The following is a 57,671-nucleotide window of genomic DNA, read 5'->3' on the forward strand; positions in this document are numbered from 1 at the left end:
AGAACTATCAATAGAACATCCCGAAACATTCGTGTAACTTTCATCTACTGCAAGTACCAAAAAATGATTGTATTTAATGGTAAATGACCCTTTTATATCATCTCCATGTCGAGTCCAAGTGTTTATAAAATCTATTGCTTTTTCAGAAATTATAGCTATTTCTTGTTGGCTGAATTCTCTATTAGATTGATAAATCCAAATTCGAGCACTGTCTGGTAAATTAGTGTATTCGGTATACATAATTATCTTAAATTAAATTTCTGCTGGAGTGCGGCTAATTTTTCTTGATCGGTTAACGTTTCTTTAGGTGCTGTCATCCTTTCTTTAACTTCTTTTAAAACTTTTTTTGTGTACAAGGGAAAATCGGCATTCTGAATCCAATTATAATATCCCGGATTTTCTTTAAAAACATCTTCTACAGTTCTACCTTTATATTTTCCAAAAGAAAAAATTTCTTCCTTTTTATCATTCATCAAAATAAAACCAGCAAAATCTGCCCTCAAACCATGTGTAGAATATGCACTTAAAGCTTCGACAGTGTTTTCTATATCTTTGTATTTTTCTACTTGTGCTAATAAAATTTCGTAGGTTGCATTGGTATCTGCTTCTGCCCCATGCGCTCCTTCTAATTCTTTACCACAATAAAATTGGTAACCTGCGCTTAGGGTTCTCTGCTCTTTTTTGTGATAGATAACTTGCACGTCTATAGCTTTTCTATTTTTCATATCAAAATCTATGCCTGCTCGCATAAGTTCTTCTGCCAACAATGGTATATCGAATCTATTAGAATTAAAACCTGCCAAATCGCATCCTTCAATCATAGCACTAACCGTAATTGCTAACTCTTTAAAAGTTGGCTCCTTTGCAACTTTTTCATTTGTAATTCCGTGAACAGCTGTAGACTCTGCAGGAATTGTAACTCCTGGGTTTACCAACCATGTTTTGCTTTCTTTGTTTCCATTCGGAAAAACTTTTAGAATAGAAATTTCTACGATTCTATCTGTTGCAATATTAACTCCTGTAGTTTCTAGGTCGAAAAATACAATTGGCTTTTCTAATTTTAAATTCAAAATTTATCTTTTTTAATGAAACTAATTTATATGTATTTAAATAAAGTTTCTAATTTATTCGTTATTTAATTGCTCTTTAAAACTACTAATATTATTGGCTATTTTTAAAGGTAACTTGGGCGCTTTAAAATTCTGCTTTTCTAGAGTTTCTAATAATATTTCTGCTAAAATTAATCGTGCAGTAGGTTTATCATCTGCAGGAACTACATACCACGGAGTATTTTCTTTTGAAGTTTTGTTCAATAAATCTTCATAACAAAACATATATTTATCCCACAATTTTCTCTCTTTTAAATCTCCTTCAGAAAATTTCCAGTTTTTTTCTGGTTTATTCAATCTTCTAATCAATCTGCTTTTTTGTTCTTCTTTTGATAGGTTTAAAAAAAACTTTAAAACAATAGTTCCGTTGGTTGCAATATGATTTTCAAACTGATTTATTCGCTCCATTCTATCAGTAAAAAAATCATCATTTACATCGTTTACACTTTTTATAGTTGGTATATTTTCTGCTAAAATATACGATGGATGAACTCTGGTAACCAAAACATTCTCGTAGTGTGTTCTGTTAAAAACTCCAATAATTCCTTTGGGAGGAAGTGCTACGTAATGGCGCCATAAAAAATCGTGCTTTCGTTCTAAATCTGTGGGAACTTTAAAACTATGCACCACTACACCACTTGCATTTATATCTTTAAAAACTTCTCTAATTAAACTATCTTTTCCAGCGGTATCCATGCCTTGTAAACAAATTAACACTCCGTTTTTACCTTCTGCATACATGGCATTTTGAACATCGCTTAATTTTTTACGGATTTTCTTAAGCTTTTTAGCTGCCTTTTTTACAACTTCTTTGGTGTTTAATTCTGCTAACTTTACGGGAGAAGATACTTTGTAATTATTAGTGTTCATGGGATATATATGAGTGCATAAAGATAGAAAAATTATAATTTTTAAAACAGTTTAATATTGTTAAATAAATAATTTGTATTCTTTTCTTTTATTCTAATAAAAATAAAAAGCAAGAAAACAAAAAAGCAGTCTAATATTTATAAAAAACCTGAATAGAGAACTATTCAGGTAGTGTAAATTACTTGGCTTTTTTTATTTATTCAGTGGCCTTTTTAAAATTAATTAATAGTTGCTGCACCTTAGTATTATCATATACTGATGGAAAAATTTCTTTCAAAATAAAATGGTATTCATAATCTATTTGCATGCCTTTAATTAAAACATCCAATGCTTTTTTTTCTGCTCCTTCTATAAAATACAATCCAGATAATCTATAAGCTATTTCTGCTAGGTTATGATATTTTTCATTGGCTAATAAAACATATTTGAGAGCTTCTTTATAAGATCCTAAAAAAGACAATACGTCAGACAATCCTATGTAAATTTCTAGAGATTGATCTTCTAATTTTAAACAATTTCTAAAACCAGAAAGTGCTTCTTCGTAAAAATTAAGTTGTAAATTTATTTGCGCATATCTTCTCCAATAAAGTGCGTTATCTTCATCTATTTTTAAAGCTTTTGCTAAATAATAAGCCGCTTTTTGATAGTTTTTATCAGTGTAATATAAATTGGTTAATAAAAACCAACATTTATCTAATAACGGATCTTCGTGTACTGCTTTTTTGTAGTATGCAGCAGCAGCGTCTAACCTATCTAATTTTTCATAACACTCTCCAATACGCGTGTATACAAATGCGGTAGGATCATCTAACTCTATAGTAATTAAGTAATTATCTACAGCGTCTTGGTAATTTCCTAAAGCCTCTAAAGTTTTTGCTTTTTCTAAATAACCACCTATAAAAGATTCATCTATAAGCACAGCATAATCAAAAGCTCTTAAAGCATCTTTGTAGTTTTCTTTAATAAAAAACTGTCTACCTAACTGGTGCCATGCCACTTCGCAATAAGGCTTTTTGTCTACATAATTGGTAAGATATTCAATTGCTTCATCATGTAACTCTTCCATATCAAAACAATATACAATATTGTAAAGTGCGGCATAATCTTCATCATCTTCTGAAACACACTTCATAAAGTTTTCACGTGCTTCTGTAAAATTATCTAAGTACAAATGCTCCATCCCCAAAAGCGACCAAACATCTACTTTGTCTTCTGTTAATTGAAGGGCTTTTTCTAAATACTCTAGCGCTTCTTTGTGTTTACCTTTTTTAGATGAAATAGCAGCTTTTTGAATATAAACCTCTTCATTGTTTGGCTCTAACAATGCTATTCTTTTTAATAGCTTACTTGCTTTTTCTATATCGTTGTCAATTACATAAATTTCTACCATTAACAACTTTAAATCGGTTGACTCTGGGTGCTGCTCTAAGCCTAATTTTACAGCTTTTTTTGCGAGAGAAATTTTACCAACATCTAAATAATGAATAATAATCTCCTCAAATTCAACCAAGTCGAAAAAGTAGACACTATTGGTTTTTAACATTGACTCAAACTTTAATAAAGACATATTTTAAGTGCTAAATAAACACTTTAAAGGTACTATTTGTGAGTTTTATCTTTTAAAATATTAGGTTTTCTTTTCAACAATTTAATTAACATCAACAATTTGTATTTAAAGGCATAAAATTTTGTGCATACATTTATTTACAGTAATTTTGATTTTCAATAACTATCAACTTTAATTGATGGCATTCTAATGAGCAAAAAAACTTTATTAAACTCAAAAGATATTGAAATTATTCTGCACCGATTAGCTTGCCAGCTAATTGAAAATCATAATGATTTTTCAGACACTGTTTTAATAGGTTTACAACCTAGAGGAACTTTTTTAGCTAATAGACTAGCCAAATTATTAACAACATCATACGGAATTAAAAACCTTCAACTTGGGCTTTTAGATATCACTTTTTATAGAGACGATTTTAGAAGAAAAGACACACCACTTGCCGCAGAAACTACTCAAATGAATTTCCTTATAGAAAATAAAAAAGTAGTGATTATTGATGATGTACTCTTTTCTGGAAGAAGTATTAGGGCTGCATTAACAGCAATACAGTCTTACGGAAGACCCGAAAATATAGAATTATTAGTGTTAATAGACAGACGTTTTAGTAGACATTTACCAATACAACCAAATTATAGAGGAAGACAAGTAGACGCTATAAATGAAGAAAAAGTATTGGTTACATGGAATGAAACCCATAAAAAAGATGCTGTTTACATAGAATCATTATAATATGTCAGAATTAAGTGTAGAACATTTATTAGGAATAAAATATTTAAAACCTAATGATATTGATGTTATTTTTAAAACGGCAGATCATTTTAAAGAGGTTATAAATAGACCCATAAAAAAAGTGCCTTCTCTAAGAGATATTACGATTGCCAATTTATTTTTCGAAAATAGTACTCGTACAAAATTAAGTTTTGAGCTTGCCGAGAAAAGACTTTCTGCAGATGTAATAAATTTTTCTGCAGCACAATCATCAGTAAAAAAAGGAGAAACCCTTATAGATACTGTAAACAATATTTTAGCTATGAAAGTAGATATTGTTGTAATGAGGCACAGTAATGTAGGAGCTGGCGTATTTTTATCGAAACATGTAAATGCTAAAATTATAAATGCCGGTGATGGCACTCATGAACATCCTACGCAAGCATTGTTAGACTCCTATTCTATTCGTGAAAAACTTGGAAGTGTTAAAGGGAAAAAAATTGTAATAATTGGAGATATTCTTCACTCTAGAGTAGCTTTGTCAAATATTTTTGCGCTTCAACTACAAGGAGCAGAAGTAAAAGTGTGTGGCCCAACAACATTAATTCCTAAACACATTTCTAGCCTAGGAGTAACGGTAGAAACGAACTTAAAAAAAGCCCTAGAATGGTGTGATGTGGCCAATGTACTTCGTGTTCAGAATGAAAGAATGGATGTAAAATACTTTCCTTCTACCAGAGAGTACACACAGCTTTTTGGTATTAATAAAGAAATTTTAGATAACCTGGGTAAAAAAATTGTTATTATGCATCCTGGTCCTATAAACAGAGGTGTTGAAATAACAAGCGAAGTGGCAGACTCTCATGATTCTATAATACTAAATCAAGTAGAAAACGGTGTAGCTGTTAGAATGGCCGTAATTTACCTTTTAGCACAGCAAATAAAAAGATAAAATGCAAATTCAAAAAAAAGATACACATATTCTAGTCATCGCAAATGAAAACTCATTTGTAGATTTTAAATCTAATTTTGATGCAAAATTTAAAGAATTTAAAGAATCAAATCTTATTGTTCAATTTTCAGAGCATATTAACATAAAAACAAAAGATTTTTTGGTATTTTTGGAAATAGCAAAAAAACATACTTTAACAAAACTATCATTTGTCGTTGTATGTAAAACAGCTAATGTAGATGAGTTACCAGAAGAACTAAATGTGGTTCCCACACTACAAGAGGCTGAAGATATTTTAGAAATGGAAGCCATAGAAAGAGAATTGGGCTTTTAAAGAAATACTTTATATGATAAAAAAAATACTTTTTATTTTTACTTTTAGCATATCTTCGATTGTTTTTTCACAAGAAAAAAAAATAGAAAGTCTTTCTGCTGCTCCTAATCCGTTTACAAATTTTACAAATATTACATTTGAAGCATCAGAAAAAACAGATGTATATTTTACGGTAAAAAATGTGCTTGGCAAAACTGTTTTTAAGAAAACAATTAAAACTGTAGTAGGTAAAAATACACTCCCTTTTTACAAAAATGATTTATCTACAGGAATGTATATTTACAGCATTAGAAATCAAAAAAAAATTACCTCTAAACGTTTTGTTATTAAATGATACAGCTAACCATTTTAGGCTGTCATTCTGCTACACCGCGTGTAAATGCTTTTCCAACTTCTCAATATTTAGAAATAAACAACAAGCATGTTTTAATTGACTGTGGTGAGGGCACACAGCGTCAAATGAGAAAATACAAAGTTGGTTTTTCTAAAATTGATACTATATTTATTTCCCATCTTCATGGTGATCATTTTTACGGTTTAGTTGGTTTACTCTCTACTTACGGAATGCTAAACAGAGAGAAAGATATGCATATTTTTGGCCCAAAAGGTATTAAAAATGCTACGCTACAAATGCTAAAAATATCGGAATCTCATGCAAAGTTTAAAATAATTTTTCATGAACTATCCTCACAGGAAAGTGAACTTATTTACGAGGACGAAAAAATTACCGTACACACAATTCCACTATCACATAGAGTATATACAAACGGCTATTTATTTACAGAAAAAAAGAAACCAAGAAAGTTAAATATGCTTAATATTTCTGGTTATCCAGAAATAAGTAAAGCCGATTATCTAAACATAAAAGCAGGAAAAGATATTATATTAAATTCTGGTGAAATTATAAAAAATAACACATTAAGCTTAGATCCACCAAAACCATTAAGCTATGCTTTTTGTAGTGATACTTCTTACAAACCAGACATAGTTCCTATACTTAAAGAGGTAGACCTACTTTACCATGAAGCTACTTTTTTATCTGACAAACAAGATTTAGCAAAAAAAACAAAACATTCTACAGCGTTAGAAGCTGCCAAAATTGCAAACGATGCCAATGTAAAAAAGTTGATTTTAGGTCATTATTCTGGAAGATACAAAGATATAGGTCTTTTTAAACAAGAAGCAGAAAGCGTATTTAAAAATGTGCATTTAGCAACAACTGGCAAAGTGTTTGACGTAAATTAATACTGTTTTGTTGCTAATAAAACTAAAGTACACGCTACTTCTACTTTTATATTTTTGGCCTCTAAAAGCTTGTAAAACTCCTCGTTTTCTGTACCAGGATTAAAAATAACTCTCTCAGGTTGCAAGCTTATTATATAATTATAAAATTCATCTTGCCTATTGGCACTCAAATATAAAGTTACCGTATGAATATTTTTAAAATCTAATTTTTCGGTATCGATGTTTACACCAGCAACGACTCCCGATCTTAAGCCTACTGCAACAACTTCGATATTATTTTCAACTAATTTTACAATAGCTTTATTAGAATAACGCTCTTCTTTTAATGAAGCTCCTATAACCAATGTTTTTTTTGACATCTTTTTAACTCAATTTTATTTTAATAATACGAAACTAATTTATTCTTTATTTGCTACTTCAAAAGAAGCTTTTAATGCAATACCAATGTTGGCAATACCGCAACCAAGAATACCTAAAAAGTTAATGTAAGAGCTTGAAAAAACAATAAACTTTACAAAAATATTTAGCACAAAAATAAATAGAATGATGTTGGATAGTAAAAGAAGGAATTTATACTTTTTTTTCATTTGGTAGTTTATGCATGCAACTTACAAAAAAAGAAAATTATCCTCTTCTTCGACCTCTACTATTTCTCATATCTAACATTTTTTCTCTTACTGTTTTAGTATAATTTACCTTAGTTATTTCTGTCCCTTTATTTGGTGCTTCAATTTCTAATATTTCTTTTTTATTAATTACAATTTCAGTGCACAAAAGTGTTGTATTGTTTGCGCTAACTTCTAAAATTAAACCCGGTAAACCCCAATATTCTGCAGGGCCTTGTGCAACCGGAATTTGTGGTGTATACCAGGCTTCTACAACTGTTAAATTTTGCTGCTGTTCACCATTTTCTTTGCTATTAGTTCTTAAATCTGCCCAAGAAAAATCATACCAAGTTAGCTCGTTATCTGGTACAAAAGCTTTGGCTTTGTAACATGTGTAATTACCTATTTTTTTTGATTCACTTCCCATTACCCAGTCTATCTTATACAAAGAGTCTTTTACCAGAAAACGCTTCCCATAAAACTCTTGACTTTGAACAAGCTGTTCTTTTTGGATATTTTTATATTGATCACCTCTAGAAAAATATCCACCCCAAGAATCTGTTGCTCCTGAAATTGCATCAATCTTTTCTTCCTCTAAAAATAATGCTTCTTGAGTATTAAAAGATAGCACATAGGTTTTTTCTAATCTATTTTTTAAGCGTTCTGCAACTTGCTTTTTTCTGGCTTCAGAAAAATTTGCACCCCAATTACCAAGATCCATTTTAGTTTTAGAAATATAAGTTGCTTTACCACTAAAATTCTGAGAAGTTATAGTAAACGACGTCAATAAAAGTAGTAGAGAGAAAGATATTTTCGTTAAGTTAGATTTCATTATTGACAGATTTAAGTTATTTTATGTTTAACAAACATATAAAATTAATAAACAAAAAATCTACTTAAATAAATAATTAACAATACTTTAGTGAAAACACTTCTTTTAATAAAATAACCTATAAGTAAATGAAAGTTACCTTTTAAAAAACAGAAATAGTTACCATCTAATTATTACAGATCCCCACGTAAAACCACTTCCGAATGCCGCTAGAACAACCAAATCGTTATCTTTAATTTTCCCTAGTTCCCAAGCTTCTGTTAGTGCAATAATTACAGATGCTGCTGTGGTATTTCCATATTTATGTATATTATTATGAACTTTATCATCAGATAACTGAAACTTTTTTTGAATAAATTGCGCTATTCTTAAATTTGCTTGATGAGGAATTAACATATCAATCGCTTCTTTTTTTAAGTTATTTGCTTGTAATCCTTCTATTATAGCCTCAGAAAAACGTCCGACCGCATGTTTAAAAACAAACTGACCGTTCATGTAAGGATAATAGGAAACATCATCTGGATTATTTGCCGCAATTATTTCTGGCACCCATCGCTTTGTAGAAGGCCCTTCTAGAGCCAATTCTTTTGCATGTTTTCCTTCTGAATGTAAATGAGAAGACAAAATTCCTTTTCCAGCAGCCTTCTCCTCGTCTGAACAACGAGACAATACTGCCGCTCCAGCTCCGTCGCCAAAAATAACAGATACATTTCTTCCTCTTGTAGATTTCTCTAAACCACCAGAATGATTTTCTGAACCGATAACAAGAATATTTTTATACATACCAGTTTTAATAAATTGATCTGCCACAGACATTGCATAAATAAATCCAGAACACTGGTTTCTAACATCTAACGCTCCAATGGTTGGCATTTCTAAAATATCTTGCACTTGTACTCCTCCTCCAGGAAAATACATATCTGGACTTAAGGTTGCAAAGACAATAAAGTCGATATCATCTTTTGAAATTCCTGCTCTATCAATTGCAATTCTTGCTGCTTTTGCTCCCATTACTGCAGTTGTATCTTCTGTACTGGTATCAATCCATCGTCTTTCTTTAATACCTGTTCGCTCCTGAATCCATTCGTCTGAGGTATCCATAAACTCTTTTAAATCGTTGTTAGTTACAACATTTTCAGGTACATAGTATCCTAAACCAATTATTTTTGAATTATACATAGTATTGAGTGCTTTTTTTTATTTTATCTATAAATTAGATCTATCAAACATACTAATTTATTTATATCTTTACAATTAGACAAGAATTTTATCATCATAAATCAATCGAAATGAACAGAAAAAATTTTCTTACCTTATCTACAAAAGCAGCTTTATTTTTAGGGCTAACCTCTACTATTTCATGTAAAGATGAAACCTTAGAAAAAACAGAAACACTTTTAAATAAAAAGGCTAAAGGAACCGCTTTTGGCCTAAAAGCTCCAAAAATTGATACTGTTAGAGTAGGTATTATTGGCGCTGGAAATAGAGGGCAAACTTTACTACAAATGTTTGATTGGCTACTAAAAAATAATAAAGCTAAAATTGTTGCCATATCAGATTTAAAAAAAGAGAAAACTTCAATTTTAAATGACCATTTAAAAAATAAACATAATACTACTGCAGTTGCATACTATGGTGAACCAAATGCGTGGAAAAAAATGGTTGATAGAGATGATATAGACCTTGTAATAATTGCCACCCCTTGGGAATTACACACTCCTATGGCGCTATACGGTATGGAAAAAGGCAAACATGTTGCCACAGAAGTACCTATCGGAACCACTTTAAAAGATTGCTGGAAACTAATTGAAACTGCCGAAAGAACTCAAAAACATTGCATGATGATGGAAAATTGTTGTTTCAATAACGAAGAACTTTGGGTTTTAAATATGGTTAATAATGGTGTTTTTGGCGACTTAACTCACGCGGAAGGTGCATACATTCACGATTTAAGAAAACATCTTTTAGATGAAACATATTACGAAAATCAATGGAGAATAAAACATCACCTAAAAAAAGATGGCAACTTTTATACCACTCATGGTTTAGGCCCAATTAGCCAATATATGGATATTGGTAGAGGTGATACTTACGACCATTTAGTTTCTATGAGTTCTAGAGAAAAAAGTTTAAGCGATGCCGCTAAAAAAGCAGGAATTAACAAATTTAGTGAAGTAAAATGTGGCGATATAAACACCACCATGATAAAAACAAAACTCGGTAAAACCATTATGTTGCAATTTGATGTGCATACAGGCAGACCTTATGACAGACTAAATACACTTGTTGGCACCAAAGCTGTTCATGAAGGTTACCCTTCTAAGCTATATATTAATGAAGAAGAACTTGCTTGGTGGGGCCATAAATGGTTAGATACTGAGAGTTATAATGCGTATAGAGAAAAATACAATCATCCGTTATGGAGCAAACTTAAAACCCAAATAGATGATAATTCTGTAGGACATGGAGGCATGGATTTTGTAATGATTTACAGATTAATAAAATGTTTAAATGAAGGATTACCGCTAGATATTAACGTGTATGATAGTGTTCTTTGGAGTTCTATTACACCACTCTCTGAACTTTCGGTGGCCCAAAATAGTAGCTCAGTAAAAATACCAGATTTTACTGGCGGAACTTGGAAAAACTACCATAAAACAGAAATGCTTAGAAATATTTAATAACAATGACTCTCGTAATATTAGCAGCAGGTTTAGGTAGCAGATACGGTGGATTAAAGCAACTAGATGCTATTTCTGAAAATAATGAGACTATTATAGATTTCGCTATCTTCGATGCAATACAAGTAGGTTTTGAAAAAGTAGTATTCGTTATTCAGAAAGAATTTAGCCAACAAATTAAAGAAATTTACATTCCGAGACTACAAAATAAAATTGCCGTTTCTTTTGTATGTCAAGAAACAAATAACATACCTAAAAAATTTTTACCAATTAAAAGAACAAAACCTTGGGGAACTGCACATGCACTTTTAACAGCTAAAAAAGAAGTTGATAATAATTTTTGTGTTATAAATGCTGATGATTTTTATGGAAAGGAAGCTTTTAAAAAAATGTATTCCTTTTTAAAAAATCAACCTGTAAACTCTTATAAATTTTCTATGATTGGCTATCTTGTAAAAAACACTTTATCTGATAATGGAAGTGTATCTAGAGGAGAATGCATTGTAAATAATAAAAAAGAATTGGTGCAAATACATGAAAGAAAAGCAATTGTTAAAACACAAAGAGAAATAGTTTATAATGAAAATAATAAGGAAATTCCTTTAAACAAAAACACCATTGTTTCTATGAATTTTTGGGGGTTTACACCTAAAATATTTTCGGAAATTGAACATCAGTTTTATACTTTTTTAGAAAAAAACAGCAATAATAATGAAGCAGAATTTTACCTTCCCTCAGTTGTTAACAATCTACTTGAATCTAAAAAAGCTACGGTAAATGTAATAAAAACTACTGCTATTTGGATGGGAGTAACCTATAAAAATGACAAAGAAAAAGTAGTACTCGGTATCAAAAAAATGAAAGAAGAAGGGAATTATCCTCAGAAATTATGGAGCTAAAAGATACACTAGAAAACATATTTTCGAATTTTAAAACTTCAAATAAATTTTTAGACTATTCAATATTTAATAGCGGCCATATAAATGACACTTACCTAATTGTTACAGACAAGAAACCTTATTATGTTTTACAAAAAATAAACGGAACTGTTTTTAAGGATGCTAAAAATGTTATTTTAAACAAAGTAAAAGTTTGCAATTTTCTTTTAAATCAAAAAAAGGTAAAAACGTTAGAATTTGTCTATACAAAAAACAACAATCCTTATTTTATTGATGAAGATTATATGTTTTGGAACTTATGCCTTTACATAGAAAATACAAAAACCTTCTTAACAATAAAACATAAAAAATTAGCTTTTGAAGCCGGCAAAATTACAGGTAAATTTTTACATAATACAGCAAATTTTAATGATACATTAGTAACAACTTTACCTAATTTTCATCGAATGGATTATCGTTTAAAAGAATACGAAATTGCTGTTCGTAATGCATCTAATACTAGGTTAAAATATGCAAAAAAATGGATGCTTTTTATAAATAATCATCAACATGAAATGCAAGTTTTAGACAAGGCACTACTAAACAAAGAAATTCCTATTAGGGTAACCCACAACGATACTAAAATTTCGAATATTTTATTTACCAAAAACGAGAAAGCTCTTTGCTTAATTGATTTAGATACAGTAATGAAAGGAATAATCCATTACGATTACGGCGATGCTTTAAGAACAATTTGTGCCACCGCAACAGAAGATGAAAAAGAACTAAGCAAAGTTTCTTTTGATATGGAGAATTTTAAAAATTATACATCTGGATTTTTAAGTAGTTTAAAAAATGCTATTTCAAAAAAAGAAATAGCATTACTTCCTGCCAGCATCAAAACCATGACCTTTATAATTGGACTCCGCTTTCTTACAGACTATCTTAATAATGATATGTATTTTAAAACAACTTACAGAAATCATAATTTAGATAGAGCAATTAATCAGTTTACAATGGTTACGAAAATTATCGAAAATATGCCAAAAATTGAAGCATATATCAATAATTTTAAATCATCATAAGTAAAAAATTAAACAAGCTTAACTGAATCTTACACTATATGTCATCTTGTCATAATTTTGGGTTTGGTATTTTTTTTGACATAACCCAAACCATAAACAACTATTTTTTGCTGTATTGTATTTATACAGTAAGCTAAATAAAAATAATCTAAAAAACATACTTTAAATTATGGCAAAAGGAAACATTAATGTATCGGTAGAAAATATTTTTCCGCTTATTAAGAAGTTCTTATACTCAGATCACGAAATCTTTTTACGTGAATTAATTTCTAACGGAACAGATGCTACTTCTAAATTAAAACACCTAATTTCTATTGGTGAGGCTAAAACAGAACTTGGAGATGCTAAAATTGAGGTAAGCATAAACAAAGATGCTAAAACAATTACTATTAAAGACCAAGGAATTGGAATGACCGCAGATGAGGTTGAAAAATACATTAACCAAATTGCATTTTCGGGTGCTGAAGAGTTTTTAGATAAATATAAAGACAATGAAGCAGGAATAATTGGACACTTCGGTCTTGGTTTTTACTCTGCTTTTATGGTAGCCCATAAGGTAGAAATTATTACCAAATCTTTTAAAGATGAGCCTGCTGCTCATTGGACTTGTGATGGTTCTCCAGAATACACTTTGGTGGCTCATGATAAATCTGACAGAGGAACAGAAATAATTTTACACATAGCCGAAGACTCTTTAGACTTTTTAGAAGAAAGTAAAATTGAAGGTTTGTTAAACAAGTACAATCGTTTTAATCAAGTGCCAATTAAATTCGGTACGAAACAAATAAACGATCCTAACTTTACCCCAAAAACTACTAAAGATAAAGATGGTAAAGAAACCACAGAACCTCATAAACAAATTACAGTTGATAAAATAATTAACAACACATCGCCAGCATGGACGAAAGCTCCCGCAGATTTAAACGATGAGGATTATGAAAATTTCTACAGAGAATTGTATCCTATGCAATTCGAAGAATCTTTATTTCATATACACTTAAATGTAGATTATCCTTTTAACTTAACTGGAATTTTATTTTTCCCTAAGCTAAGTCCGTCTATGGATATGCAAAAGGATAAAATTCAGTTGTACCAAAATCAAGTTTTTGTTACCGACAATGTAGAAGGAATTGTACCCGACTTTTTACAAATGTTAAAAGGTGTTATCGACTCTCCAGACATTCCACTGAACGTTTCTCGTTCTTATTTACAAGCAGATGGCGCTGTAAAGAAAATTTCTGGTTACATCACTAAAAAAGTCGCAGACAAATTAACTTCTTTGTTTAAAAAAGATAGAGCAGACTTTGAGAAAAAATGGAATGACATAAAAGTAATTATCGAATACGGTATGTTGTCGGAAGACAAGTTTTTTGACAAAGCAAAGAAATTTGCATTGTATCCAACTGTAGCAGATACCTTTTTAACTTTTGATGAGTTATTAGAAAAAACAAAAGATACTCAAACCGATAAAGACGGTAATCATGTAATTTTATATGCAGCCAATAAAGATGCTCAACATAGCTACATACAAGAAGCAACAGCTAAAGGCTATGAAGTATTAATTTTAGACTCTCCAATAGTATCGCATTTAATGCAAAAGCTAGAAGGTGGAGATGCAAAGGTTAAATTTACTAGAGTAGATGCAGACCATGTTGATAATTTAATAAAGAAAGAAGAAAATGTAATTTCTAAATTATCTGACGAAGAAAAAGAAAAGCTAAAGCCTATAATAGAAAATGCTGTAAACTCTAAATCGTACACTGTACAATTAGAAGCTATGGATTCTGCTTCTTCTCCATTTATTATTACAGTACCAGAATTTATGCGTAGAATGAAAGAAATGCAAGCTTCTGGAGGTGGCGGAATGATGGGAATGGGTAATTTCCCAGACATGTACAACTTAGTTGTAAACACCAACAGTGCCTTAGTTTCTGAGATTTTAGCTGCAGATGAAGAAAAGCAAAAAGGTTTGATTTCTCAAGCTTTTGATTTGGCAAAATTATCTCAAAATCTATTACATGGTGAAGAGCTAACAAATTTTATAAAACGTTCTTACGAGCTAATAAAGTAATTTTAAAGGCTTAAAAAAAGTAGAATTAAAATAGAATTATTACCAAGCCTCTTTGTTTAAACAAAGAGGTTTTTTTGGTTTATTAATTACAATCAAATAGTATTAATTAGCACAACAATATTTACTTTTGTACTACTATAATATATTTAATAGACGTAACGATGCATACAATTGTTAAAGCAACCATTAAAGATGTAAAAGCACTGGCAGAAGTTGGTAAGAAAGCGTTTTTTGTTCCCCATCAAAAAGCTATACCCAAAAAAATAATGGAAGCTTATCTTGCAAATAGTTTTAATGAAAACACTTTAATCGAAGAAATTTCAAATAAAAACTATCAATACAACCTTCTTTTTAAAGACAACGTACTAGCTGGTTTTTCTAAAATAATTACCAATTGTTCAAACAGTAATATTACAGAAACCGCAGTTACAAAAATGGAACGTCTTTATCTATTAGAGGACTTTTACGGAACAGGATTAGGTAAAGAATTGTTTTTACACAATTTACAACTTATTAAAGAGCAACAACAAAAGGGAATTTGGTTGTACGTGTGGATAAAAAATTACAGAGCTATCGATTTTTACAAAAAAGCAGGATTTAAAAAAATTGCTGATTTCGATTTTCCAATTTCAGATACAGAAACAAGGCCGAATGATGTTTTCTACCTAGAACTTTAAAAATTATCTAAAATCTATTGTAAAAAACACCAGTCTCAGTCAAAGTAAATTACTTTTTGAGCTTTCAAACAAAACGTTAGTAGCTCCTCATTTTTGTGTTACAAAAGCTAAAAAATGAATAAAAGTTTTATCGATAGTTCTAGTTCAGCTAGTAAATAGCTTATGCTATTGTCCGAAAAAAACATTTTTTTTCGAAAGATTTAGAAATAAGTATTTCTAGATCTTGTAACCCAGAAAGTAGCTGTTGCTAAAGAGCTAATCTTCGGGTGTTATATTTTTAGAGTTCTCAGAATATGTTCGCCATTTCTCTATACAATCTGTAATATCTTCCGGAACATTAGAGTCAAACTTCATAAACTCTCCTGTTATTGGATGCGTAAAACCTAGGGTCTTGGCATGCAAAGCTTGTCTTGGTAAAACTTTAAAACAGTTATGAACAAACTGTTTGTACTTTGTAAAGGTAGTTCCTTTTAAAATATCATTTCCACCATATCGCTCATCATTAAAAAGTGTATGTCCGATATGCTTAAAGTGAGCTCTTATTTGATGTGTTCTTCCAGTTTCTAATTTACATTGTACCAACGTAACATATGTTAAGCGCTCTAAAACTTTGTAATGTGTTATAGCATGTTTTCCAAAATCTCCATCAGGAAAAACTGCCATTTGCAGCCTGTTTTTTAAACTTCTACCAATGTTACCTTCAATAGTGCCCTCGTCATCTTCTACATTTCCCCAAACCAGAGCGTAATATAAACGTTCGGTTGTTCTATCGAAAAATTGTTTAGATAAATGAGCCATTGCAAATTCTGTCTTTGCCACTACGAGTAAGCCACTGGTATCTTTATCTATTCTATGAACCAAACCTGGCCTTTCATTTGAATTAGAAGGTAAGTTTTCTATATGATAAATTAACCCATTTACTAATGTTCCCGAATAATTTCCATGACCAGGATGAACCACCATACCAGCAGGTTTATTTACTACAATTAGAGTTTCATCTTCAAAAACAATATCTAATGGTATATTTTCAGCAACCAATAAATTTTCTGCAGGTGGATACGACAATACCACCCGAACAACATCATTTGGCTTTACCTTATGATTCGATTTTACAGCAACATCATTAACCAAAACATTACCAGCTTTTGCAGCCTGTTGCAATTTGCTTCTGGTAGCATTTTCTATAAAATTCATTAAAAATTTATCTACACGCAAAGGCTCCTGTCCTGCGGTTGCTACAAAATTGTAATGCTCATACAATTCCTCTTTTTCCAAATATTGATGTTGTTCTTCTTGCAAACTGCTAACTATTAAAACTATGGTTACTATTCTTTAAAATAAGCTAATTATAAAGTGATTGGTAGTTACTAAATTATTTTTAATGTACTGAAAATAATGTGTTTAACGACCATTTCCATCGCCTAAAACTAACTCTACTATAGAATTTAATGGCACTTTATCTCCACTATTTAAAATTTTGTTCTTGTAACGCAAACCTCTAACGACATCTTTACCTATATCGCTAACATAGGTTGGGTTTACGCCTACATTTAACCCCATGGCTCTTAATTGAGAAGTAGCTTGCCTTTTTGTCTTACCATCTAAACTAACTATTGTTACATCTCTGTATTTCGAAGGATTTAAAGTTAAATATATTTTTCTTTTTTCCTTTACAAAATCGCCAGCAGAAGGCGTTTGCTCTATGACAGATTTCTTTGGATAAGAAGGGTTATAACTAGCACTGTCTATAATTTTATAAGACAAATCTAAATTGTTCAATATTTCTTCTACTTCGGTAATTGTTCGCTTTTGTAAATCTGGAACCTGTATTTTTTGATTGTGATTTGTTACAATGCCAAGCCAATATTTTAAGGCAAAAACAATTAATAATAATCCAAAAACTGCAATGGCAACCTGAATAAAAAACGTTCTACTTTTTAAAAACTTTATGAAACTCATCCCCTTTTTTTTGTGCTACAAATATATAAAAACTAAACGTTGCAGTTTCTATTTATATTTTGATAAATTTGTTTTATTATTTTTACTTCAATGAAAAAAAACATTGCCATTGTAATGGGTGGTTACTCATCCGAAAAACACATCTCTATAAAAAGTGGAGATGTAGTTTATAAACATATTAATAAAAAAAAATACAACCCATACAAAGTACATATTTTAAAAGAAAAATGGGTGGTTTTAGATGATAAAGATAACGAGTTTAATATCGATAAAAATGATTTTTCTGCCATCATTAACTCTCAAAAAATTAATTTTGATTGTGTTTTTAATGCCATTCATGGATCACCAGGAGAAAATGGAGAATTGTTAGGCTATTTTAGACTAATTGGTATCAAACATACATCTGCACCTTTTTATCAAATGGCATTAACTTTTAATAAAAGAGATACTTTAAGTGTTGTAAAAGCGTATGGTATAAAAACAGCTACTTCAATTTATCTTAACAAAGGAGACGCTATAGACGTAAATGCTATTGTTAAAAAAGTGGGTCTTCCTTGCTTTGTAAAACCAAATGGAGCAGGCTCTAGTTTTGGAATTTCCAAAGCACATACCAAAGAAGATATTTTACCTGCAATTGAAATTGCATACAAAGAAGACTCAGAAATTTTAATTGAATCTTTTTTAGATGGTACAGAGGTATCTGTAGGTGTTATTCAATACAAAGGTAAAACTACCGTTTTACCTATAACAGAAATTGTTTCTGAAAATGATTTTTTTGATTATGAAGCCAAATACGAAGGAAAATCTAAAGAAATAACTCCTGCAAGAATTTCTAAGGAACTAGAAAAAAAGGTAATTGAAACTGCCAAAAAAGTTTATACCATTTTAAATATGGCTGGTTTTTCGAGATCTGAATATATTTTTATGAACAACGAACCTCATTTTATTGAAATGAACACAGTTCCAGGCTTAACAGAAAAAAGTATTTTACCGCAACAAGCAGCTGCCGCTGGTATTTCTTTAGAAAATCTATTTGAAAATGCAATAGAAGAAGCACTGCTAAACACATAAATTTACTACTATGAAACGTGCAATTTTTCCGGGCTCTTTTGACCCATTAACATTAGGCCATTTAGACATTATAGAAAGAGGTGTTACACTTTTTGATGAATTAATTATTGCCATAGGTATCAATGCTGATAAAAAATATATGTTCTCTCTAGAGGAACGCAAAGAGTTCATAGAAAACTGTTTTAAAGATAATCCAAAAATAAAAGTAGTTACCTACAAAGGACTAACAGTTCATTTTTGTAAAGAAAATAATGTCAGTTTTATTTTAAGAGGTCTTAGAAATCCTGCAGATTTTGAGTTTGAAAAAGCCATAGCGCATACCAACAGAGATTTAGCTTCAATAGAAACTGTTTTTCTATTAACAGCAGCAAGCACCTCTTACATTTCATCTTCTATTGTTAGAGATGTTATTAGAAATAATGGCGATTACACCAAACTTGTACCACAAACGGTAAGAATAAAATAAAAAATGATGAAAAAAATTATACTTATAAGCTTACTGCTAATTTCTTTTTCATGTAAAAAATCATCTAAAGACAAAGAAGATTTTATTACAAAATTTGAAAAATCTGAAGGTAAAGAAACGCCAGAGTACGACGAAATAATTAGCTTTTACGAGGCACTTGCAAAAAAACATTCTCAAATTTCTTTATTTACATTCGGACAAACAGATGCTGGAAAACCTCTTCATTTGGCAGTTTACAACAGAGAAGGAATTTATAATGTTTCGGAAATTACCAATAGTACCAAAAATAAAATTTTAATAAACAACGGCATTCATCCAGGAGAGTCAGACGGTATTGATGCTTCTATGATGCTATTAAGAGATATTGTAGAAAATGATACCCTACAAGAAAAATACAAAAACTCATTAATAGCAATTATTCCTGTTTACAATGTTGGTGGAGCACTTAATAGAAATTCATTTACTAGAGCCAATCAAAACGGCCCTAAGGAATATGGGTTTAGAGGAAATGGTAGAAATTATGATTTAAATAGAGATTTTATAAAACAGGACACCAAAAATGCAGCAGCTTTTGCAGAAATTTTTCACACTGTTTCTCCAGATGTTTTTATTGATAATCATGTAAGTAATGGGGCAGATTATCAGTATGCTATAACACATCTATTTACTCAACATAATAAACTTGGCGGTAACTTAGGAAATTTCCTAGAAACAAAAATGCGCCCTGAAATAGAAAAATTGCTGGCTAGAAAAAATATTCCAATTACGCCTTACGTTAATGTTTGGGGCAACACACCAGAACACGGATTCTCTCAGTTTTTCGACTCTCCAAGATATTCCACAGGCTATACCACGTTATTTAATACCTTAGGTTTAATGGTAGAAACACATATGTTGAAACCATACAAAATAAGAGTTGAACAAACTTACGAACTAATGTTTTCGACTTTCGACTTTGCAGAAAATAATAGGGAAGAAATAAAAAGATTACGTAAAAATGCAACTCAAGAACTACTTGCAAAAAAAGAGTATCCAATTAGCTACAAAATAAACAGGGATTCACCAACAAAACTTCAGTTTAAAGGTTATGAAGCAAGCTATATACAAAGTGAAGTAACCACCGGAAAACGGCTTTTTTACAATAGAGATAAGCCTTTTGTTAAAGAAACAAACTACTTTAATAATTTTAAAGAAGATATTAGAATAAAAATACCAAAAGCATATATTTTACAACAAGGCTGGCACAAAGTAATTAGCAGACTTAAAAATAACAACATAGTATTTAATCGTTTTAAAAAAGACACCACTTTTGTAGTAGATGTTCAGCATATTACAGAATATAAGACCAGAAAAGAAGCGTATGAAGGGCATTATTTGCACTACAATACTCATGTTTCTTCTACAAAAGAAGAAGTAACTTTTAGAGCTGGAGATCTTTACATACCTACCAAACAGAGTGGAGTGAGATATCTCATAGAAACATTAGAGGCGGCGGCTACAGACTCCTTTTTTAATTGGAATTTTTTTGATACGATTTTACAAAAAAAAGAAGGTTATTCTGCCTATGTCTTTGAAGATATTGCTGCTCAGTTTTTAAAAGAAAATCCAGAAGTAAAAAAAGAACTAGAAAATAAAATTGCTACAGATGCTGAGTTTGCAAAAAATGCAAGAGCACAATTAGATTTCGTCTACAAAAAAACTCCCTACTACGAACCGGCCTATTTACGTTTGCCAATTTTTAAATTGTTTTAATTAAAAATAAAAACTTTTTTAAAAATCATTTTATTCGTAACTTCAGAATTTTAAAAAAAGGACTTCATTTGAATACAATTTTAAAAATTAATGGTAAAACTTACACTGTTCAAGCAGCATCAGAAATGCCATTATTATGGACTATAAGAGACATTATTGGCTTAACAGGTACAAAGTTTGGTTGTGGTGTTGGGCAATGTGGAGCATGCTCGGTTTTAATAGATGGCAAATTATCTAAATCTTGTAGTGTAACTACCTCTTTTGCCTCTGAAAAAGAAATTATTACCATTGAGGGAACTCTAGACAATCTAGAATTGTTACGAAAAGCTTGGCAAGAAGCCAATGTACCGCAATGTGGCTTTTGCCAATCTGGCCAATTAATAGCAGCTACCTCACTTTTAAACAATATAAAAAATCCTTCTGATGAAGATATTGATGATGTAATGAGTGCTAATATTTGTAGATGTGGAACATATTCTCGAATAAAAAAAGCGATAAAAATGGTAGCTGAACCTAAAAAAGATACACCATGAAATCACTTCAAAAAATAGATAGAAGAAATTTTGTAAAACTTTTAGGATTAGCATCAGGCGGAATTATTATTGGCTGTAACATTACCGATACCGATAAAAAATTTAAACCCGTATCTAATAATAATTCATTTTCTCCAAATCTTTTTTTACACATTCAAAAAGATGGAAATACTACAATTATTGCCTCTCGATCGGAAATGGGACAAGGAATAAGAACTTCATTGGCATCTGCCATAGCAGATGAATTAGAAGCAGACTGGCAATATATTTCTGTAAAACAAGCAATTGGACATGAAAAATATGGCAATCAAAATACTGATGGCTCTAGAAGTGTAAGAACGCTACTAACACCAATGCGTAAAATTGGTGCAGCTGCAAAAATGATGCTGATAACTGCTGCGGCAAAAAAATGGAGTGTTCCTGTAAATACCTGTATAGCAGAAAATCATTTTATAATAAATACAAATACAAAAGAACGCTTTTTTTATGGTGATTTAGTAGCTGATGCATCAAAGATTCCATTACCTGCATCCGATAAAATTACTTTAAAAAACACCTCAGATTTCAAATTTATAGGTAAAAAACTTACCAGTATAGATATACATGATTTTACTAACGGAACTGCTAAGTACGGAATAGATATTCGCTTGCCAAACATGAAATTTGCTGCAATTGCAAGGCCTCCTGTAACTTTTGCTAGCGTTATGAACTTCGATAAAACAGCAACTGAAAACACAAAAGATGTCGTTGACGTTTTTGAGCTAAAAAGATTAACTCCACCTTTAGGTAAATTTTTTGGGATGCTAGGTGGTGTAGCCGTAGTTGCTAATAACACTTGGGCTGCTTTTCAAGGAAAAGAATCTTTAAAAATTGATTGGAAAACAGAAAGAAGTAAAGAGTTCGACTCAGAAGAATACATCGATGAATTACAAAAAAGGGTGCTTACATCTGGTAAAGTAGTTCCTGGAAGTTATGGTAATGTTCGCAACGCATTTGGTGAGTCTGATAAAATTATTGAAGCTAGCTACAGCGTTCCTTTTTTAGTTCATGCACCAATGGAAGTTCCGAACGCCACAGCTTGGTTTAAAGAGCAAACAATTGAAGTTTGGGCACCTGTACAAGACCCACAAACAGCAAGAAATGAATTGTCTCATTTTTTTAAAATTCCAATAGAAAACATTACCATTCATATTACTTTTCTAGGAGGTGGATTTGGACGAAAATCAAAATCTGACTTTGTTGTCGAGGCAGTTGCAATTTCAAAAAAAATAAAAGCACCTGTTCAAGTTGTTTGGTCTAGAGAAGACGATATTAAACACAGTTTTTACCATGCCACAAGTGCGCAATATATAAAAGCTAGTATTTCTAATGAAAATAAAGTTACTGGTTGGCTTCAAAGAGTAGGCTTTCCTTCTATTGTATCTTCTTTTAAGCCATACTCCGACTATGCATCTGGTTTCGAATTAAATCAAGGTTTTACAAATAATCCCTATCAACTTACTAATTTTAGGCTAGAAAATGTAAAAGCTATCGCACCTTTAAGAATTGGATGGATGCGCTCTGTAGTTCATATACACAGTGCATTTGGCAATAATTGCTTTGTAGATGAACTTGCAGATGCAGTTAAAAAAGATCCGGTAGAATTTCATATAGAATTGTTAGGTAAAAACCGAATTGTGAATGGAAAATCTAAGTTTCCTTTTAACACTAAACGTTTAAAAGACGTTTTAAAAGCAACTGCAAAAATGGCTGACTGGGGCAAAAAGCTTCCAAAAAACCACGGAATGGGTGTTGCCATTCATTATAGCTTTTACAGCTATGTTGCAACTATCGTAGAAGTTGCTGTAAAAGAAAATAAAGTGAAAATAGAAAACATTTGGACTACCATAGATTGTGGTTTAGCATTAAATAAAGATGCCATTACTAGTCAGCTAGAAGGCGCAGCAATTTTCGGAATGTCGTTAACCTTTTTTGGAGAAATAACCACAAAAAATGGTGCTGTAGAACAACACAATTTCTTCGACTATAAAATGGTAAGGATGAAAGATAATCCGAATATTGAAATTAAAATAATGGATAAAATGGAAGAACCACCAACTGGAGTAGGTGAACCTGGTGTTCCTGTAATTGCACCAGCAATTTGCAACGCTATTTTTAATGCCACAAATAAAAGAATTAGAACTTTACCACTTACTAAATCAGGAATGGTTTAGGAAGATTAGTAATTATATTAGAGTATATAGTTACAAAATTATCTTTTTGTTAAATGCTCTTCTATATCAGAAATATGATACTGAAGTGCCTCTGCAGAAATTTGTATTTCTTTAATTAACAAACCTAAAGAAATTATTAATAAAATTAATGCTACCCCAAAACTATAGATAGCTATCATTGGAAAGTTTATATAAATTAAAAACATTGTAAACACACATAATAGAAGACTCGAAATACCAAAAATCTGCATCCATCTTGTTAAATTTAATCGCAATTTTAAGTTTCTAATTTGGCGTAAAAGTGTAGCGTCTTGTTTCTCTAAATAAATAGCATGTAAATTTCTTATAACTGCAGCATATGCAAGAAACCTATTTGTGTAAGCTAACATTATTAAAGAAATAGCTGAAAATAGTAACGCCGGTGTAGTTAGTGTTAATTGTTCCATAATTATTATTCAAATTTACGCAATAATTTATGAGTAGCCCATTTCAGATACTATTTTTGTATTTTTGATCATATGAAAAATTTAATTTTAATATTAATACTAATTTTTAGTCAATCATTAACCGCACAAAATTTACCAAAAGAGTTTGTTTACTTGCAGGATATTGATAATTCTATTGTAGTAGAACTTCGCTATTTCACTTCAAATAACTTTACAGGCAAACCAGTAAATGGATACAATGCTAATTGCCTAATCATAAGTAAAAAGGCCGCTTTAGGATTGAAAAAAGTTCAAAAAGAACTATTAAAAAAAGGCATGAGCATTAAAATTTTTGATGCTTACAGACCACAGAAAGCTGTTGACCATTTTATAAGCTGGGCAAAAAAATTGAATGATACCTTAGCGAAAAAATCCTATTATCCGAAAGTAAAAAAAAACAATCTCTTTAAATTAGGATATATTGCAAGTAAATCTGGACACTCTAGAGGAAGTACAGTAGATCTTACTATTATTAATATAGATACAAAACAGGAGTTAGATATGGGAAGTAGCTATGATTTTTTTGGAGAAGAATCGCATCCTTTCTACCCTAAAATAACTGTAAAACAACAAAAAAATAGAAATTTATTAAGAGCAGTAATGGTTAAAAATGGATTTATTCCCTACAATAAAGAGTGGTGGCATTTTACTTTAAAAAATGAACCTTTTCCAAAAACATATTTCGACTTTAATGTAGAATAAAAGATTTTAACAAATTTTAAAGAACACCAAATAAAAACGGTACTATATTTGTTGAGGTATTATAAAAATAAATAGTATGACTTTTAATAAAACCTTTACAATAATTGGCTTCTTACTGTTAATTTCTAACGGTTTATTTGCTCAATTAGATAAAAATAATGGCAATAACAGTAAAGGGAAAATAAAAGCTATTGTACTAGACAATGCCAAAACATCCGAAAAACCAACAAATGTAACGTTAGATGACAATAATGGCTTTAAAAAAGCTTACGAAAAAGAAAAAGAAAAACTAAAAGAACAAGCAGCAGAAGAAGCGTTAAAAAACAAAGGAATTCTTACCCAAAAAAAAATAAATGAAGCACGGTTTTTAAAAGCTTTCAAAAAAATAAATGGTCGATATGTTTATCCTAAAATAGACCAAGATTTGGGTAGTTTTAGAACCAATTCTAAAAGTGTTAATATTATTTGTAGAGACTTTCAATATCCAGACGGAGACCGAGTAACTATTATGGTAAATAATATTCCTGTAGTGGTTAATATACTTTTAAAACAACACTACCAAAGCTTTAACATACCACTAGAAGTCGGTTTAAATAAAATTTCTTTTGTTGCCTTAAACCAAGGTAGCTCAGGCCCTAACACAGCAGCCTTTAAAGTGTATAATGATGCAGGTATGTTGCTTTCTTCCAACGAGTGGAATTTGGCCACAGATGCAAAAGCAACCTTAATAATAGCAAAGGATAAATAAATAAGTTTACTTTTTTTCTATTAAATACTCTTTTCACGTTTTTTTATTCATCTAAAACAGTTATTTTTGTAGCCCGATTGTGATAACGTAAAAAAGTCTAAAACAAACAATACGCATTAAGAATGAAAAAAATCACCAAAGAAACCTACCTAAATTGGTACAAAGACATGCTTTTTTGGCGTAAGTTCGAAGATAAATTAGCTTCGGTTTACATTCAGCAAAAAGTTAGAGGATTTCTTCACCTTTATAATGGTCAAGAAGCAATTTTAGCAGGTGCATTGCATGCAATGGATTTATCTAAAGATAAAATGATTACTGCCTACAGAAATCATGTTCAGCCAATAGGTATGGGAGAAGATCCAAAAAAAGTGATGGCAGAATTATATGGTAAAGCTACCGGTACTTCTAAAGGAATGGGTGGTTCTATGCATATTTTCTCTAAAGAATTTCGTTTTTATGGAGGACATGGTATTGTTGGTGGGCAAATACCGTTGGGTGCAGGAATTGCTTTTGCAGACAAATACAAAGGGAGTGATGCAGTAACTTTAACTTGTTTTGGAGATGGAGCTGCTAGACAAGGTTCGTTACATGAAGCTTTTAACATGGCAATGCTTTGGAAGTTACCCGTAATTTTTATTGTTGAAAATAACGGCTATGCTATGGGAACCTCTGTAGAAAGAACTGCTAATCATACCGATATTTGGAAACTTGGTTTGGGATACGAAATGCCATGCGGACCAGTAGACGCAATGAACCCTATAAAAGTTGCTGAAGCTATAGATGAAGCAATTCAAAGAGCAAGACGTGGAGACGGACCTACATTTTTAGAAATGAAAACATATAGGTATAGAGGTCATTCTATGTCTGATGCACAACACTATAGAACAAAAGACGAGGTAGAAGAATACAAGAAGATAGATCCTATTACTCAAGTAAAAAACGTAATTCTTGAAAAAAATTACGCAACAGAAGATGAGATATCTGCAATTGATAAAGAAGTGAAGAAAATGGTGTCTGAATGTGAAAAATTCGCTGAAGAATCTCCATATCCAGACGCGCAACAATTGTACGATGTTGTATATGAACAAGATGATTACCCTTTTATAAGTTAAAAATATGGCTACAATTGTAAATATGCCGAGACTAAGCGATACCATGGAAGAAGGTGTTGTGGCAAAATGGTTAAAAAATGTTGGAGATAAAGTTGAAGAAGGCGATATTTTAGCAGAAATAGAAACTGATAAAGCAACTATGGAGTTTGAATCTTTTCACGAAGGTGTATTATTACACATTGGTGTAAAAGAAGGTGAAACATCTCCAGTAGATAAACTTTTAGCCGTTATTGGTGAGGAAGGTGAAGACATCTCTGCAATTTTGAGCGGAGAAACCAAAGAAGATGCCGAACAAGAAACTAGCTCTACAACCATTGAGGATACAAACTCAAATGTTACAGAAAGTACCGCTAGTATTCCTGAAGGTGTAAACGTTATTACTATGCCTCGCTTAAGTGATACTATGACAGATGGTACTGTTGCTACGTGGCTAAAAAAAGAAGGTGATAAAGTTGAAGAAGGCGATATTTTAGCAGAAATAGAAACAGACAAAGCCACTATGGAATTTGAATGTTTCTATGAAGGTACTGTCTTATATATTGGTGTTCAAGAAGGAGAAACTGCACCTGTAGATAGTTTATTAACTATTATTGGTCCTGCAGGTACTGATGTAAGTGCTTTAGTAGCTTCTGGCGGAGCAGTTTCAAATACAAAAGAAGTGAGTAGTATTTCAGAAGAAAAGAACACAACTCCTGAAATTTCAAAAAATTCAGAAAATACCTCTTCTACCCCTTCGCAAGAAAACAATACCAACGGTCGTATATTTGCATCGCCATTAGCTAAAAAAATTGCTGCAGACAAAGGAATTAATTTATCCGCAGTAAAAGGTTCTGGTGAAAACGGTAGAATTATTAAAAAAGATGTAGAGAACTATACTCCTGCTTCTACAACAGCCACCGATCATAAAACATCTGTTGCTGCATCACCTCAAACAACGGCTACTGTTGCTGCAGGCGTTGAAAAATCTGAAGAAGTAAAAAATTCTCAAATGCGTAAAGCAATTGCAAAATCTTTGGGTAATTCTAAATTCTCTGCACCAGACTTTAGCTTAAACATAGAGGTTGATATGGACAATGCAATGGCTTCTAGAAAAACGATTAATGCAATTCCAGATACCAAAGTTTCTTTTAACGATATGGTTGTAAAAGCATGTGCAATGGCATTGCAAAAACATCCTCAGGTTAATACTTCTTGGTCTGACAATAACACCATATATCATTCTCATATTCATGTTGGTGTTGCTGTAGCAGTAGAGGATGGCTTACTTGTACCAGTTATAAAACATACAAATCAATTAAGCTTAACTCAAATTGGTGCAAGTGTAAGAGATTTGGCAGGTAAAGCAAGAAATAAAAAAATTGCTCCTGCAGAAATGCAAGGGAGTACTTTTACAGTTTCTAACTTAGGTATGTTTGGTATAGAAAATTTTACTTCTATTATTAACCAACCAAACTCTGCCATTTTATCTGTAGGTGCAATTGTAGAGAAACCAGTAGTTAAAAATGGACAAATAGTAGTTGGTAATACAATGAAACTTACACTAACCTGCGACCACAGAACTGTTGATGGTGCGGTGGGAGCTCAATTTTTACAAACTTTAAAAACATTTATAGAAAACCCTGTAACAATGTTAGCATAGTTATTAAATATCTATAAACTAAAAAAATGCCTAGAAAATAATTTCTAGGCATTTTTTTTTGGTTATTTTCTTTGAAAAATAATTACTTTTTCTGAGTAATCACTTTAGAGGTAATTTTCATGTTTACACCTCCAGCATCTAACAAAATTTCTGAGGTAGCCTCTTCTTGAACTCCAGTAGCTATTTCTATAATTGAGTTTCCTGAAAGTTTACCAGTTCCTAAGCCAGAAACAGCTCCAGAAATATTTAAGTGTAATTTTCCGTCTTCTATTTTAGACACCTTATAGATTGTAGAAATTTTCAATCCATTTTGCTCTAAATCAGTTGACCAAGTACTACCAACAGACACCTTTTCTTTTGGATACTTTATTCCGCCAGACTGTTGCAAAAATTGATCCATACCAGGTGTAATAGGCTCTACTTGAACATTAGTTACCTCTCCTCTAGTGGTTGTTTTTGTTATAACTGTTGCTTTCATCATTGGTGCAAACTGATTTTTCATCATTTTACCTACCTCATCTAAATCCTCCTCTTTTACTGTAGAGTCGTAACTCATACTCATACCACCTTGTAACATATCCATTACAATAGTTTTTATTTTAGAATTTGCTATAAGTGTATCTTTAGATACATTTACAACATCCATATCCATAGAAATTTTCATATTTACGCCACCCTGAGCTCCCATATTTTGAGATTGTTCAACATTCATTGTGTAAGAATCTCCTTTTTGATAATTTAATCTTAATAAAACAGATTCTTGAGCAGTTAATGTTAGGCTTGAAATAAGTACGAATAGTAATAATAGTTTTTTCATTTTTATAAATTTTATTAATATTGGCTAATATAATTGTTTAAATAAAAAAACGCTTAGAATAACTAAGCGTTTTTTGAAAAAATTATGTTTTTAGATTTTTAAAAATCTTGATTTATATCCCAAGATTCTAAAATATCTTTTAATGTTTTTATAAACATACCACCTAAAGCTCCGTTCACCACACGATGGTCGTAAGAGTGCGCTACCATCATTTTTTGTCTAATTCCAATAAAATCTCCTTCTGGAGTTTCTATTACTGATGGCATTTTACGAATAGCACCTAGTGCTAAAATAGCTACTTGAGGTTGATTGATAATTGGGGTACCAGTTATAGAACCAAAACTACCAACATTGGTTACTGTATAGGTTCCATCTTGTATATCATCTGGCTTCAGAGCGTTGTTTCTAGCTCTATTTGCTAAGTCATTAACGGCTTTTGTCATTCCAACTAAGTTTAGTTGGTCTGCATTTTTTATTACCGGAACTATTAAATTACCATCAGGTAAGGCTGCAGCCATCCCAAGGTTGATGTTTTTCTTTTTAATAATAGTGTCTCCATTAACCGATATGTTTATCAAAGGATATTTTCTAATAGTTGCTGCTACTGCATGCATTAGAATAGGTGTAAAAGTTAATTTCTCTCCTTCTCTTTTCAAAAAAACATCTTTAACCTTATTTCTCCACTTTACAATATTGGTTACATCAATTTCTATAAAAGATTGAACATGTGCAGATGTTTGAACAGAATTAACCATATGCTTGGCAACTAATTTGCCCATTCTACTCATTTCTATAACCTCATCTTCTTCGTTTATTGAAACTGGAACAACGTTAGTTGCTGAATTTGTTATTGTATTTGATGATGAAGCTTCACTATTACTTTTAGTAACTTCTGAAACAGGAGATTTTTTTCCGTTTTCTATAAAGGATAAAATATCCTCTTTAGTTACTCTACCATCTTTTCCAGAACCTTTAATAGTATTTAAAGTTTCTATAGAAATATTTTCTGCTTGAGCTATATTTCTAACCAATGGGGAGTAAAATTTTTCTGAATCAGAGTTTTTTACGCTTGGTGTAGCAACTATAGCTGCTGCTTTTTCAATGGTCTTTTCTACCTCTTTAACTTCTTTTGGGGAATTATCTACTTTATTAGAAACAGTAACTTCCTCTTCTCCTTCAACCTCAATTACAGCAATAGTATCTCCAACTGCCACAACTGCATCCTTTTCATAAAGTATTTCTACGAGCTTACCCGATACTTCAGACGGAACTTCTGAATCTACCTTGTCTGTAGCAATTTCTACAATAGCTTCATCCAACTCCACAGAATCTCCTACTTCTTTCAACCAAGAGGTAATAGTTGCTTCTGCAACACTTTCTCCCATTTTTGGTAACTTTAATTCGAATCTTGCCATTTGTTATTTTTTTAACTTTTGCAAAAGTACTAAAAATGGATGATTTTACCTTAAAATATATTGCGAAATTAAAGTTAAAAGAAGGTTTGTTATTGAATTATTCGCAACAAAAAGCAAGAATAAAACATTTAATTAATTAATGTTTAAAAATTAACACATTAAAATGAGAATAATTAAATTTAAATCCACTCTTTAGGGTTTTCCAGAACAGCTACTAACTTTGCTTCTTCTGAGCCTTCTGGAGGTTGATGATTGTATTTCCATTGAACAGTAGGTGGTAAACTCATTAAAATACTTTCTATTCTACCGTTGGTTTTAAGTCCGAAAAGAGTTCCTCGGTCATGAACTAAATTAAATTCTACATACCTACCTCTTCGAACTTCTTGCCAATTTTTATGCTCTTTTTGAAAGGTTATATCTTTTCTTTCTTTAACAATAGGAACATAACTTTCTAGAAAACTATTCCCTATTTCTGTAACAAACTGATAACGTTGTTCAATAGAAAATTGATCGTCTTGTTTTAAATAATCAAAAAACAACCCACCAATTCCTCTGGCTTCATTTCTGTGTGAATTCCAAAAATAAGAATCACATGTTTTTTTAAACTTCGGATAAAAATCTGCATGATGTTTGTCACATGCGTTTTTACAAACTGTATGAAAATGTTTGGCATCTTGTTCAAATAAATAATAAGGGGTTAAGTCTTGCCCTCCACCAAACCACTGTGTAACAATATTAGCTTTATCATCATACATTTCGAAATACCTCCAATTAGCATGAACCGTTGGTACAAAAGGGTTTACTGGATGTAGCACTAAGCTTAAACCGCAAGCAAAAAAGTTACCTTCTTTTACACCAAATTGCTTTCTTAATGCTTCAGGCAATTCTCCAAAAACTTTAGAAATATTTACACCTCCTTTTTCAAAAACAGCTCCATTTTCTATCACCCTTGTTTTTCCGCCACCACCTTCTTTACGCTCCCAAACGTCTTCTTTAAAAGTAGCTTTGCCATCTAATTCCTCTAATTTAGCTGTTATAGTGTTTTGTAGTTCTTGGATATATGTAAAAAATTTATCTTTCAATGTAATTGTATTTTAAGAAGTTACGAATTTAACTCTAAATTATGATGTAATGCTTTTACTGTTTTTATAGAAGCTGCTGTTACCGATAAGGGTAACACTAAAATGATTCCTAAAACTGGTAAAAACAAAAAAAGTATAAAAATAATACCGTTACCAATTGCAATTCCTTTGTGCTGCTTTACAAAATTAATACTTTGTCTGTAGCCCATATGCCTTTCTAAAGTATAGTCTATATTTCCAAAACCTGCATAATAAGATTGGATAAAGAAAAGCAAAATTGTAGAAAATATATTTACACCCGGTATTAATTTTAAAAATAAGATAGGAATGGTAATTAGTAATTCTTTTGATAAATTTCTAAGATTTATTTTTACTCCTCTTAGCAGTAATTGAAAAAAGGTATTTCTTTTGTAATCATCTGCTAGTTTACCATTAATATGGATTTCTATTTTTTCTGAAACCGGACTCATAAACGGAGCAGACAAAGCTAACACAATGTGTTTATAGAAAATAAAACCAATAACTACTACTACAACAATACCTACAAATGCTGCAATTGTATTTACCACTTCTTTACCCCAATTCCAACCCCATATTTGTGCTATGAAAGCACCAATAATGTCTGACAAACTGTAAGCAGAAAAAACAATAACGCTTGCTGTTAAAAGACTAATTACAATTGGAATAGCAAAGTACCTCCATAGCTTTAATTTTGATAAAAGCTGAAAAGCGGTAGCATAAGCTTGTATTCCTGATAATATATTTGTAAGCATATAGCGTTGTTTGCGTTAGCGATTGAAGCAGCATCCATTTTTTTCTTTTAAAAAAAAGATAACGCGAAAAGCGCGACCTTTTTAGGGAACGTCCAAAATTAAAAACTAACTTTTATATTCTTTTACAGCATCTATAAACGCCTTTGCATTTTCTAGAGGTATATTTGGCAAAATACCGTGCCCAAGGTTTACGATGTATTTGTCTTTTCCGAAATCGTGAATCATCTGAGTAACCATTTTTTTAATTTCAGATGGTGGAGAAAACAATCTTGTTGGGTCGAAATTACCCTGCAAAGTTATGTTGCCTCCCGAAAGATAACGAGCATTTCTGGCAGAGCAGGTCCAATCTACACCCAAGGCAGAAGCACCAGATTTTGCCATTTTATCTAAAGCAAACCAACAACCTTTACCAAAGGCGATAACTGGAGTTTCGTCTTTTAGAGCATCGATAATTTGCTGTATATACTGCCAAGAAAATTCTTGATAATCTACTGGAGATAGCATTCCGCCCCAAGAGTCGAATACCTGAACCGCATTAACACCAGCAGCTACTTTGGCCTTTAAATATGCAATAGTGGTATCTGTAATTTTTTGTAATAAGGCATGTGCTAAAACAGGATTTGTAAAGCACAATTCTTTGGCTTTATCGAAGTTTTTAGAACCTTGACCTTGCACACAATAGCAGAGTATTGTCCATGGAGAACCTGCAAAACCGATTAGAGGAACTTCATTATTTAGCTTTTCTTTGGTCGCTTTTATAGCTTCCATTACATAACCAAGACTGTCGTGCACATCTGGCACAATTACACGGTCTAAATCTTTTTGAGTTCTAATTGGGTTGGGTAAATATGGTCCGAAATTGGGTTTCATTTCAACTTCGATATTCATAGCTTGCGGAATAACTAAAATATCCGAAAACAATATTGCTGCATCCATTCCGTATCTTCGAATGGGTTGCACTGTAATTTCTGAGGCTAGCTCTGGAGTTTGGCAACGCGTAAAGAAATCGTATTTTTTTTTTATTTCTTGAAATTCTGGTAAATACCTTCCTGCCTGACGCATCATCCAAACGGGTGGTCTATTTACTGTTTCTCCTTTTAAAGCTCTTAAAAATAAATCGTTTTTTATCATTTTTTGTGTATGTGAGTAGGGCGTAAAAGTAATTTAACTTTTACCTTTTTGGTTACTAATTACATGTTAGATACTGCTAACATTGCTTTGTCTACTGCAGTCGCTATTTTTTTAATATCCTTATCTGAAATGGCAGAATTTAAAAACCAAGCCTCAAACTGACTGGGTGGTAAAAACACTCCATTACGAATCATTTCCCAAAAGAAAACTGCAAACTTTTCTGTGTCGGAAGTCTGTGCTTGCTCAAAATTGGTAACCTCTTGGTTAGTAAAAAAAGGATTCATCATCGAACCAAATCTATTAACTACAATATCTACATTGTATTTTTTTGCCGTTTCTAATAGAATTATCTCTAAAATACTACCAATTTCTTCGAATTTTTGATATGGATTTTGCTTTTTTAAAGTAGTTAATGTTGCTATTCCACCAACCATTGCAATAGGATTTCCACTTAAAGTACCTGCTTGGTACATCCCACCTAAAGGCGCTACTTCTTGCATTATTTCTTCTCTTGCACCATATGCTCCTACAGGAAAACCACCTCCTATTACTTTTCCTAAACAAGTAATGTCTGCAGTAACTCCTAATAGTTCTTGAGCTCCGCCAAAAGTTGATCTAAAACCTGTCATTACCTCATCGGCAATTAACAATGCTCCTTTTGATTTTAAGAGCTCTTTTAACTCTTTTAAAAAATTGTTTTGTGGAATTACAACTCCCATGTTACCGCCAATAGGCTCTATAATAGCTCCAGCAATATCATCGTGAACTTCAAAAAGTTTTTTTACACTTTCAATGTCATTATAGGTAGCAATTAAGGTGTTTTTAACAGCTCCTTCTGGCACTCCTTTAGAACCAGGAATACTTAAAGTTGCCAAACCAGAGCCTGCTGCTACTAAAAGTGAATCTTGATGACCATGATAACAACCCGAAAACTTGATGATTTTATTTTTTCCAGTGTAAGCTCTTGCTAAACGAACACCACTAATTACAGCTTCTGTTCCCGAATTTACAAAACGGACTTTATCCATTTCTGGAAAAGCATCACAAACAATTTTTGCTAGTTTAATTTCATTTTCTGTTGAGGCTCCGAATGAATATCCGCTTTTTAATGCTTTCGTAACTGCTTTTTGTACTTTTTTATGGCGATGTCCTAAAATCATTGGACCATAAGAAACCACCAAATCTATGTACTCGTTACCGTCTACATCGGTAATTTTACTTCCTTTTGCTTTTTTAATAAATAATGGGTTTCCACCTACCGAAGAAAAAGCTCTAACTGGTGAATTTACTGCACCAACTAGGTTTACCAATCCTTTTTCGTATAATTTTTGTGATTTTTTGAATTCCATAATTTTAATGTTCTGTTTGTAAGCTTACATAAAAATCTGTAAAATATCAGTTGATTTATGTTGCTTTTTGTGTACTTAAAACCTTATTTTTTTTGGAGCACTTTTGCTGCTTCTTTGGCAAAATAGGTAATAATAATATCTGCCCCAGCTCTTTTCATAGAAAGTAAACTTTCTAACATTACTTTTTCACCATCTATCCATCCTTTTTCTGCAGCAGCTTTTACCATTGCATATTCTCCACTTACGTTATAACAGGCAATAGGACGATCGAAATTATTTTTTAAATCTCTAATAATATCTAAATAAGACAGTGCTGGTTTTACCATTAAAATGTCGGCTCCTTCCTGATCATCAAAAGTTGCTTCTCGCATTCCTTCCTCTCTATTTGAGGGATCCATTTGATATGTTCTTCTGTCTCCGAAGGTAGGAGCAGAATCTGCAGCGTCTCTAAAAGGTCCGTAAAAGGAAGAAGCATATTTTACAGAATATGCCATAATTGGTATGTTAGAAAATCCTGTATTATCTAAAGAATCTCTTACCATAGCAGTTGTTCCATCCATCATACCAGAGGGCGCTACCATATCTACACCTGCTTTTGCATGAGAAATTACTTGCTTTGCCAGGTTTACTAAAGTTGCATCATTATCAACATCATTTTCATGAATAATACCACAATGACCATGAGAAGTATACTCACAAAAGCAAACATCTGTAATTACATATAAGTTCGGATAGTTCTTTTTTATAAAACGAATTGCTTGTTGTATAATTCCGTTATCGTTCCAGGTTTCTGTTCCCTCTGCATCTTTTTTTGCAGGAATGCCAAATAATAATACTGCGGGTATGTTTAACGCAACTACCTCATCTAACTCTTTAGAAATTTTATCTAAAGAAAATCTTTTTATGCCTGGCATCGAAACAATTTCTGTTTCTATGTTTTTACCTTCTTCTACAAAAATAGGATAAACAAAATCTTCTACAGAAAGTTTTGTTTCTCTTACCAACCTTCTAATTCCTTCTTTTTTTCTTAATCTTCGTGTTCTAAACATACCTCCTATTATTTAAGAATTGTGCCTAATTTTACTGCGTGGTATTTTCTATTCTTTATGAGAAATTGCATAATAACTATTTACAGTCTCTAAAACGCTTTCTGCATCTGGCATATTGGCAACAACCACCTCTTTAAAGTGTTTTCTTGCTATTTTAGCTGTTGATTCTCCTATACAAAATGCCACTTTATTTGTAGTATTTTCTTGTAAATAACTCTCGATACCAGAAGGGCTAAAGAAAAGGATACCGCCAAAAGTATCTGGCACTTTAACCGGACTTAACATTGTTTTATAAGCTTCAATTTCTGATACTTCTATTTGTTTATTTCTTAAATAATTTGGTAAATCATCTAGTCTAATATCGCTACAAAAATAAGAAACGGCTTTTATATTTTTTTGACTAGCAATATATTCTGCTAGTTTTAAACCATTTTTTGCGGCATAAGTAACCTTTCCAATATTTTTTTCTATAAGTTTTTTGGTTCTTCTACCAACACAAAAAATATTGGTAAAGTTTAGTTCATTTTTTGTGAAAGAATTTAAAATAGCTGCTACACCATTCTGACTTGTAATAACTACATTATCATGAACATTAGTTACTGCTTTTAAAGGAATTCTATTAAAACGCATTTTTATAAAATCGCTATCTTCTATTCCTATGGCATTCGAAAGAGTTTCTTTTTGTAACTCAGAAAGTTTTTTTGTTGCATAGACATGGGCAATTTTAGTGGCGACTTCGGTGTCTTCTTTTATTAACTCTTTCCCACCTCTATTAATTACATAGTCTGCACAATCTTTAGCTAAATAATGATGACTACCTAATTTTACATTTTTTGTAACGGTAATTTTTTTGGTTCCGTCTCTCTTAAGCAATACACCTTTAAAATTTACTTCAGATGTTTTTTCATCTACATATGCCAAGGCACCAATAGGCGCAGTACAACCACCTTCTAATAAATTTAAAAACTCCCTTTCTATACCAACACAAACTTTAGATTCGTGATGATTTAACTGCTCGCATGCATCTAAAACAAATGTATCGTTTTCTAGAGCAGTAACCATAATTGCTCCCTGTGCAGGAGCTGGAATCATCCATGTTAATGGTATTGCTCCTTTATCTCTTAAACCTAATCGCTCTAAACCTGCCGCTGCAAAAATGGCTCCATTCCAAGTATCGCTATTTTTTAATTTTTCTAAACGAGTATTTACATTTCCTCTCAATCCTTCTACTTTGTGGGTTGGGTAACGGTTTAACCACTGTGCTTTTCTTCGTAAACTACCTGTAGCGATAACTCCATTAGGTTGACCAAAAAATTCTTCGGTATCTTTTAGAACCAAAATATCTGTGTAATTGGCACGTTTTAAAATAGCTGCTTGTACAATTCCTTTAGGTAAAACAGTCGGCACATCCTTTGAAGAATGAACCGCTATATCGATATCTCCATTTAGCATAGAAATATCTAAGTTTTTTGTAAAAATACCTGTAATTCCTAATTCATGAAGAGGTTTATCTAATACTATATCTCCAGTAGATTTAATAGGAACCAACTCAGATTCATAACCTAAAACAGCCAATTCTTTTTTAACTTTATTAGCCTGCCAAAGCGCTAATTCACTTTCGCGGGTTCCTATTCTTATTATTTTTTGCATGTTTTTTGGGTTATGATTGAAACACTTTTTGAATAACATCTATACTTTCGGAAACCGAGGTACCCTCTTGTTTTAGATGCTTTACAAATTGTGTTGTAATTTTTTGAATAAAACGTGAAGTTAAAATTTCTGCTTGATTTTCATCAAAATTAGAAATTTTCTTTTTTTGAAAATTAATTTCATCCTTCTTTATGGTTTCTAAAGAATTTTTAAGAGCTGCAATTGCGGGAGTAAAACGTCTGTGGTTTAACCAATCGTTAAACTCTTCTTTATGTATTGCAATTATTTTTTCTGCTAATGGTATTTCAGCTTGTCTGACGGCAAGGGTTTCATCGGTAATTTTTGATAACTCATCAACATTAACCAAAGAAATATTGTTAAAATCTTTAACGCTATGCGCTACATTTTCTGGCATAGATAAATCTAGAATTAATAATGGCTTATTGTTAGATATGTGCTCTTTGGTAACCGTTGGTTTTTCTGCGCCAGTAGAAACTATTAACACATCTGCCTTTTTTATTTCTAATGATAAATCTTTAATAATAGCTTTGCGAATGGATACGTGCTCCTTTACAAAAGCAGTTGCTTTTTCTTCTGTTCTATTAATTAAACAAACTTGCTTATTATTGGTATATTCTGCAAGATTCTTACAAGTATGCTTTCCCATTTTACCCAAACCATACACAAGAATGTTTTTTTGGTTGTAATTTGGTACATTTTTTATAATGTATTGAACTGCCGCATAAGAAACAGAAGTAGTGCCCGAGCTTAACTTAGTAGTATTCTTTACTTTTTTACTTGCCTGTAAAACTATATTAACCAAACGCTCTACATAAGAATTTGTGGTTTTTAACTTTTTGGCTAGTTTAAATGATTGCCTTAGTTGACCAACAATTTCATAATCGCCCAAAATTTGGCTATCTAAACCAGTTCCTATTCGAAATAAATGATGAATAGCTTGCTGATTTTGATATACATGAGAAATTTCTGTAAAATCTTTGGTAGTTCCTTCAGAAAAATCACACAATAACTCTATTAGAAGACAAGGCCTATTTGCAAAGGCAAAAATTTCTGTTCGGTTACATGTAGAAATAATAAACACTCCAGAAACACCTCTAAGTTTTGCTGCTTTTAAAAGTGCAATTTGGTTCTCTTTGGTAACAGAAAATTTACCACGAGTTTCCGCGTCTGCCTTTCTGTAACTTACTCCAATATTGTAAAAGTGCTCTTGCCCTAGTTCTTTCATAAAATTCTAAAGATGATGCAAAAGTAGAAACTTCAATTACAAAAAAATATCGCTAAAAGTACTTTTAATAACGTTGAATGTTTTTTAATTCATTTTTAACAATAAAACCTATAAAATGCCTTATTTTTGCAATGTTTAAAAGGGTTTTAATCATTTTTATATAGAATGATTCTAAATAAAAAGAAAAGTAACTAATTATTTTTTATGATAAAAAATGTCGGAGAAAGTTCTTTCGAGGAAATAAACCTAGAAAAAGGTTTTTATGTACTTCATTTTCAGAACGAAAGCGAAGAGGCCATAACTTTTGAAAGAAAAATAGATAGTTCATTTATTCAAATGCACTTTTGTTTGCGAGGAAACTCAAAATTTCTATTTAATGATGGAAATTATACTTTTGATGTTTTAGACAACAGGTCTATACTTTTGTACAACCCGCAAAGAACATTGCCTATAAACTTAGAAATACAATCTAAAACTACGTTAGTTTCTTTGTTAATTTCAATTGAAAAATTTCACTCACTATTTTCTAAAGAATCGGGATATATTCCTTTTTTAAGTGATGAAAATAGCCATCGAAAATTTTATGATGATACAGAAATAAAACCAACGGTTGCCATTGTTTTACAACAAATTATTAATTCGAATACCAATAGTTCTATTCGAGAATTATATGTAAAAGGTAAAATATACGAATTGCTTAGTTTGCATTTTCAGAAAGATGAAAGCACTACAGGCGAGTATTGTCCTTTTTTAGTTGATGAACAAAACGTATTAAAAATAAGAAAAGCAAAAGATATTATAATTTCTAGAATGGCAGAACCACCAAGTCTACAAGAATTAGCAAACGAAATAGGCTTAAATTTAAAAAAATTAAAAGAAGGATTTAAACAAATTTATGGCGATACAGTTTATAGTTTTCTTTTTGATTACAAGATGGAACAAGCTAGAAAACTTTTAGAAAGCAACCAATACAATGTAAATGAAGTTGGGGTTCAGGTAGGATACAGCACAGCCAGTCATTTTATTGCTGCTTTTAAAAAGAAATTTGGTACAACACCAAAAAAATATGTAATGAGCTTAAATAGGTAAAATTTGGAACAACTAACCCATTATCAAATAGAAAATTTACAAAAAAAGTTTCCAATAACTATTGTTTGTGACGCTATTAGAACACCTGAAAACATTGGTATGTGCTTTCGAATTTCTGAAAGTTTTGGAGTCTCTAAAATATATTTTCACGAAAATTCTCCATCTTCAGAAAATAGAATTGTAAAAAAAACAGCCAGAAATACCGAAAATCAAATTTCACATAGTGTTTATTCTAATTTTAAAACACTTATAACAAAATTAAAAGCAGAAGGGAACACTATTATTGGTATAGAAATAACTGATAAAAGTATTCCTATTCAAAATTTCAATTTTAAAAATCATGAAAAAATTGTGTTACTTTTGGGAAGTGAAAGAAACGGAATTAACGATGTTAGTTTATTAGATTTTACAATTTCTATACCCATGTATGGTAGAAATTCTAGTATGAACGTAATACATAGTTTGGCAATTACATTGTATGAAGCCACCAACAAATTACTTTAATTAAATAAATAAAATATATAATAATTTCTTAGGAATTATTTTTAGTAAAATTATGAAAGGAGTTTTATTAGTAAATTTAGGATCCCCAGACAGTACCTCTACAAAAGATGTAAGAAAATACCTTGATGAGTTTTTAATGGATGAAAGAGTTATTGATGCGCCAAAATGGCTCAGAACAATATTGGTACGAGGTATTATATTAAATACAAGACCAAAAAAATCTGCTAAAGCATATAAAAAAATATGGTGGGATGAAGGCTCTCCATTAATTGTTTTATCGGAAAGGTTAATAAAAAAAGTAAGAAATAAAACAGAGTTGCCTGTTGCTTTAGCAATGCGTTATGGAAAACCATCAATAAAAACAGGTTTACAAGAATTGCACAACAAAGGGGTTACCGAGGTTTTAATTGTGCCACTTTATCCTCAATTTGCCATGGCAACTACTGAAACAATTTTGGTTTTAGCGGAAGAATTACGACAAAAATATTTTCCACAAATGACCTTTTCAGACATTCCTGCCTTTTACAATAAAAAAGACTATATAAAAGTATTGGCAGAAAGTATTAAAAACCATTTAGAGGACAAAGAATGGGATAAAATTTTATTCTCTTATCACGGTATTCCAGAAAGACATGTTCGAAAATCTGATATAACAAAAAAGCACTGCAACCCATCTGATAGTGTAAATTTTGAATGTTGTAAAACAAACTCTGCAGCACATGAGTTTTGTTACAAACATCAATGTTATGAAACTACCAAGCAAGTAGTAGAATACTTAAACTTACAACCGCATCAATATTTTGTCTCATTTCAATCGAGATTGGCAGGAGACCCTTGGTTACAACCTTACACAGATAAAATGATAGAAAAATATCCTGACGAAGGTGTAAAAAAATTGGCAGTAGTTACTCCTGCATTTGTATCTGATTGTTTAGAAACGTTAGAGGAAATTGCCATGGAAGGAAAAGAAGATTTTTTAGAAGCTGGCGGACAAGAGTTTCATGCAATACCATGTATAAATGATAATGACGATTGGGTTCAAGTACTCGCAAATTGGATAGAAGATTGGAACAAAAAAGGGGTTGTCAAATAAAGTTAACGAAAACTTACAGACACATCAAAAAATAAACTAATACTATGGATTTTTTATATGTAAAAGCATTACATATCATTTTTGTGATTACCTGGTTTGCCGGTTTATTTTACATTCCAAGGCTTTTTATATATCAAACAGAGGCTGAAAATAAACTAGAACCGGCAAAATCTATTTTACAAACTCAATACAAGCTTATGAGCAAAAGGTTATGGTATATAATTACATGGCCATCTGCAATTTTAGCTAGTATCTTTGCTTTTTGGATGCTTGTTAAAAATCCGTATTACTTGTCTGAATCTTGGATGCTTGTAAAATTAGCTTTCGTGTTGGCTTTGTATTTTTACCATGGGTTTTGTCAAAATATTTTTAATAAACTTCAAAAAAATAAGATTAAATATTCTGCTTTTCAGTTAAGAATGTTTAACGAAATTACAACCATTATTCTGTTTGCTGTGGTATTTTTAGTAACTGTAAAAAGTGCTATTAATTGGATTTGGGGAGTAGTAGGAATACTTCTTTTCGGAGTACTGTTAATGCTTGCTATAAAACTTTACAAAAGAATCAGAAGTAAAAAATCTTGGGATAATTCAACCACAAATACTAACCAACTACCTAACGAAGAAAAATAATTTTTTTTAAAATTTTAGATAAAAGTCCGAATCAGGACTTTTTTTTATGCCTTTAAAGATTGTGCAAATGGTATTCTGTTAACAATACTTCTACCCAAAGTTACCTCGTCTGCATATTCCAATTCGTCACCTACAGATATACCACGAGCAATTGTAGAAGTGGTAATATCGAATTTTTCTATCTGCTTAAAAATATAAAAATTAGTAGTATCGCCCTCCATTGTAGAGCTTAATGCAAAAATTAACTCTTTTACCTCACCTTTTGCAATTTTTTCTACTAAAGAATCTATTTGTAAATTTTGTGGACCAATACCTTCAATGGGAGAAATTTTACCTCCCAAAACATGGTACAAACCTTTGTATTGAGAAGTGCTTTCTATAGCCATAACATCTCTAATATCTTCTACTACACAAACAATTTCTGCATTTCTTTTCGGGTTCTGACAAATATCACACAACAAAGTATCTGAAATATTATGGCATTTTTCGCACGTTTTTATATCGTTTCTTAAATGTTGTAATGCATCAGCCAAAAACTTTGTATGTTCTTTTGGTTGCTTTAACAAATGTAACACCAAACGCAAAGCTGTTCTTTTTCCAATACCAGGTAAACGAGAAACCTCGTTTACAGCATTTTCTAATAATTTTGATGAAAAATCCATGACAGCAAATTTAATACATAAAAACCAAAATCTGCATAAAAAACACATCAAGAATTTAGTGTATTTTAATAATACCGAATACTTTACAAACTAAAAATTTTATAGATTTTTATATCGTAAAAACCATATATTCGTACTTTAAAAGTTATCACTTTCACATGCAACCATTATATATTCTAATTCTAATAATTGCTTATTTTTCTGTGCTGATATTCATTTCCTATCGCACCGGAAAAACGGCAAACAACACTACTTTTTTTAAGGCAGATAATTCGTCTCCATGGTATTTAGTTGCCTTTGGTATGATTGGCGCATCGCTTTCTGGCGTAACCTTTATTTCTGTTCCTGGTTGGGTGGCTTCAGATAACATGAGCTATTTTCAAATGGTATTAGGCTATGTGCTTGGATACGCTGTAATTGGCCTAGTATTACTACCCTTATACTACAAACTAAATTTAACTTCTATTTACACGTATTTAGAAGATAGATTTGGACGCTACGCATATAAAACTGGAGCAAGTTTCTTTTTAATTTCTAGAACTATTGGTGCTGCATTTCGACTTTTTTTAGTGGCCAATGTTTTACAAGTAATATTGTTCGATGCCTACGGAGTTCCGTTTTGGGTAACAGTTTCTATTACTATTCTATTAATTTGGTTGTATACCTTTAAAGGAGGTATCAAAACAATAGTTTGGACAGATACGCTGCAAACGTTATTTATGTTAATAGCCGTAGGAGTATGTATTTACACTGTTTCAGATACAATGCAAATAGATAATATTTTTGAATATATAGCGAATAACAAGCTTTCGAAAACTTTCTTTTTTGAGGATGTAAATGCAGGAAATTACTTTTGGAAACAGTTTTTATCTGGTGCTTTTATAGCAGTTGTTATGACTGGTTTAGACCAAGATATGATGCAAAAAAACCTAACATGTAGAAACCTAAAAGATGCTCAAAAAAATATGTTTTGGTTTACGCTTGTATTGGTAATTGTTAATTTTTTATTTTTAGCTTTAGGGGTTTTACTTACCGATTACGCTCAAGCTAACGATATAACAGCAGAGAAAGACCAATTATTTCCAGTTATTGCTACACAAGGAAAATTAGGCTTTGCTACAGCAACTTTCTTTTTATTAGGATTAATTGCTGCAGCGTATTCTAGTGCAGATTCTGCACTTACCTCTCTAACAACCTCTTTTAGTATAGATATTTTAGAGATAGATAAAAGAAAGGATAAACAGGAACAAGAAATTATTAGGAAAAAAATTCATGTTTTATTCTCTTTAATTTTAATTGCTACTATTTTAATTTTCAAATATTTTATTGCAGATGAAAGTGTAATTGCCAATATTTTTAAAGCAGCTGGTTATACTTACGGGCCACTTTTAGGGCTTTATGCTTTTGGCTTATTTAGTAAAAAGATGGTAAAAGATACATTAGTACCTATTATTTGTATCTTGGCTCCCATACTTACCTTTTTAATAAGTAGCTATTCCAATACCTATTTAAAATTTGATTTTGGATTTTTTGTTTTAGTTTTAAATGGATGTTTAACGTATCTTGGTTTAGTAATTATAACAAATAATAGCAAATAACTATTTAGATTTCATGTTTGTACTCTCAAAAATTTTATCGGCAGAACTTGCTATAAACCCAGAATACAAGTCTCCGTTTTTCATAGGATATCTGTATGCAAACTCATAATAACAAGAAGTTACCTCTACTGTTTTTTCTTTAAAATGAACTGGTATTCTATCTGCCAAAATACTAGACTGCTCTAATAATTGTGCAGGAGTTCCTTTTATTTCTCCTCCAGACGTGTTCAATTGAAAACCATTTTCTTTTAAAAATTGATTAACATCTTCTAAAGAAGAAAAAGTAGATAACTTATTTACATCAACGGTAAAATGATTAGAACAAAATCCGTTTACATATAACCAAGCAGCATATTCCGATTCTTTTTGCAGCATTTCGTACACCTTAAAACTTGGTGTTTGCCATAACCTTCCTTTAAAAACTAAACTACTACCAGTTAAATCGCTTTCTGGAATTTGATTAATTAAAGAACTTACAACATCTTGCAGCTCTTTAGAAAACTCTCTTACTTTTAGTTGACTAATAAAAACCCTTGGCAAATTTTTATCTGTTTTGTGCTCAAAATGAACTGCATGAAGTTTTTTTGCCTCAAAAGTATACGTTCCACATGGCACGTAGCCAGCTTCTATAAAAGGTTTGGCCAAAACATTTATATTTACACGAGCATCATCAAAAGTTCTAAAAGCCACATGATCATTAAAAACCTCATTACCTTCTTGCATAAATAGCTTTTTAATTTTTTTAGCTGAAGGAGTCCTATCCGTATATTCTTTCCATAAAGAATCAAAAATTGCTGTAATATTCATTGTCATAAATGGATTAAAATTGAAACTTAAAGTTACTAAATAAAAATCGAAATGTCGAGATATCTTTTTAGTTTAAAACATATCACTAAAAATAGTATTCTTTCAAATCAGAAAAAAATAGAGCCAAATATTTTATCATTCAAAACAACTAAAAATTCAACAAAAAAATATATTCATTCCTTAAAAAATTCTGTATTTTTACTTTATTAATTTATAAAAATGCCTAAAGACTTAAGCAATTACAGAAAATCTTACGAAAAGGAAGAATTGTTAGAGAATAATTGTCCCGAAAATCCGATGGAGCTTTTTCAAACATGGTTTAGAAAAGCAGACGAATCTGACGCTGTAGAGGAAACTAATGCCATGAATATTGCAACTATTGGAAAAGATGGTTTTCCAAAAAACAGAGTTGTTTTATTAAAAAAATTTACTTGGGAAGGCTTTATCTTTTACACCAATTATAATTCTGAAAAAGGAACTGCCATAGCAGAAAACAACAATATTTGTTTGTCTTTCTTTTGGCCTTCTCTAGAGCAACAAATTATTATAAAAGGAAAAGCAGAAAAACAACCAGAAAACTTATCTGATGGTTATTTTGAAACAAGACCAGAAGGAAGTAAATTAGGTGCATGGGCTTCTAACCAAAGTAGTGTTGTACCCTCTAGAAAGGCATTAGAAGAAAACTTAGCATCGTTAGAAAAAGAATACAAAAATAAAGAAATACCAAGACCAGCACATTGGGGAGGCTATTTAGTAAAACCTTTATCTGTAGAGTTTTGGCAAGGAAGACCCAATAGGTTACACGACAGAATTAGGTATACGCTACAAGAGGATTTTTCTTGGAAACTAGAAAGGTTGGCTCCCTAATTTTTAATTGTACATTATTAATAAAAACTATGAAAACAATTTATATTGTTAGACATGCAAAATCTTCTTGGGAGTATAAAGGTATCGAAGATATAGACAGACCTTTAAAAAAAAGAGGAATAAAAGACGCTCATTTAGTTTCTAATTTTTTGGCAGAAGAAATTACAAAGCCAGATGTTTTTGTGTCTAGTAGTGCCAACCGAGCATTACACACAGCAGTAATTTTTTGTGAAAACCTTAGCTACCCACTTTCGAACCTGTATATAAGAAAACAATTATATAGTTTTAGCGATGGGTATTTGGTAAAAACTGTTAAGGCTTTGGATGACAGCTTTAACTCTGCTATTATTTTTAGTCATGACCACGGTATTAATACATTTGTAAATAAATACGGTAGTAAACCGATAGCTCATGTACCAACTTGTGGTGTTATAGGTATTCAATTTGAAGATAAACACTGGAAAAATATAAAAAAAGGAACTACCGTTTTAGTGGAATTTCCAAAAAACCTTAAATAAAAACGTTTGTTAGAAATAAAAAAATATGGCGCCATAGACATTGGCTCCAACGCAATAAGACTTTTAATAGCCAATGTAATTGTGGCAGAAGATAAAGAACCACAATTTAAAAAATCATCATTAGTTCGAGTACCTATTCGTTTAGGTGCAGATGCCTTTGTAAAAGGAGAAATTAGCAGTGCCAATATAGAAAGAATGGTAGATGCTATGGAAGCATTTAAATTATTGATGAAAGTAAATAAGGTAGAAAAATACAAAGCCTGCGCTACCTCTGCCATGCGTGAAGCATCAAACGGAGAAATGGTAGTTACAGAAATTCAAGAAAAAACAGGTGTAAAAATAGATATTATTGGCGGTAAAGAAGAAGCTGCAATTATATCGTCTACAGATTTAAATCAACTTATAGAAGGAGATAATTCTTATTTATATGTTGATGTTGGTGGTGGTAGCACAGAGTTTACACTTTTCTCTAAAGGAAAGATAGTAAACTCTAAATCTTTTAAAATGGGAACTGTTCGTTTGCTAAATAATAAAAAAGCAGTTAATAAAGAAATGTTTGCCAATGTAGAAAAATGGATTAAAAAAAATACAAAAGATTTAAAACGAATTGCTTTAATAGGCTCTGGCGGAAACATTAATAAACTTTTTAAAATGTCTGGTAGGTCGGAAGGAAAACCGATATCTTTTATTTATCTTGACGCTCAATATCAGTTTTTGAAAAAAATGAGTTATGAGGATAGAATTTCTGAACTTAGCTTAAACCCAGATAGAGCCGATGTAATTATACCTGCTACAAAAATATATTTATCGGCCATGAAATGGAGTGGAGCTAGAAAAATATATGTCCCAAAAATTGGGCTATCTGACGGTATTATAAAAAGCTTGCACTACAAAATTTTATAGTAATTTAGTAACAAGTGTATTAAAATCTGAGGCCGTATTATTTAAAAATGCTGTTTCAATTTCTAAATACACCAAATGAGATAATCGGTTTTGTAATCGTACAAAATCTTTTTCTGTAGTTACAACAACCTTTTTTTCTCCTTTTAATTGTTGATAGCTTTGTGTTATAGTTCGAATGTCATTTGATGAAAAATGATGATGATCTGAAAATTTTAAATGTTTAAATTGAATGTTTTTAGCACTCAAAAAAGACAACATCGAACTAGGATTTGCAATACCTGTTACTAACAAAACCTCATAATTTTGTAAGTCTTCTATAGATATTTCATAGGCTCCTTTTGTTTTTGATGCGTATGAAATACTTGTAAAAAACACTTTCTTTTTATATTTCTCTAACCGATTTTTAATTACTTTTTGAGCAGAAACAGAAAAATCATATGGGCATTTAGTAACCACAATAGCTGTAGCCCTTTTTGCTCCAGAACGAGATTCTCTTAAATTACCTGTTGGAATTAAATAATCATCTATAAATAAATCGGAATATTTAGTTAGTAAAATAGAAACAGAACCACGAACACTTCGATGTTGAAATGCATCATCTAATAATACAATTTGCGGATTAATATTTTTTTTTAAACTTTGTATTCCCTCCACTCTATCTGCACAAACTGCTACTGAAATATTTTTAAATTTTTTAAAAAACTGCAAAGGTTCATCACCAACTTCTTCGGCTGTATGCGTAGGATTAACCTCTATAAAACCAGATGTTTTACGCTTGTAACCTCTACTTAAAACTGCTATTTTATAATTTGACGATAGTAAACGAATTAAATACTCTATCTGTGGAGTTTTACCAGTACCTCCAACACTTAAATTTCCCACTACAATAACTGGCGTTTTAAAAGAATTTTCCTTAAAAAAACCTACATCAAACAGTAAATTACGAATAGTAGTTACTATATTATAGAGTATTGCGAATGGAAACAATAAAAAACGAAATAATTTCATAATCACGAAAATAATTGATTTTTATGAAATGATGCTTGTAAAATGTTAACTTTGATGCGCGACTTAATAATTTTATTTTATGAAGATAAAAGACATTACCAATTATTTAGAAGAATTAGCCCCTTTAAAATATGCTGAAGATTTTGACAATGTAGGTTTACTTGTAGGAAGCCATCAAACAACCGTAACCAATGTTTTAGTTACTTTAGACACCTTAGAGGAAACCATAGACGAAGCAATTTCTAAAAATTGTAATCTCATTATTAGTTTTCATCCTATAATTTTTGGAGGTTTAAAAAAATTAAATGGAAATTCTTATGTAGAAAGAGTTGTTTTGAAAGCAATAAAAAATGATGTTGCAATTTATGCTACACATACCGCCTTAGATAATTCTGCAAGCGGTGTCTCTGCAAAAATAGGCGAAGTGTTAGGTTTGCAAAATTTAAAAATATTAATTCCTAAAAAAGGAATTATTAAAAAACTGACTACTTATGTTCCAGAGTCCAACGCTTTAAAACTAAAAAAGTCTTTGTTCGATGCTGGTGCAGGTACAATTGGCAATTATACTGAGTGCTCTTTTTTAAACGAAGGAATAAGTACTTTTAAAGGAAATGAAAAGGCGAATCCAGTGATTGGAAAAAGCGGAACATTAACACATCAAAAAGAACAACAAATAACAGTTACTTTTGAGAGTAGACATGAAGAAACCGTATTAAAAGCCCTTAAAGAAAATCATCCTTATGAAGAGGTTGCTTTTGAAGTAGTTACTACAGAAAACTATCATCAAAATATTGGTATGGGAATGATTGGCGAGTTACCAAATGAAATGGAGGAAACCGAGTTTTTACATTTTATTAAATCTACCATGCAAACAGACTGTGTTAGACATTCTAAATTGCTTGATAAAAAAATAAAAAAAGTTGCTGTTCTCGGAGGTTCGGGTAGTTTTGCAATTTCAAATGCTATAAAAGCAGGTGCAGATGCATATGTAAGTGCCGATTTTAAATATCACGAATTTTTTAAGGCAGAAAAAAGTATTTTAATAGCCGATATTGGTCATTATGAAAGCGAACAGTTTACAAAAAAGCTTTTGGTTGATTATCTTACAAAAAAATTTAGTAATTTTGCAATCGTTTTATCGCAAAAAAGTACAAATCCAATTTATTATATATAAACATGGCAAAAAAGAAAGAAGTTTCAGTTGAACAAAAATTAAGAGCATTGTATGACTTACAATTAATAGACTCTAGAATTGACGAAATTAGAAACGTAAGAGGAGAACTCCCTCTAGAAGTAGAAGATTTAGAAGATGAAGTTGCCGGATTAAATACCCGTATTTCTAATTTAGCTGAAGATGCTGCTAACTTAGAAACTGAAATCAATAACAAAAAACAAGCTATTGAAGATTCTAAAGCACTAATGGCTAAATACGAAGAGCAGCAAAAAAATGTTAGAAATAACAGAGAATTTGACTCTTTGGCTAAAGAAATTGAATACCAAGGATTAGAAATTGAGCTAGCTGAAAAAAGAATTAATGAATACAAAGCTAAAATTGCTCAAAAAAATGAGATTATAGAGGCTACTAAAGAAAAGCAAGAAAAACAAGAAAAGCATTTAAACCACAAAAAAGCTGAATTAGATGCAATTCTTAAAGAAACTGAGAAAGAAGAAAAGTTGCTTTTAGAAAAATCTGAAGAGTTTTCTAAATCTTTAGACGAGCATTTATTTAATGCTTACTCTAGAATACGTAATAAGGTTAAAAATGGACTGGCTGTTGTAGCAATAGAAAGAGGTGCTTCTGGTGGCTCTTACTTTACTATACCACCACAAGTTCAGTTAGAAATTGCGAATAGAAAGAAAATAACTATAGATGAACACAGCGGACGTATTTTAGTAGATGCTGCACTTGCAGATGAAGAAAAAGAAAAAATAGATAAGCTTTTTGCATCTTAAAAAGATGATAACCATAAAAAAACTCGAAGTTTTAACTTCGAGTTTTTTTATACCTTAAAAATAAAATTAGTAATCTAATTTCTTAATATACTTAAGTTTCTTTTTCCATACTTTTAAATCTCTTTTAAAAGCATCTATACTATTTTTTACATTTACAACTAATGGGTTATCGTCTTTTGCATTTGAGAAAAAGCCTAAATTGTTCTCCAACTGCTGCATTTCTCTTACAATTTCATCAATTTTTTTTCTAACCGACAATTGCTCAGAATCTAATCTTCTAACATCTCCATTTGCTAACAAACCGTCTATTAAATTGGTAAACTTTAGCATTTCTACCTCTTCTTTACTCACATTAAGGCCTTCTAACAAGTTATCTATTTGTTTATTAAACTTTCCTTCTAAATGCCTAACGTTTCTTGGTAAAACTCCTAAATTTTTCCAATCTTCCATAGCCTGTAATACAACTTCTTTTGTAGGAGAAGCTATTTCTTTTAAACTTTCTAAAAAGGCTTTTTTAGCATCTACAATATCTTGTTGTTCTTTACTTATAGCATTTTTTTGGTTATGAAGTCTGTCGAAATAAAAGTTACAAGTGTTTTTAAATTCTTTCCAAATAGCATCTGAAAACTTTCTAGGTACATGACCAATCTTTTTCCAGTCAGACTGAATCTTTTTAAATATTTCAGTGGTGCTGTCCCAATCTTCACTATCTTTTAAAGATATTGCTTTTTCTAATAAAGCTTGTTTGTTTCGTAAGTTTTCTTGTTGCTCTTTTTTCTCTTCTCTGTAAAAAAGATTTTTTGCACTGTTAAATTTCTTAGTAGCCTTTTTAAATTGTTGCCAAATTTCTTCGCTTTTAGAGTATGGTAGTTTTCCTGCTTTAAAATACTCTTGCCTAATTTCTTCTACCTCTTTCATACTCCTTTGCCAATCTCTATGAGTTTTGTTTTTTGAAGTATCATAAGCATTCAACTTTGCTACTACTTGTAATTTTTCTTCAATAATATCTTGATTTTTTGATCTCTGCTCCTTAAAGTAGTCGTGTCTTCTATCGTGAATTTTTTTTGTTGCTTCACTAAATTTTCCCCATACCTCTTCTCTTACATCTCTAGCAACAGGACCAATTTCTTCTTTCCAGATTTTATGTAGTTCTTGTAATTCTTTAAAAGCTACATTTATATCTTTTGCATCTACAAGAGCTTCTGCTTGTGTTATAATGGCTAACTTTTTCTCTAAATTATTTTTAAAGTCGAGCTCTCTAAAATCATTACTCAAATGCAACAAATCATAAAAACGCTCTACATGGTGGTGATAAATTTTCCAAGTATCATTGTATTTTGTTTTAGAAACAGGCCCAATGGTACTCCATGTATTTTGCAATTCTTTAAATTGCTTGTACATCGTTGCTGGCTCAGCATTTTCTATTAAATCTTTTAATTGCTCTATTACTTGCAATCTCTTTTCTAAATTATCATTTAGCTGATTTTCTAGATTTTTGTAGTAAGAATCTCGCTGTTTTTTATAATCTGAAAGCAATTGATTGTATGTAATTTTAACAGGACTCGAAAACTGAAAATCTATTGAGTTACCGCCCTCTTCTAAAAAAATACGTTTTTTCTCTGCCAACAACGCACCAAATTTTTTGTTAAAAGCACTCTTAATATTTTCTACCTGATTTTTTACTCTATGAACCGGATTGTTGGATATAATTTTTTGAAGTAGTGCTACCAAATCTTCTAGAGACATGCTTGCATAATCTACTGAATTATCTTCAATTTCGGCCTCATTTTCTGCATCTTCTGCCACAGATTGCTCCACCTCCTCTACTGCTTTATCTGCAGTAATTTCCGCTTCTTTTTCAGCTTCCTTTGTCGATTTATTACTTGCCTTGGCGTGGTCTAGATTTGTGTCTTCTGATTTGGGTACCGTTTTTTCAACGTTTTCTTCATTTGTATCTAACATATCTACAATCTTTAAGTTCAATTTATAATAACTATTATTATAAGTCTATAAAGATACAGACAACTTACAAACCAAACAAATTGTTACCATAAAATTAGCATACTATAGATTCCAAATACGCCAAGATTCTTCTGCTTGTAGTTCCAACATTTCATATCCATTTTTTACAATGGCTCCTTGCGCTTTTCCTTTTGATAAAAAAGTAGAAAGAACAGGATTGTAAATTAAATCGTACAATAAATGTAAGTTCGTAAGATATTGATAAGGAATATCAGGATATTTTTCTATTTCTGGTGATGTACCTAAAGGAGTGCAGTTTACAATTAACTGATATTTTTTTAATACTTGTTCAGACAAACTGCTATAGCTAATTTCATTTGCCTTAGACGGCTTTCTAGACACAAATTTATAGGAAATACCAAGCTTATGTAAACCATAAGCAACTGCCTTAGAAGCCCCACCAGTTCCTAAAATAAGCGCAAATTTGTGATGCTCTTTAATTAAAGGAATAATAGATTTTGTAAACCCAACAACATCAGAATTATATCCTTTTAATTGTCCGTTTTTTACTATTTTAATAGTATTTACTGCCCCAATATCTTTGGCTGTATCGTCTAACATTTCTAGGTAAGGCAAAACAGCTTCTTTGTATGGTATGGTCACATTAATACCTCCTAAAAAAGGTGTGCTTTTTAAAATTGATGGAAAATCTTCTATGGTTTGTAAATCGAAATTTACGTAATTATGATTTGTTAAATTTAGTTTTAAAAATTTCTCAGTAAAATATCCACGAGAAAAAGAATAGGAAATATTTTTTCCTAACAAACCAAAAGTTTTATTTTTTATTTCTTCCATAAAAATCTATAATAACAATTAAACCAACACCAATAAATATATATAAAATAGCAAACCAAGTTTCTGAACTTAAAACATCTGGAATAAAACGTTCGTAATTTGCCACTATTTTTTGTCCGGTTTTATCTAGCAAAAAAGTATCGTTTTGCTGTAAATAAATAGCCTTTTTCCAAGGCCAAACAATACCTAAAGAACCTGTAATAAACCCAATAATAACAGCTGTTACAATAGCATTATATTTTTTTAAAACATAGCCCAAAATATGCGAAAAAGTAACCAAACCAAAAATAGAACCTGCTGTAAAAACACTTATTATTTTAAGGTACCTAATTTTTTCAGGATCCTCTAACACATCAAAATTACCCATTAGTATACTTGTTGTAATAAAAAATAACTCATTTACAGCATCTACAAGAAGTAATACATAGTTTCCCATTAAAATAAGGATAAAAGAACCTGACAAACCAGGTAAAGTCATACCAGAAACTCCTACAATACCACATAAAAACACAAACCACAAATTATCATTTTCCGAAGCAGGTTTTAAAAAACTAATTCCTAAACCAACAACAACACCTATAAGAAGTGAAGAAATATTTTTGGCATTCCATTCACCAAATCCTTTAGCGATATAAATTACCGAGCCAATAATCATTCCAAAAAACCAACTCCAAACATACAGCTCATAATTCACCAAAAAATAATCTAATACTAACGAAATACTAAAATAGCTAAAAATGCTACCTCCCATTATTAGAAGTAAAAACTGAGCATTAGTATAGTAAAAAAAGCTCTTAAAACGACCGTTGATAAGTAGTTTTATAGCCGTTAGATTAATTTTTTTAAAAGAATAAATTAACTCTTCATAAAACCCAAATACAAAAGATACTGTACCCCCAGAAACACCTGGTACTTTATTAGCTGCACCCATTGCTAAGCCTTTTAAAAAAAGGATTGTTTTTGCTGCTAAACTTCTTTGTGTAGGCATTATTGTTTTTTTATGGCTAACTTTTCCATCAATAAAATAAGTACAAATCCTGCAATAGCCAAAAGTATAGCTGGCAATATTTGTGCGTCTAAAAAATTATTTACTTCCGAAAAATGAGTGGGAAGCACACTTTTTTCTAATGCGATTTTATAACCTTCGAAATTAGAAGTTTGTTGCTGATACACAAAAAGACTACCAAGTTCTGAAACTTGAGAAAAAGGAATTGTTTCACCTGTTTCTTTCACAAAAACTGATGTAGTAATTTTCCATGGCCATATTTTATTAAGTGAGCCTATAATAAAACCTGTTAATACAGATAAAGTAACATTTTTATAATTGGCAAAGAGCCATTTTAATATTTTAGAAAAAGATAATAAACCTACAATTGCCCCTAAACCAACTACTGCAATAGTTTTTAAATCTCTATCGTTAACAGCAGCTAAAATAGGTTTATAAGCACCCAATAATACTAAAATAAAAGCACCAGAAATACCTGGTAAAATCATAGCGCAAATAGCAATAGCTCCAGCTAAAAACAAAAACAACAAAGAGGAATTCTCACTAACTAAGGGAGTTAATGTAGTAATATAATAGGCTATAAAACCTGCCAAAATCAATCCTAAAACAGCATAAATTGTCCATTTTGTAATTTGTTTACCTATGTAAATAATACTTGCTAGCACCAATCCGAAGAAAAAAGACCATAGTAAAATAGGCTCGTTTTCTAACAACCATTTTATAGATTTTGCTAGTGTTAAGATGCTAATAAATATTCCGATACCTAATGCCAAAAGAAAGTTTCCATTTATAGTTTTCCAAGCAGCCTTAAAACCTTCTTTTTTTATTGTAATTAGTAATTGTAAGTTGATGTTGCTTATAGCACTGAGCAACTCTTCATAAATTCCGGTGATAAATGCAATGGTACCACCAGATACACCTGGCACAACATCTGCGGCTCCCATAGCCATTCCTTTTAGAGCAATTACAATATAATTCTTGGTGTTTTTTGCCATTTTATTTTTCCTATTTTTGTAAAACGAAGATAGTAGAAATTAGATAGAATAGAAAGGTTAGCAGGTTTTCTATTTCAATTTTAAAAAAATATGCCAAAAAAAGGAAAAGAAAAAAACACGCTAAACAAAGCGAAGCATACCAAGTTAATGAATAGAAAAATTAACAAAGTAAAGCTAGAAAAAAAACTACACAAAGAGCGGTTAAAGGAAATTGTGAAAAGAGTAAATGCTCAAAAAGCAATAACATAATGCAATTACTATACATTTTTGGGTTTCTTATAGCTTTACCTTTGTTTCCTATTGTATACTTTCAAGGAAAAAACATACGCAAAAATGTACCTAGGCTTCCTCCTGCAAAAAAACCAAAAGGCTTTGTTAATAATAGCTACAAAAACACATTACAAGTTTTATGTATTGGAGAAAGCACAATTGCTGGTGTTGGAGTAGATACTCATAAAAATGGATTTAGTGGTGCGTTTGCTAAAAGACTTTCTACCTTACTGCAGCACAATATTAAATGGGTAGTTTATGCCAAAAGTGGTTATACGGCATCAAAAATAGCCCAAAAAACTATGGTAAATTTACCAACTATCTCTGTAGATGTTATTGTAATAGGACTTGGCGGAAACGATGCTTTTACACTAAATTCTCCAAAAAAATGGGCAAAAGATATCGATAATATTATTCAAATATTGAGACATAAATATCCTAAAACACCCATTTATTTTACAAATATGCCACCAATTAAAGAGTTTCCTGCGTTTACAAAAACAATAAAATTTGTGATCGGAAACTTAGTAGAAATTCTTGGTAAGCAATTATATAAAGTAGTTACAAAACACCCGAAAGTATATTATAACAAAGAAGTGATTACTCTACAAAAATGGACTCATAAGCATGGACTTAAAAATAAAGATACTTCCATTTATTTTAGTGATGGTATACACCCAAGTAAACAAACGTATACTATATGGGGACAAGAAATGGCTGATTTTGTTGCCAAGAACTATTTGAATAATCTATAAGAATGTATTTTAGAGTTTTGTACTAATAATATGACCTTTATTTCTGCTCGAAATTATACTTCAACTAATTGAATAAAAAAATCTCAAATGAATCATTTGAGATTTTTTTATTCAAAGATAATTTAGAAAATTTAGTTCGAATTAAATAGAAACAATATTAATTATCTATAGAACCTAGTACACGCTTCATAAAACTGTTTAAAGCTTCTTTTTTTGGCGTGCCTTCTTTTACCATTTTATCTACTTCTACAGCACCATACATATTAGAAATTAACTCACCTATAACATCTAATTCTTCATCTTTTAAAGAAGGAACTTCTGTTAAAGCCTCTAAAGTTTCAATAGTTTCTAACACATAATCTTGATCGTTCTCTTCGATAAAATTAGTTAAATGTTTAATTACTGGTAATTTCATACTTTTTTGGTTGTATTATTTAAACAAACACTTAGTTTACTTCGTTTACCAAGTCTTTTAAAACTTCGAACTTATTAGTTTGTACTTGATTTTTCTTAGCACCGTTTTCAAAAGTTGCAAAAGTTGGTAAATTACTAACATCTGCTAATTTTCTACTTTCTGGAAACTTTTCTGCATCGGCAATTACAAAAGTAACCCCTTCATTTTCAGTAGCTAATTTCTTAAATTTTGGTTTCATAATTCTACAATTTCCACACCATGTTGCAGAATATTGCACAATTACTTTATTGTTAGATTTTACAATTTCTTGTAAATTGTCCGCGGATAATTCTTGTACCATTTTCTTAGATTTTTTTTTGTAAATTTATTGTAATTTGAAGCAATCTAATTGATTTCAAAAAAGACTGCTTCAAACCTGTATGAAGTATTTTGGCTAGTGCTTAGATAAATACTCTGCAGTACCTTTTGCATTAGCAGCCATTGCTTCCTTACCTTCTTCCCAGTTTGCTGGACACACTTCTCCATTTTTTTGAACGTGTGCATAAGCATCAATTAAACGTAAAAACTCATTTACATTCCTACCTACTGGCATATGGTTTATTCCTTCATGAAAAACAGTACCTTCTTCATCAATTAAATAAGTTGCTCTGTACGTAACATTATCTCCCTCTACCTGAACTGTTTGCGTAGCCTCATCAAAAGTTTCGTTTGTAATGTCTAGAATTCCTAAAATAGATGATAAATTTCTATTACTGTCTGCCAATATTGGGTAAGTTACTCCTTCTATACCACCATTGTCTTTAGAAGTACTTAACCATGCAAAATGAACTTCAGGTGTATCGCAAGAAGCACCTATAACAATAGTATTTCTTTTTTCGAATTCTGCTAATGCAGCTTGAAAAGCATGTAATTCTGTTGGGCAAACGAAAGTAAAATCTTTTGGATACCAAAATAATAACACTTTCTTTTTGTT

61 protein-coding genes (2 of these 61 only partly in view) are annotated in these 57,671 nt (G+C 31.1%); 31 read left to right on the top strand and 30 right to left on the bottom strand.

Annotated features, from left to right (window positions below):
- The 4 genes from WHD54_RS03125 to WHD54_RS03140 all read right to left on the bottom strand — a co-directional run.
- On the bottom strand, positions 1–240 hold the beginning of the coding sequence (locus WHD54_RS03125; RefSeq protein WP_088323196.1) for an ABC transporter ATPase. The gene continues 246 nt to the left of window position 1, outside the view; the window shows 240 of its 486 coding nt (coding positions 1–240); it begins with the start codon at positions 238–240; its stop codon lies off the left edge, out of view.
- Between the two features lie 2 nt (positions 241–242).
- The gene (locus tag WHD54_RS03130) at positions 243–1,070 is read right to left on the bottom strand and encodes a 3'-5' exonuclease (protein WP_088323197.1); all 828 of its coding nucleotides are present in this window, start codon (positions 1,068–1,070) and stop codon (positions 243–245) included.
- A 54-nt stretch (positions 1,071–1,124) separates the two neighbouring features.
- Entirely contained in the window at positions 1,125–1,979 is an 855-nt protein-coding gene (locus WHD54_RS03135) for a PPK2 family polyphosphate kinase (RefSeq protein WP_088323198.1), read from the bottom strand.
- A 196-nt stretch (positions 1,980–2,175) separates the two neighbouring features.
- Positions 2,176–3,546 carry a tetratricopeptide repeat protein gene (locus WHD54_RS03140; protein WP_088323199.1) on the bottom strand — a complete coding sequence of 457 codons (1,371 nt, stop codon included), beginning with the start codon at positions 3,544–3,546 and terminating at the stop codon, positions 2,176–2,178.
- 189 nt (positions 3,547–3,735) lie between these two features.
- Here WHD54_RS03140 and pyrR point away from each other — a divergent pair, with 189 nt between their 5' ends.
- The 5 genes from pyrR to WHD54_RS03165 are packed head-to-tail and all read left to right on the top strand — an operon-like array spanning position 3,736 to position 6,785.
- Positions 3,736–4,275, top strand: a complete 540-nt coding sequence (gene pyrR / locus WHD54_RS03145; protein ID WP_088323200.1) for a bifunctional pyr operon transcriptional regulator/uracil phosphoribosyltransferase PyrR — start codon at positions 3,736–3,738, stop codon at positions 4,273–4,275.
- Between the two features lies 1 nt (position 4,276).
- The gene (locus tag WHD54_RS03150) at positions 4,277–5,206 is read left to right on the top strand and encodes an aspartate carbamoyltransferase catalytic subunit (protein WP_088323201.1); all 930 of its coding nucleotides are present in this window, start codon (positions 4,277–4,279) and stop codon (positions 5,204–5,206) included.
- A 1-nt stretch (position 5,207) separates the two neighbouring features.
- A complete protein-coding gene (locus tag WHD54_RS03155; RefSeq protein WP_088323202.1) occupies positions 5,208–5,540 on the top strand; it encodes a hypothetical protein in 333 nt (110 codons plus the stop codon).
- A 13-nt stretch (positions 5,541–5,553) separates the two neighbouring features.
- Positions 5,554–5,874 carry a T9SS type A sorting domain-containing protein gene (locus WHD54_RS03160; RefSeq protein WP_088323203.1) on the top strand — a complete coding sequence of 107 codons (321 nt, stop codon included), beginning with the start codon at positions 5,554–5,556 and terminating at the stop codon, positions 5,872–5,874.
- Entirely contained in the window at positions 5,871–6,785 is a 915-nt protein-coding gene (locus WHD54_RS03165; RefSeq protein ID WP_088323204.1) for a ribonuclease Z, read from the top strand. The genes WHD54_RS03160 and WHD54_RS03165 overlap by 4 nt, the downstream gene beginning before the upstream one ends.
- On the opposite strand, the gene WHD54_RS03170 is transcribed toward WHD54_RS03165, so the two are convergent.
- The 4 genes from WHD54_RS03170 to WHD54_RS03185 all read right to left on the bottom strand — a co-directional run bounded on the left by WHD54_RS03170 (position 6,782) and on the right by WHD54_RS03185 (position 9,401).
- Entirely contained in the window at positions 6,782–7,144 is a 363-nt protein-coding gene (locus WHD54_RS03170; protein WP_088323205.1) for a CoA-binding protein, read from the bottom strand. The genes WHD54_RS03165 and WHD54_RS03170 overlap by 4 nt on opposite strands.
- Before the next feature lie 39 nt (positions 7,145–7,183).
- Entirely contained in the window at positions 7,184–7,372 is a 189-nt protein-coding gene (locus WHD54_RS03175) for a hypothetical protein (RefSeq protein WP_088323206.1), read from the bottom strand.
- A gap of 37 nt (positions 7,373–7,409) precedes the next feature.
- A complete protein-coding gene (locus tag WHD54_RS03180) occupies positions 7,410–8,222 on the bottom strand; it encodes a GLPGLI family protein (RefSeq protein WP_088323207.1) in 813 nt (270 codons plus the stop codon).
- A gap of 159 nt (positions 8,223–8,381) precedes the next feature.
- Positions 8,382–9,401, bottom strand: a complete 1,020-nt coding sequence (locus WHD54_RS03185) for a 3-oxoacyl-ACP synthase III family protein (protein WP_088323208.1) — start codon at positions 9,399–9,401, stop codon at positions 8,382–8,384.
- A 110-nt stretch (positions 9,402–9,511) separates the two neighbouring features.
- Here WHD54_RS03185 and WHD54_RS03190 point away from each other — a divergent pair, with 110 nt between their 5' ends.
- The 5 genes from WHD54_RS03190 to WHD54_RS03210 all read left to right on the top strand — a co-directional run bounded on the left by WHD54_RS03190 (position 9,512) and on the right by WHD54_RS03210 (position 15,614).
- Positions 9,512–10,903: a Gfo/Idh/MocA family protein gene (locus WHD54_RS03190; RefSeq protein WP_088323209.1), complete on the top strand. Its 1,392-nt coding sequence runs from the start codon at positions 9,512–9,514 to the stop codon at positions 10,901–10,903.
- Positions 10,904–10,908: 5 nt separating this feature from the next.
- Positions 10,909–11,802, top strand: coding sequence for a nucleotidyltransferase family protein (locus tag WHD54_RS03195; protein WP_088323210.1), 894 nt, complete (start codon positions 10,909–10,911; stop codon positions 11,800–11,802).
- Positions 11,793–12,866, top strand: a complete 1,074-nt coding sequence (locus tag WHD54_RS03200) for an aminoglycoside phosphotransferase family protein (RefSeq protein WP_088323211.1) — start codon at positions 11,793–11,795, stop codon at positions 12,864–12,866. The genes WHD54_RS03195 and WHD54_RS03200 overlap by 10 nt, the downstream gene beginning before the upstream one ends.
- 169 nt (positions 12,867–13,035) lie before the next feature.
- Positions 13,036–14,937 (top strand): molecular chaperone HtpG, encoded by a 1,902-nt coding sequence (gene htpG / locus WHD54_RS03205; RefSeq protein WP_088323212.1) that lies wholly within the window; start codon positions 13,036–13,038, stop codon positions 14,935–14,937.
- Positions 14,938–15,098: 161 nt separating this feature from the next.
- Entirely contained in the window at positions 15,099–15,614 is a 516-nt protein-coding gene (locus tag WHD54_RS03210; RefSeq protein WP_088323213.1) for a GNAT family N-acetyltransferase, read from the top strand.
- A 255-nt stretch (positions 15,615–15,869) separates the two neighbouring features.
- On the opposite strand, the gene WHD54_RS03215 is transcribed toward WHD54_RS03210, so the two are convergent.
- A complete protein-coding gene (locus WHD54_RS03215) occupies positions 15,870–16,913 on the bottom strand; it encodes an RluA family pseudouridine synthase (RefSeq protein WP_088323214.1) in 1,044 nt (347 codons plus the stop codon).
- A 102-nt stretch (positions 16,914–17,015) separates the two neighbouring features.
- The gene (locus WHD54_RS03220) at positions 17,016–17,573 is read right to left on the bottom strand and encodes a PASTA domain-containing protein (protein ID WP_088323215.1); all 558 of its coding nucleotides are present in this window, start codon (positions 17,571–17,573) and stop codon (positions 17,016–17,018) included.
- A gap of 90 nt (positions 17,574–17,663) precedes the next feature.
- Here WHD54_RS03220 and WHD54_RS03225 point away from each other — a divergent pair, with 90 nt between their 5' ends.
- The 5 genes from WHD54_RS03225 to WHD54_RS03245 all read left to right on the top strand — a co-directional run bounded on the left by WHD54_RS03225 (position 17,664) and on the right by WHD54_RS03245 (position 23,608).
- Positions 17,664–18,644, top strand: coding sequence for a D-alanine--D-alanine ligase (locus tag WHD54_RS03225; protein ID WP_088323216.1), 981 nt, complete (start codon positions 17,664–17,666; stop codon positions 18,642–18,644).
- Between the two features lie 10 nt (positions 18,645–18,654).
- Positions 18,655–19,110, top strand: coding sequence for a pantetheine-phosphate adenylyltransferase (gene coaD, locus WHD54_RS03230; protein ID WP_088323217.1), 456 nt, complete (start codon positions 18,655–18,657; stop codon positions 19,108–19,110).
- A gap of 6 nt (positions 19,111–19,116) precedes the next feature.
- Entirely contained in the window at positions 19,117–20,862 is a 1,746-nt protein-coding gene (locus WHD54_RS03235) for a M14 family metallopeptidase (RefSeq protein ID WP_088323218.1), read from the top strand.
- A gap of 68 nt (positions 20,863–20,930) precedes the next feature.
- Positions 20,931–21,395: a (2Fe-2S)-binding protein gene (locus WHD54_RS03240; protein ID WP_088323219.1), complete on the top strand. Its 465-nt coding sequence runs from the start codon at positions 20,931–20,933 to the stop codon at positions 21,393–21,395.
- Entirely contained in the window at positions 21,392–23,608 is a 2,217-nt protein-coding gene (locus tag WHD54_RS03245) for a xanthine dehydrogenase family protein molybdopterin-binding subunit (protein ID WP_088323220.1), read from the top strand. The genes WHD54_RS03240 and WHD54_RS03245 overlap by 4 nt, the downstream gene beginning before the upstream one ends.
- Before the next feature lie 38 nt (positions 23,609–23,646).
- Here WHD54_RS03245 and WHD54_RS03250 read toward each other — a convergent pair whose 3' ends face one another.
- Positions 23,647–24,054 carry a DUF2721 domain-containing protein gene (locus WHD54_RS03250; RefSeq protein ID WP_088323221.1) on the bottom strand — a complete coding sequence of 136 codons (408 nt, stop codon included), beginning with the start codon at positions 24,052–24,054 and terminating at the stop codon, positions 23,647–23,649.
- 72 nt (positions 24,055–24,126) lie between these two features.
- On the opposite strand from WHD54_RS03250, the gene WHD54_RS03255 reads away from it, so the two are divergent.
- The 4 genes from WHD54_RS03255 to WHD54_RS03270 all read left to right on the top strand — a co-directional run bounded on the left by WHD54_RS03255 (position 24,127) and on the right by WHD54_RS03270 (position 28,294).
- On the top strand, positions 24,127–24,795 hold the full coding sequence (locus WHD54_RS03255; RefSeq protein WP_088323222.1) for a M15 family metallopeptidase: 669 nt from the start codon (positions 24,127–24,129) through the stop codon (positions 24,793–24,795).
- Positions 24,796–24,871: 76 nt separating this feature from the next.
- Positions 24,872–25,543 (top strand): hypothetical protein, encoded by a 672-nt coding sequence (locus WHD54_RS03260; protein WP_088323223.1) that lies wholly within the window; start codon positions 24,872–24,874, stop codon positions 25,541–25,543.
- Between the two features lie 122 nt (positions 25,544–25,665).
- Positions 25,666–26,655, top strand: coding sequence for a pyruvate dehydrogenase (acetyl-transferring) E1 component subunit alpha (gene pdhA, locus WHD54_RS03265; protein WP_088323224.1), 990 nt, complete (start codon positions 25,666–25,668; stop codon positions 26,653–26,655).
- Positions 26,656–26,659: 4 nt separating this feature from the next.
- The gene (locus WHD54_RS03270) at positions 26,660–28,294 is read left to right on the top strand and encodes a pyruvate dehydrogenase complex dihydrolipoamide acetyltransferase (protein WP_088323225.1); all 1,635 of its coding nucleotides are present in this window, start codon (positions 26,660–26,662) and stop codon (positions 28,292–28,294) included.
- Positions 28,295–28,376: 82 nt separating this feature from the next.
- Here the strand turns inward: WHD54_RS03270 and WHD54_RS03275 are convergent, their stop codons facing one another.
- The 9 genes from WHD54_RS03275 to hemA form a co-directional block, all read right to left on the bottom strand.
- A complete protein-coding gene (locus WHD54_RS03275; RefSeq protein ID WP_088323226.1) occupies positions 28,377–29,111 on the bottom strand; it encodes a hypothetical protein in 735 nt (244 codons plus the stop codon).
- A gap of 98 nt (positions 29,112–29,209) precedes the next feature.
- Positions 29,210–30,526 (bottom strand): dihydrolipoamide acetyltransferase family protein, encoded by a 1,317-nt coding sequence (locus tag WHD54_RS03280; RefSeq protein ID WP_088323227.1) that lies wholly within the window; start codon positions 30,524–30,526, stop codon positions 29,210–29,212.
- A 179-nt stretch (positions 30,527–30,705) separates the two neighbouring features.
- Positions 30,706–31,608 carry an oxygen-dependent coproporphyrinogen oxidase gene (gene hemF, locus WHD54_RS03285; RefSeq protein WP_088323228.1) on the bottom strand — a complete coding sequence of 301 codons (903 nt, stop codon included), beginning with the start codon at positions 31,606–31,608 and terminating at the stop codon, positions 30,706–30,708.
- Positions 31,609–31,628: 20 nt separating this feature from the next.
- Positions 31,629–32,381: an EI24 domain-containing protein gene (locus WHD54_RS03290; protein ID WP_088323229.1), complete on the bottom strand. Its 753-nt coding sequence runs from the start codon at positions 32,379–32,381 to the stop codon at positions 31,629–31,631.
- A 105-nt stretch (positions 32,382–32,486) separates the two neighbouring features.
- Positions 32,487–33,512, bottom strand: coding sequence for a uroporphyrinogen decarboxylase (gene hemE, locus WHD54_RS03295; RefSeq protein WP_088323230.1), 1,026 nt, complete (start codon positions 33,510–33,512; stop codon positions 32,487–32,489).
- A gap of 59 nt (positions 33,513–33,571) precedes the next feature.
- Positions 33,572–34,861, bottom strand: a complete 1,290-nt coding sequence (gene hemL, locus WHD54_RS03300) for a glutamate-1-semialdehyde 2,1-aminomutase (protein WP_088323231.1) — start codon at positions 34,859–34,861, stop codon at positions 33,572–33,574.
- An 83-nt stretch (positions 34,862–34,944) separates the two neighbouring features.
- Complete coding sequence (gene hemB, locus WHD54_RS03305) at positions 34,945–35,910, bottom strand: porphobilinogen synthase (protein WP_088323232.1); 966 nt, start codon at positions 35,908–35,910, stop codon at positions 34,945–34,947.
- A 48-nt stretch (positions 35,911–35,958) separates the two neighbouring features.
- Positions 35,959–37,560, bottom strand: coding sequence for a hydroxymethylbilane synthase (gene hemC, locus WHD54_RS03310; RefSeq protein ID WP_088323360.1), 1,602 nt, complete (start codon positions 37,558–37,560; stop codon positions 35,959–35,961).
- Positions 37,561–37,570: 10 nt separating this feature from the next.
- Positions 37,571–38,806 carry a glutamyl-tRNA reductase gene (gene hemA, locus WHD54_RS03315; RefSeq protein ID WP_088323233.1) on the bottom strand — a complete coding sequence of 412 codons (1,236 nt, stop codon included), beginning with the start codon at positions 38,804–38,806 and terminating at the stop codon, positions 37,571–37,573.
- A 204-nt stretch (positions 38,807–39,010) separates the two neighbouring features.
- Between hemA and WHD54_RS03320 the strand changes: the two genes are divergently transcribed.
- Genes WHD54_RS03320 through WHD54_RS03335 form a run of 4 tightly spaced genes read left to right on the top strand, consistent with a single transcriptional unit; the run spans position 39,011 to position 42,124 of the window.
- On the top strand, positions 39,011–39,895 hold the full coding sequence (locus WHD54_RS03320; RefSeq protein WP_088323234.1) for a helix-turn-helix domain-containing protein: 885 nt from the start codon (positions 39,011–39,013) through the stop codon (positions 39,893–39,895).
- 3 nt (positions 39,896–39,898) lie between these two features.
- Positions 39,899–40,399: a TrmH family RNA methyltransferase gene (locus tag WHD54_RS03325; protein WP_088323235.1), complete on the top strand. Its 501-nt coding sequence runs from the start codon at positions 39,899–39,901 to the stop codon at positions 40,397–40,399.
- A gap of 52 nt (positions 40,400–40,451) precedes the next feature.
- Positions 40,452–41,492 (top strand): ferrochelatase, encoded by a 1,041-nt coding sequence (gene hemH, locus WHD54_RS03330; protein ID WP_088323236.1) that lies wholly within the window; start codon positions 40,452–40,454, stop codon positions 41,490–41,492.
- Positions 41,493–41,536: 44 nt separating this feature from the next.
- On the top strand, positions 41,537–42,124 hold the full coding sequence (locus WHD54_RS03335; RefSeq protein WP_088323237.1) for a CopD family protein: 588 nt from the start codon (positions 41,537–41,539) through the stop codon (positions 42,122–42,124).
- Between the two features lie 44 nt (positions 42,125–42,168).
- Here WHD54_RS03335 and recR read toward each other — a convergent pair whose 3' ends face one another.
- Positions 42,169–42,786 (bottom strand): recombination mediator RecR, encoded by a 618-nt coding sequence (gene recR / locus WHD54_RS03340; protein WP_088323238.1) that lies wholly within the window; start codon positions 42,784–42,786, stop codon positions 42,169–42,171.
- A 158-nt stretch (positions 42,787–42,944) separates the two neighbouring features.
- Between recR and WHD54_RS03345 the strand changes: the two genes are divergently transcribed.
- Positions 42,945–44,384: a sodium:solute symporter gene (locus WHD54_RS03345; RefSeq protein ID WP_088323239.1), complete on the top strand. Its 1,440-nt coding sequence runs from the start codon at positions 42,945–42,947 to the stop codon at positions 44,382–44,384.
- Here WHD54_RS03345 and WHD54_RS03350 read toward each other — a convergent pair whose 3' ends face one another.
- Positions 44,385–45,191, bottom strand: coding sequence for a DUF1338 domain-containing protein (locus WHD54_RS03350; protein WP_088323361.1), 807 nt, complete (start codon positions 45,189–45,191; stop codon positions 44,385–44,387). It abuts the gene before it with no gap.
- Positions 45,192–45,410: 219 nt separating this feature from the next.
- Between WHD54_RS03350 and pdxH the strand changes: the two genes are divergently transcribed.
- From pdxH to WHD54_RS03365, 3 genes are read left to right on the top strand one after another with little or no spacing between them, the layout of a single operon-like run.
- Positions 45,411–46,058 (top strand): pyridoxamine 5'-phosphate oxidase, encoded by a 648-nt coding sequence (pdxH, locus tag WHD54_RS03355; RefSeq protein WP_088323240.1) that lies wholly within the window; start codon positions 45,411–45,413, stop codon positions 46,056–46,058.
- 29 nt (positions 46,059–46,087) lie between these two features.
- Entirely contained in the window at positions 46,088–46,576 is a 489-nt protein-coding gene (locus WHD54_RS03360) for a SixA phosphatase family protein (protein ID WP_088323241.1), read from the top strand.
- 6 nt (positions 46,577–46,582) lie between these two features.
- Positions 46,583–47,479 carry a Ppx/GppA phosphatase family protein gene (locus WHD54_RS03365; protein WP_088323242.1) on the top strand — a complete coding sequence of 299 codons (897 nt, stop codon included), beginning with the start codon at positions 46,583–46,585 and terminating at the stop codon, positions 47,477–47,479.
- On the opposite strand, the gene lpxK is transcribed toward WHD54_RS03365, so the two are convergent.
- Positions 47,474–48,487 carry a tetraacyldisaccharide 4'-kinase gene (gene lpxK / locus WHD54_RS03370; RefSeq protein ID WP_088323243.1) on the bottom strand — a complete coding sequence of 338 codons (1,014 nt, stop codon included), beginning with the start codon at positions 48,485–48,487 and terminating at the stop codon, positions 47,474–47,476. The genes WHD54_RS03365 and lpxK overlap by 6 nt on opposite strands.
- A gap of 79 nt (positions 48,488–48,566) precedes the next feature.
- Between lpxK and WHD54_RS03375 the strand changes: the two genes are divergently transcribed.
- Positions 48,567–49,661, top strand: coding sequence for a Nif3-like dinuclear metal center hexameric protein (locus tag WHD54_RS03375; RefSeq protein WP_088323244.1), 1,095 nt, complete (start codon positions 48,567–48,569; stop codon positions 49,659–49,661).
- A 2-nt stretch (positions 49,662–49,663) separates the two neighbouring features.
- Positions 49,664–50,440: a zinc ribbon domain-containing protein gene (locus WHD54_RS03380; RefSeq protein ID WP_088323245.1), complete on the top strand. Its 777-nt coding sequence runs from the start codon at positions 49,664–49,666 to the stop codon at positions 50,438–50,440.
- 66 nt (positions 50,441–50,506) lie between these two features.
- Here WHD54_RS03380 and WHD54_RS03385 read toward each other — a convergent pair whose 3' ends face one another.
- The 4 genes from WHD54_RS03385 to WHD54_RS03400 form a co-directional block, all read right to left on the bottom strand.
- Positions 50,507–52,423, bottom strand: coding sequence for a DUF349 domain-containing protein (locus WHD54_RS03385; RefSeq protein ID WP_340767728.1), 1,917 nt, complete (start codon positions 52,421–52,423; stop codon positions 50,507–50,509).
- Positions 52,424–52,504: 81 nt separating this feature from the next.
- Positions 52,505–53,257 (bottom strand): shikimate dehydrogenase family protein, encoded by a 753-nt coding sequence (locus tag WHD54_RS03390; RefSeq protein ID WP_088323246.1) that lies wholly within the window; start codon positions 53,255–53,257, stop codon positions 52,505–52,507.
- On the bottom strand, positions 53,238–54,245 hold the full coding sequence (locus WHD54_RS03395; RefSeq protein ID WP_088323247.1) for a DUF368 domain-containing protein: 1,008 nt from the start codon (positions 54,243–54,245) through the stop codon (positions 53,238–53,240). The genes WHD54_RS03390 and WHD54_RS03395 overlap by 20 nt, the downstream gene beginning before the upstream one ends.
- Positions 54,245–55,258: a DUF368 domain-containing protein gene (locus WHD54_RS03400; RefSeq protein ID WP_088323248.1), complete on the bottom strand. Its 1,014-nt coding sequence runs from the start codon at positions 55,256–55,258 to the stop codon at positions 54,245–54,247. The genes WHD54_RS03395 and WHD54_RS03400 overlap by 1 nt, the downstream gene beginning before the upstream one ends.
- 90 nt (positions 55,259–55,348) lie before the next feature.
- Here WHD54_RS03400 and WHD54_RS03405 point away from each other — a divergent pair, with 90 nt between their 5' ends.
- Both WHD54_RS03405 and WHD54_RS03410 read left to right on the top strand, forming a co-directional pair.
- Complete coding sequence (locus WHD54_RS03405; protein WP_198943138.1) at positions 55,349–55,507, top strand: hypothetical protein; 159 nt, start codon at positions 55,349–55,351, stop codon at positions 55,505–55,507.
- A complete protein-coding gene (locus WHD54_RS03410; protein WP_088323249.1) occupies positions 55,507–56,283 on the top strand; it encodes an SGNH/GDSL hydrolase family protein in 777 nt (258 codons plus the stop codon). The genes WHD54_RS03405 and WHD54_RS03410 overlap by 1 nt, the downstream gene beginning before the upstream one ends.
- 157 nt (positions 56,284–56,440) lie before the next feature.
- Here WHD54_RS03410 and WHD54_RS03415 read toward each other — a convergent pair whose 3' ends face one another.
- From WHD54_RS03415 to WHD54_RS03425, 3 genes are all read right to left on the bottom strand, one after another.
- Entirely contained in the window at positions 56,441–56,698 is a 258-nt protein-coding gene (locus tag WHD54_RS03415; protein ID WP_088323250.1) for a DUF6952 family protein, read from the bottom strand.
- A gap of 31 nt (positions 56,699–56,729) precedes the next feature.
- On the bottom strand, positions 56,730–57,038 hold the full coding sequence (locus WHD54_RS03420; protein ID WP_088323251.1) for a thioredoxin family protein: 309 nt from the start codon (positions 57,036–57,038) through the stop codon (positions 56,730–56,732).
- Positions 57,039–57,131: 93 nt separating this feature from the next.
- On the bottom strand, positions 57,132–57,671 hold the 3' portion of the coding sequence (locus WHD54_RS03425; RefSeq protein ID WP_088323252.1) for a peroxiredoxin. 102 nt of this gene lie beyond the right edge of the window; 540 of the gene's 642 nt are visible here — the last part of the coding sequence; its start codon lies beyond the right edge, outside the window — the gene reads right to left on this strand; the stop codon is at positions 57,132–57,134.

The sequence above is a fragment of the Polaribacter tangerinus genome (assembly GCF_038024095.1).
GTDB lineage: Bacteria > Bacteroidota > Bacteroidia > Flavobacteriales > Flavobacteriaceae > Polaribacter > Polaribacter tangerinus.

Excerpts from the sequence above, each read along its gene's own strand:
- WHD54_RS03135 (WP_088323198.1), bottom strand. The coding sequence starts at position 1,979 with ATGAACACTAATAATTACAAAGTATCTTCTCCCGTAAAGTTAGCAGAA.
- WHD54_RS03140 (WP_088323199.1), bottom strand. The coding sequence starts at position 3,546 with ATGTCTTTATTAAAGTTTGAGTCAATGTTAAAAACCAATAGTGTCTAC.
- pyrR (WP_088323200.1), top strand. The coding sequence starts at position 3,736 with ATGAGCAAAAAAACTTTATTAAACTCAAAAGATATTGAAATTATTCTG.
- WHD54_RS03150 (WP_088323201.1), top strand. The coding sequence starts at position 4,277 with ATGTCAGAATTAAGTGTAGAACATTTATTAGGAATAAAATATTTAAAA.
- WHD54_RS03155 (WP_088323202.1), top strand. The coding sequence starts at position 5,208 with ATGCAAATTCAAAAAAAAGATACACATATTCTAGTCATCGCAAATGAA.
- WHD54_RS03160 (WP_088323203.1), top strand. The coding sequence starts at position 5,554 with ATGATAAAAAAAATACTTTTTATTTTTACTTTTAGCATATCTTCGATT.
- WHD54_RS03165 (WP_088323204.1), top strand. The coding sequence starts at position 5,871 with ATGATACAGCTAACCATTTTAGGCTGTCATTCTGCTACACCGCGTGTA.
- WHD54_RS03170 (WP_088323205.1), bottom strand. The coding sequence starts at position 7,144 with ATGTCAAAAAAAACATTGGTTATAGGAGCTTCATTAAAAGAAGAGCGT.
- WHD54_RS03175 (WP_088323206.1), bottom strand. The coding sequence starts at position 7,372 with ATGAAAAAAAAGTATAAATTCCTTCTTTTACTATCCAACATCATTCTA.
- WHD54_RS03180 (WP_088323207.1), bottom strand. The coding sequence starts at position 8,222 with ATGAAATCTAACTTAACGAAAATATCTTTCTCTCTACTACTTTTATTG.
- WHD54_RS03185 (WP_088323208.1), bottom strand. The coding sequence starts at position 9,401 with ATGTATAATTCAAAAATAATTGGTTTAGGATACTATGTACCTGAAAAT.
- WHD54_RS03190 (WP_088323209.1), top strand. The coding sequence starts at position 9,512 with ATGAACAGAAAAAATTTTCTTACCTTATCTACAAAAGCAGCTTTATTT.
- WHD54_RS03195 (WP_088323210.1), top strand. The coding sequence starts at position 10,909 with ATGACTCTCGTAATATTAGCAGCAGGTTTAGGTAGCAGATACGGTGGA.
- WHD54_RS03200 (WP_088323211.1), top strand. The coding sequence starts at position 11,793 with ATGGAGCTAAAAGATACACTAGAAAACATATTTTCGAATTTTAAAACT.
- htpG (WP_088323212.1), top strand. The coding sequence starts at position 13,036 with ATGGCAAAAGGAAACATTAATGTATCGGTAGAAAATATTTTTCCGCTT.
- WHD54_RS03210 (WP_088323213.1), top strand. The coding sequence starts at position 15,099 with ATGCATACAATTGTTAAAGCAACCATTAAAGATGTAAAAGCACTGGCA.
- WHD54_RS03220 (WP_088323215.1), bottom strand. The coding sequence starts at position 17,573 with ATGAGTTTCATAAAGTTTTTAAAAAGTAGAACGTTTTTTATTCAGGTT.
- WHD54_RS03225 (WP_088323216.1), top strand. The coding sequence starts at position 17,664 with ATGAAAAAAAACATTGCCATTGTAATGGGTGGTTACTCATCCGAAAAA.
- coaD (WP_088323217.1), top strand. The coding sequence starts at position 18,655 with ATGAAACGTGCAATTTTTCCGGGCTCTTTTGACCCATTAACATTAGGC.
- WHD54_RS03235 (WP_088323218.1), top strand. The coding sequence starts at position 19,117 with ATGAAAAAAATTATACTTATAAGCTTACTGCTAATTTCTTTTTCATGT.
- WHD54_RS03245 (WP_088323220.1), top strand. The coding sequence starts at position 21,392 with ATGAAATCACTTCAAAAAATAGATAGAAGAAATTTTGTAAAACTTTTA.
- WHD54_RS03250 (WP_088323221.1), bottom strand. The coding sequence starts at position 24,054 with ATGGAACAATTAACACTAACTACACCGGCGTTACTATTTTCAGCTATT.
- WHD54_RS03255 (WP_088323222.1), top strand. The coding sequence starts at position 24,127 with ATGAAAAATTTAATTTTAATATTAATACTAATTTTTAGTCAATCATTA.
- WHD54_RS03260 (WP_088323223.1), top strand. The coding sequence starts at position 24,872 with ATGACTTTTAATAAAACCTTTACAATAATTGGCTTCTTACTGTTAATT.
- pdhA (WP_088323224.1), top strand. The coding sequence starts at position 25,666 with ATGAAAAAAATCACCAAAGAAACCTACCTAAATTGGTACAAAGACATG.
- WHD54_RS03270 (WP_088323225.1), top strand. The coding sequence starts at position 26,660 with ATGGCTACAATTGTAAATATGCCGAGACTAAGCGATACCATGGAAGAA.
- WHD54_RS03275 (WP_088323226.1), bottom strand. The coding sequence starts at position 29,111 with ATGAAAAAACTATTATTACTATTCGTACTTATTTCAAGCCTAACATTA.
- WHD54_RS03280 (WP_088323227.1), bottom strand. The coding sequence starts at position 30,526 with ATGGCAAGATTCGAATTAAAGTTACCAAAAATGGGAGAAAGTGTTGCA.
- WHD54_RS03290 (WP_088323229.1), bottom strand. The coding sequence starts at position 32,381 with ATGCTTACAAATATATTATCAGGAATACAAGCTTATGCTACCGCTTTT.
- hemE (WP_088323230.1), bottom strand. The coding sequence starts at position 33,512 with ATGATAAAAAACGATTTATTTTTAAGAGCTTTAAAAGGAGAAACAGTA.
- hemL (WP_088323231.1), bottom strand. The coding sequence starts at position 34,861 with ATGGAATTCAAAAAATCACAAAAATTATACGAAAAAGGATTGGTAAAC.
- hemB (WP_088323232.1), bottom strand. The coding sequence starts at position 35,910 with ATGTTTAGAACACGAAGATTAAGAAAAAAAGAAGGAATTAGAAGGTTG.
- hemC (WP_088323360.1), bottom strand. The coding sequence starts at position 37,560 with ATGCAAAAAATAATAAGAATAGGAACCCGCGAAAGTGAATTAGCGCTT.
- hemA (WP_088323233.1), bottom strand. The coding sequence starts at position 38,806 with ATGAAAGAACTAGGGCAAGAGCACTTTTACAATATTGGAGTAAGTTAC.
- WHD54_RS03320 (WP_088323234.1), top strand. The coding sequence starts at position 39,011 with ATGATAAAAAATGTCGGAGAAAGTTCTTTCGAGGAAATAAACCTAGAA.
- hemH (WP_088323236.1), top strand. The coding sequence starts at position 40,452 with ATGAAAGGAGTTTTATTAGTAAATTTAGGATCCCCAGACAGTACCTCT.
- WHD54_RS03335 (WP_088323237.1), top strand. The coding sequence starts at position 41,537 with ATGGATTTTTTATATGTAAAAGCATTACATATCATTTTTGTGATTACC.
- recR (WP_088323238.1), bottom strand. The coding sequence starts at position 42,786 with ATGGATTTTTCATCAAAATTATTAGAAAATGCTGTAAACGAGGTTTCT.
- WHD54_RS03345 (WP_088323239.1), top strand. The coding sequence starts at position 42,945 with ATGCAACCATTATATATTCTAATTCTAATAATTGCTTATTTTTCTGTG.
- WHD54_RS03350 (WP_088323361.1), bottom strand. The coding sequence starts at position 45,191 with ATGAATATTACAGCAATTTTTGATTCTTTATGGAAAGAATATACGGAT.
- pdxH (WP_088323240.1), top strand. The coding sequence starts at position 45,411 with ATGCCTAAAGACTTAAGCAATTACAGAAAATCTTACGAAAAGGAAGAA.
- WHD54_RS03360 (WP_088323241.1), top strand. The coding sequence starts at position 46,088 with ATGAAAACAATTTATATTGTTAGACATGCAAAATCTTCTTGGGAGTAT.
- lpxK (WP_088323243.1), bottom strand. The coding sequence starts at position 48,487 with ATGAAATTATTTCGTTTTTTATTGTTTCCATTCGCAATACTCTATAAT.
- WHD54_RS03375 (WP_088323244.1), top strand. The coding sequence starts at position 48,567 with ATGAAGATAAAAGACATTACCAATTATTTAGAAGAATTAGCCCCTTTA.
- WHD54_RS03380 (WP_088323245.1), top strand. The coding sequence starts at position 49,664 with ATGGCAAAAAAGAAAGAAGTTTCAGTTGAACAAAAATTAAGAGCATTG.
- WHD54_RS03390 (WP_088323246.1), bottom strand. The coding sequence starts at position 53,257 with ATGGAAGAAATAAAAAATAAAACTTTTGGTTTGTTAGGAAAAAATATT.
- WHD54_RS03395 (WP_088323247.1), bottom strand. The coding sequence starts at position 54,245 with ATGCCTACACAAAGAAGTTTAGCAGCAAAAACAATCCTTTTTTTAAAA.
- WHD54_RS03400 (WP_088323248.1), bottom strand. The coding sequence starts at position 55,258 with ATGGCAAAAAACACCAAGAATTATATTGTAATTGCTCTAAAAGGAATG.
- WHD54_RS03405 (WP_198943138.1), top strand. The coding sequence starts at position 55,349 with ATGCCAAAAAAAGGAAAAGAAAAAAACACGCTAAACAAAGCGAAGCAT.
- WHD54_RS03410 (WP_088323249.1), top strand. The coding sequence starts at position 55,507 with ATGCAATTACTATACATTTTTGGGTTTCTTATAGCTTTACCTTTGTTT.
- WHD54_RS03415 (WP_088323250.1), bottom strand. The coding sequence starts at position 56,698 with ATGAAATTACCAGTAATTAAACATTTAACTAATTTTATCGAAGAGAAC.
- WHD54_RS03420 (WP_088323251.1), bottom strand. The coding sequence starts at position 57,038 with ATGGTACAAGAATTATCCGCGGACAATTTACAAGAAATTGTAAAATCT.